Genomic DNA, 54,574 nt, shown 5'->3' with positions numbered 1-54,574 from the left:
ACGGGCGTGTGGAGCTACGCGCTGGACAACGGCCTTGCGGCGACGCAGGGCTTGGCGGCGGGGGAGGAGGTCAGCGAGACGCTGACGGTGACGTCGGTGGATGGCACGGCGTCGCGGACGATCACGGTGACGGTGACGGGCGCGAATGACGGCGCTGCCATCAGCGACCCGGCGACGGGGAGCCTGACGGAGGACAGCGCGGATACGATCGGCGGGACGCTGGTCGCGACGGATGCGGATGGCGACGAGGCCGGCTTTGCGGAGCCTGCGGACCTGTCCAGGACCTATGGTGCATTCAGCTTCGACGCATCGACGGGTGTGTGGAGCTACGCGCTGGACAACGGCCTTGCGGCGACGCAGGGCTTGGCGGCGGGGGAGGAGGTCAGCGAGACGCTGACGGTGACGTCGGTGGACGGCACGGCGTCGCGGACGATCACGGTGACGGTGACGGGCGCGAATGACGGCGCTGCCATCAGCGGGCCTGCGACGGGGAGCCTGACGGAGGACAGCGCGGATACGATCGGCGGGACGCTGGTCGTGTCCGATGCCGACACGGGCGAGGCCGGCTTTGCGGAGCCTGCGGACCTGTCCGGGACCTATGGTGCATTCAGCTTTGACGCGTCGACGGGCGTGTGGAGCTACGCGCTGGACAACGGCCTTGCGGCGACGCAGGGCTTGGCCGCGGGGGAGGAGGTCAGCGAGACGCTGACGGTGACGTCGGTGGACGGCACGGCGTCGCGAACGATCACGGTGACGGTGACCGGCGCGAATGACGCGACGGATGTTGAACAACTGACGGCGAGCGAAGGGTTCATCGTCGTCGGCGGCACGACCGGCGATCTTCTGGGCTTCTCCGTCAGCGGTCTGGGTGACGTGAACGGCGATGGCGTCGCCGATCTCATCGTTGGAGCTCCCGCCGCGAATGGCGGCACAGGCGAGGCCTATGTCATCCTTGGCAGCAGAGATGGTTTCGGCACCACAGATGCCGAAGGACGGCAGATCCTGGATGTCGCGGCGCTGACGCCCACCGAGGGCTTCGTGCTGCGTGCCCAGGGTGCCGATGCGCTCACCGGCTTTGCCGTCTCCTCCGCGGGTGATGTGAATGGCGACGGCTTTGCGGATCTCATCATCAGCGCCCGCTTCACGGATACGGCCAACCCGAACCTGGGTGTCGCCTATCTGGTCTTCGGAAGCGGATCAGGCTTTGGCGCGACCGACGGCGCGGGCCGCCAGGTGGTGGATCTGGATGCGCTGACCGCGGAACAGGGCTTCCAGCTCCGCGGCACATATGGCGCGGACGACGCCTATGGCATCGGCATGCTCAGCATCGCGGCGGCCGGTGACGTCAACGGCGATGGCTTCGACGACGTCATCCTCGGCACCAACTATGCCGGCGTCGGCGGTGAGGTCTATGTCATCTACGGCGCCGCTTCCGGCCTCTCGGCCCTGGACGGAGACGGGCGCCCGACGCTCAACCTGCTGGAACTGACCCCATCGCAGGGCTTTGTCGTCGCCGGCGGCGACCCCGCGGCCCCGCTTGGTCTGCAGGTGGACTCGGCCGGTGACGTCAATGGCGACGGCTTCGCGGATATCATCGTCTTCTCGCCGCTGGACGGGGCCTATGTGCTGTTCGGCAGCGCGACCACGCCCGGCACGCCCGATTTCGCCGGCCGCTCCTCCGTCGATCCGGAAACGCTGAGCCCGGCGGCGGGCTTCGTCATCGGGGGCGCGGGCGGTTATGAGGTGCCGATCCTGCGGATATCCTCGGCCGGTGACGTCAATGGCGATGGCTTCGACGACGTCATGCTCACCTCGCCCTTCGGCGGCACCAGTTCCGACGGATATGGCGAAGTCTATGTCGTGTTCGGCCGGGATGCGGATTTTGGCGATCTCGATGGCAATGGCCGCCAGGTGCTCGATCTCAACCTGCTCACGGCGGATCGTGGCTTCGTCCTGCGCGGCTCCAGCTACGATATCACGGTCGGGCTCAGCATCTCCGAAGCCGGCGATGTGAATGGCGATGGCTTTGCCGATATCCTGCTCAGCACCTGCGGCTGCGAGCCGGCCGGCGATGTCTTCGTACTGTTCGGCAGCGATGCGGGCTTCGGTGTCACCGACGCCTATGGCCGCCAGGTGGTGGACCTCAGCGATCTGCATGGCGATAGCGGCCTCGCGCTGCGGGTGGCGAGTGGCGCAACCGCGGTCGTCGCCGCTGGCGATGTGAATGGCGATGGCTTCGACGACCTGCTGATCGGCGGCGCCTATGGCAGCCTCGGCCAGCCTGAGTCGGGTGAAGCCTATGTCCTGTTCGGTGGTGCCTTCGGGGGCGATTCCGTCCCGGTCGATGACGCTGGCGACACATTGCCCGGGAGCCATGTTGGCGGCCGCGGTGACGATACGCTGTCCGGTGGCGGCGGCGCCGATGTGCTGCGGGGCGGGGCAGGGGACGACCTGCTGCGCGTCGCCGATGCCAACTTCCTGGCGATCGATGGCGGCACCGGCACGGATACGGTGGCATTGTCGGGCAGTGGCATCACCCTCGACCTGACAGGTGTACCCGCACCGCGGATCGCCAGCGTGGAACGCATTGACCTGACGAGCTTTGGCGACAACACGCTGATGCTGGACCGGCTGGCGGTGCTCGGGCTGACGGAGCAGCGCGTGGGTGGCGTGGCCATCGTGACGGTGGATGGCAATGCCGGCGATAGGCTGGAACTGGCGGAGCTGGGCTGGGCCAGCGCCGGCACCGTCGATATCGGCGGTGTCACCTATACGCGGCTGGTCTCGGCCGATGGCAGCGCGGAAATCCGCGTGGCCGCGGCGGTGACCGTGGAGTTCTTCGTGCCGCCGGCGCCGGTGATCGACCTCGCGGCGATGGATGCGGCGCAGGGCTTCATCATCCGCGGCGCTATCGACGATGGCAATGCCGGCTTCAGTGTCTCCTTCGCCGGTGATGTGAATGGCGATGGCTTCGCCGATGTCATCCTCGGCGCGCCACAGCTCGGCAGTGCAACCTATGCCGGCGAGGCCTATGTGGTGTTCGGCACGGCATCGGGCTTCGGCGTGGATGTCGGCGGACGGCAGGTGATCGACGTCGCTACCCTGGACGCGGCGCAGGGCTTCATCATCCAGGGTGCCGCGGCGATTGATCGTACAGGCTACAGCGTTTCCTCGGCCGGCGATGTGAACGGCGATGGCTTCGTCGATCTGATCGTCGGTGCCATGTATTCCACCGGTGGCGCTCCAAGGGCGGGCACGGCCTATGTGGTCTTCGGCACGGCGTCCGGCTTCGGCGCGGAGGTTGACGGGCGGCAGGTGATCGACCTCGCCACGCTGGATGCGGCGCAGGGCTTCGTCATCCAGGGTGCCGCGGCGGGTCATCGTGCGGGCAACAGCGTGTCCTCGGTCGGGGACGTGAATGGTGATGGTTTCGCTGATCTGATCGTCGGTGCCGCGGCTAGCGATGTTAATGGCTACTTCGCCGGCGAGGCCTATGTGGTCCTCGGCGGCGCCGCGGGCTTCGGTGTGGATATTGGGGGCCGCCAGGTGATCGACGTGGCGTCGCTGGACGCGACGCAAGGCTTCGTCATCCAGGGCAGCGAACCAAGCGGTGGCGCCGGTGCCAGTGTGTCCTCGGCCGGTGATGTGAATGGCGATGGCTTCGCTGATCTCATCGTCGGTGTGCCCTTCGCCGGTCAAGGCGAAAACGGCGAGGCCTATGTGGTGTTCGGCACGGCGGCCGGCTTCGGTGTGGATGGCGGCGGGCGGCAGATCATCGACCTGGCGACGCTGACTGCGGCACAGGGCTTCGTCATCCAGGCTGATTCGGCTGCCGACAATCTGGGCCGCGGCGTGTCCTCGGCAGGCGACGTGAATGGGGATGGCTTCGACGACCTGATCGTTGGTGCCGAATATGATCGTGACGGGGGCTCCTCTGCGGGCAAGGCCTATGTGGTGTTCGGCACGGCCTCCGGCTTCGGGGTGGATGTCGGTGGGCGGCAGGTGATCGACCTGGCGACGCTGGGCGCGGCGCAGGGCTTCATCATCCAGGGCGACGCGGCCGGCGATCGGTTGGGCCGCAGCGTATCCTCGGCAGGCGATGTGAATGGCGACGGGTTCGATGACCTGATCGTCGGCGCGCGCTACGGCGATGATGGCGGCGAGGCCTATGTGGTGTTCGGCACGGCATCGGGCTTCGGCGTGGATGTCGGCGGGCGACAGGTGATCGACCTGTCGGAACTGGGCGCGGCGCAGGGCTTCATCATCCAGGGTGACGCGGCCTTCGCCCAGGCTGGCGCCAGCGTGTCCTCGGCGGGCGACGTGAACGGGGATGGCTATGACGATCTGATGGTGGGCGCGCCCGGCAACGATGCCGGCGAGGCCTATATCCTGTTCGGCGGCGCCTTCGGCGCGTCCTCCGATCCGGTGACGACCGTGGGCACGGCGGCGGCGGAGATGCTGATCGGCGGCATCGGCGACGACACGCTGACCGGCGGCGGCGGGCTGGACGTGCTGCGCGGTGGCGGGGGCGACGACCTGCTGATCGCGGCGGATGCTGGCTTCCGCGTGGTGGAGGGCGGCAACGGCACCGATACGCTGGCGCTGTCCGGCAACACGCTGACGCTGGACCTGACCACGGTGCCGGCGCCGCGCATCGGCAGCGTGGAACGCATCGACCTGACCGGTTCGGGCAATAACACGCTGGTGCTGGACCGCCTGGCGGTGCTCGGCCTGACGGAACAGCGCGTGGATGGCGTGGCCATCCTCATGGTGGACGGCAATGCCGGCGACACGCTGCGCCTGACGGAAGCGCAATGGGCCAGCGCCGGCACGATGGACATTGGCGGCGTGACCTATACGCGGCTGGTTTCGTCCGATGGCAGCGCGGAAATCCGTGTGGCGGCGGCGGTGACGGTGGGCTCCTTTGTGCCACCCGCTCCGGTGATCGACGTGACGACGCTGGACGCGGCGCAGGGCTTCATCATCCAGGGCGAAGCTGACTTCGACCGTACTGGAACCTCCGTCTCCTCGGCCGGCGATGTCAATGGTGATGGCATCGCCGACATGATTGTTGGCGCCTATGGAGGCGCCGGCAATCACGGCGAGGCCTATGTGGTGTTCGGCCGCCGTGATGGATTTGGCGTCGCCGACGGCGCAGGGCGGCAGGTCGTCGACGCAAGAAGCCTGTCACCTGCGGAGGGCTTCGTCATCCGAGGTGACGTCCCTGGCGATCAGATGGGCCGCAGCGTGTCCTCCGCAGGCGATGTCAATGGCGATGGCTTTGCGGACCTTATCCTCGGGTCATTCCGGGCGTCCGGTGGCGGGAGTTTTGCGGGGGAAGCCTATATCGTCTTCGGCTCGGCGGATGGGTTTGGCAGCCTTGTCGATGGACGGCAGTTGGTGGACCTGTCCAATTTGTCAGCCTCGCAGGGCTTCATCCTGCGTGGCGGCTCGGCGAATGATCGTGCTGGCGGGAGCGTCTCTGGTGGTGGCGACATCAACGGCGACGGCTTCGCGGATCTGCTGGTCGGCGCACCGCAGACCTACACGGCAGACCGCGGCCTTGCATATGTCCTGTTCGGCGCGGCGTCTGGATTTGGCGTGGCGGAAGGCGGGCGCCAGGTGCTCGATCTCGGCAGCCTCAGCGGGTCGCAAGGCTTTGCGATGGGCGGTATATCCAATAGTGACCGATTTGGGACCGGTACAAGTTTTGCCGGTGACGTCAATGGCGATGGCTTCGATGACATCATCATCGGGGCGACGTTTGACGACTCAGGCGCTTCCGAAGCAGGTGCCGCCTATATCCTGCTCGGCAAGGCCGGGGGCTTTGCCAGCATGCCGGACCTCGCCAATCTTTCGGCTGCTGACGGGTGGAGAATCCAGGGTGACGCGGCCGGCGACCAGACCGGCATCTCGGTACATTCCGCGGGCGATGTCGATGGCGATGGTTACGATGATGTCGTCATCGGCGCACCGGGTGGCGCTGATGGTGGCACCTATGCAGGAGAGGCCTATGTGCTGTTCGGCCGTGCCACTGGCACGGGCCGGCCGGTGATCGATCTGGCGGATCTCGCGGCGGATGAGGGTTTCGTCATCCAGGGTGATGTCGCGTACGATATCCTCGGCGCATCCGTGTCCTCGGCCGGAGATGTGAATGGCGACGGCTTCGCCGATCTCATTGTCGGTGCCTACGGCGCCGGCGACGAGGATTCTGGCAGGGCCTATATCCTCTTCGGTGGGGCAAGTGGCTTCGGCGTGGATGTGGGTGGACGTCAGGTGATTGACCTGACGGATCTGGGTGAAGCGCAGGGCTTCATCATACAGGGGGACATGGCTGGCGATCGTGCGGGCCGGGGCGTGTCCTCGGCCGGCGACGTGAACGGCGATGGTTATGATGATTTGATGGTCGGCGCGCCGCGGGGCGATGATGGAGGTGATGCTGCCGGCGAGGCCTATATCCTGTTTGGCGGTGCCTTCGGGGCGTCCGCCGATCCGGTGACGACCGTGGGCACGGCGGCGGCGGAGATGCTGATCGGTGGCATCGGCGACGATACGCTGACGGGCGGCGGCGGGCTGGACGTGCTGCGCGGTGGCGCGGGCGACGACCTGCTGATCGCGGCGGATTCGGGCTTCCGCGTGGTCGAGGGCGGCAACGGCACGGATACGCTGGCGCTGTCCGGCAACGGCATCACGCTGGACCTGACCACGGTGCCGGCACCGCGGATCGCGAGCGTGGAAGCCATCGACCTGACCGGTTCGGGCAACAACACGCTGGTGCTGGACCGCCTGGCGGTGCTGGGCCTGACAGAGCAGCGCGTGGATGGCGTTGCCATCCTCACGGTGGATGGCGATGCCGGCGATACGCTGGAACTGACGGAGGCCATCTGGGCCAGCGCGGGCACCGTCGATATCGGTGGCGTGACCTATACGCGGCTGGTCTCGACCGATGGCAGCGCGGAAATCCGCGTGGCCGCGGCGGTGACTGTCGAGTTCTTCGTGCCGCCTGCGCCAGTGATCGACCTGGCGGCGCTGGATGCGGCGCAGGGCTTCATCATTCGGGGCGCTATCGACGATGGCGATGCCGGCTTCAGTGTCTCCTTCGCCGGGGATGTGAATGGCGATGGCTTCGCCGATGTCATCCTCGGCGCGCCACAGCTCGGCAGTGCAACCTATGCCGGCGAGGCCTATGTGGTGTTCGGCACGGCATCGGGCTTCGGCGTGGATGTCGGCGGACGACAGGTGATCGACGTCGCTACCCTGGACGCGGCGCAGGGCTTCATCATCCAGGGTGCCGCGGCGATTGATCGTACAGGCTACAGCGTTTCCTCGGCCGGCGATGTGAACGGCGATGGCTTCGTCGATCTGATCGTCGGTGCCATGTATTCCACCGGTGGCGCTCCAAGGGCGGGCACGGCCTATGTGGTCTTCGGCACGGCGTCCGGCTTCGGCGCGGAGGTTGACGGGCGGCAGGTGATCGACCTGGCGACGCTGGATGCGGCGCAGGGCTTCGTCATCCAGGGTGCCGCTGCGTATGATCACACGGGCAACAGCGTGTCCTCGGCTGGGGACGTGAATGGCGATGGTTTCGCGGATCTGATCGTCGGTGCTGCGAATGGCGATCTTGGTGCCTATGGCGCAGGCGAGGCCTATGTCGTCTTTGGCGGCGCCTCTGGCTTCGGTGTGGATATCGGGGGACGCCAGGTGATCGACGTGGCGTCGCTGGACGCGACGCAAGGTTTCGTCATCCAGGGCAGCGAAGCAGGCAATCGCGCTGGTGCCAGTGTGTCCTCGGCCGGGGATGTGAATGGCGATGGCTTCGCGGATCTCATCGTCGGTGCGACCAATGCCGGTGATGGCTACACCGGCGAGGCCTATGTGGTGTTCGGGACAGCGGCCGGCTTCGGTGTGGATGGCGGCGGGCGGCAGATCATCGACCTGGCGACGCTGACTGCGGCCCAGGGCTTCGTTATCCAGGGTGATTCGGCTGCCGACCAGTTGGGCTTCAGCTTGTCCTCGGCAGGCGACGTGAACGGGGATGGCTTCGACGACCTGATCGTTGGTGCCAAGTATGGTTCTGATGGGGGCGCCTTTGCGGGCGAGGCCTATGTGGTGTTCGGCACGGCCTCCGGCTTCGGGGTGGATGTCGGCGGGCGGCAGGTGATCGACCTGACGACGCTGGGCGCGACGCTGGGCTTCATCATCCAGGGCGACGCGGCCGGCGACCGGTTGGGCGGCAGCGTATCCTCGGCAGGCGATGTGAATGGCGACGGGTTCGATGACCTGATCGTCGGCGCGCGTTACGGCGATGATGGCGGCAATCTTGCCGGCGAGGCCTATGTGGTGTTCGGCACGGCCTCCGGCTTCGGGGTGGATGTCGGCGGGCGGCAGGTGATCGACCTGTCGGAACTGGCCGCGGCGCAGGGCTTCATCATCCAGGGCGACGCGGCGATCGCCCTGGCTGGCACCAGCGTGTCCTCGGCGGGCGATGTGAACGGGGATGGCTATGACGACCTGATGGTGGGCGCGCCGGGCAACGATGCCGGCGAGGCCTATATCCTGTTCGGCGGCGCCTTCGGCGCGTCCTTCGATCCGGTGACGACCGTGGGCACGGTGGCGGCGGAGATGCTGGTCGGTGGCATCGGCGACGACACGCTGACGGGCGGCGGTGGGTTGGACGTGCTGCGCGGTGGCGCGGGCGACGACCTGCTGATCGCGGCGGATGCTGGCTTCCGCGTGGTCGAGGGCGGCAACGGCACGGACACGCTGGCGCTGTCCGGCAACGCCCTGACGCTCGACCTGACCACGGTGCCGGCGCCGCGCATCGGCAGCGTGGAACGCATCGACCTGACCGGCTCGGGCGGCAACACGCTGGTGCTGGACCGCCTGGCGGTGCTCGGCCTGACGGAGCAGCGCGTGGATGGCGTGGCCATCCTCATGGTGGACGGCAATGCCGGCGACACCCTGCGCCTGACGGAAGCGCAATGGGGCAATGCCGGTACCATCGACATCGGCGGCGTCACCTATACGCGGCAGGTCTCGACCGATGGCAGCGCGGAAATCCGCGTGGCCGCGGCGGTGACACGCGCCTTCCCCGGGGGCGATGCGGCGATCTCCGCCGCCACGCTGACCCCGGATCAGGGCCTCGTCATCCGCGGGGAGGGCCTGGGCCACCAATTGGGCTCGGCCATCTCCCTGGTGGGGGACCTGAACGCCGACGGCTACCAGGACAGCGTCCTGGCCGCCCGAGGCAGTGGCGGCAGCGGCGCGGCCTATGTCCTGTTCGGCGGCCCTGCGGGATCGAGCCGCCGCGGCGAGGATGGCCGCCAGGTCTTCGACCTGATCGATCTGGACGCCGGGCAGGGTTTCCTCGTGCTGGGCGACGAAAATCTCGGCGAATTCGGCAACAGCGCCGCTTCTGCCGGCGACGTGAATGGCGATGGCATCGACGACCTGATCATGGGGGCCATCGGCGCGGATGGCGGCGGCGAGAATGCCGGCGCGGCCTATGTCATCTTTGGCACGACCGAGGGCTTCGGCACGCTGGTCGGCGGGCGGCGGGTGATCGACCTGACGGACCTGACTCCGGCACAGGGCTTCATCATCGAAGGCAATGTGCCGGATGGCGCGGCCGGCTCCGGTGTTTCCGGCATCGGCGACGTGAATGGGGATGGCCTGGACGACCTGCTGGTGGGCGTCCGCGGTACCAATACGGGCGTCGTCGTCTTCGGCAGCGCTTCCGGGTTCGGCAGCACGGTGGACGGGCGGCAGGTGCTGGACCTTGGCACCTTGTCCCCGGCGCAGGGTTTCATCATGGGCGGCGAGTTCGGGAACATCGGCTCGGCCGTCCTGGGGGGCGGCGACATCAATGGCGATGGCAGGCCGGACCTGGTGCTGGGCGCGCCGCTCAGCGGCCTCGCCGCGGGCTTCGCCGGTGCGATGTATGTCGTCTTCGGGCAGGAGGGCAGCCCGGGCAGCCCATCCGGCGGACAGCAGGTGCTCGACCTCGCGACGCTGGCACCGGCGCAGGGCTTCGTCGTGCTGGGGGATGAGCTCCAGGATGTGACCGGCTCCATCCTCGCCCTGAGCGATATCAATGGCGACGGCTTCGATGATCTCATCGTCAGCGGCTATCGGGGCGATCGCGCTGGCAGCAACCAGGTGGGCAACAGCTATGTGGTGTTCGGCGGCGGGGGCGCCTTCGGCACGCTGGTCGATGGCCGCCAGGTGCTCGACCTGACGACGCTGAGCGGCGCGCAGGGCTTCGTCATCCAGGGGCAGGATGCGGACGCGCTGCTCGGCTTCGGGTTGGCCGCGGCCGGCGACGTGAATGGCGACGGCTTCGAGGATCTCATCATCGGCTCCCGATACGGTGGCCCGGATGGCAGCGGCGATGCCTATGTGATCTTCGGCGGCGCGGACGGCTTCGGCACCGCGGTCGATGGGCGCCAGGTGATCGACCTGGCCACCCTCGCGCCGGAGAACGGCTTCCGCCTTCTCGGCGAGGCGAATGGCGACCAGTTCGGCCGTGTGGTCAGTGCCGCCGGCGATGTGAACGCGGATGGCTTCGACGACCTGTTCGTCGGCGCACAATATGCGAATGGGACGGCGGCGGAATCCGGCCAGACCTACATCGTCTATGGCGGCGCCTTCGGCGGCAGTGTCCAGAGCGTCATCCGGGCGACCGGCGGCGCCTCCACGACGCTGGCCGGCGGGGCTGGGAACGACATTCTGATGGCGGAGCATGCCGGCGCGGTGCTGCTGGGCGGGGCCGGGGATGACCTGCTGCTGCTGTCCTCGGCCGCGGCCGATTTCTTCCGCCTGTCGGGTGGCAATGGCGTAGATACCATCGTCTTCGATCAGGACGGCCTGGCCATCGACCTGACCACGATCCCGGAGACGCGTCTTTCCGGCATCGAGGCCTTCAACCTTGCCATCGCCACGGGCGCCACGCTGGGCCTGAGCGCGCAGGATGTGATGGCGCTGACCGACACGCCGCATGCCGGCTTCACCGGGGCGGATGCGGCGCATCGCCTGGTGATCGACGGCAATGCGACCAGCACGATCCGCCTGTATGAGGGTGTCGCTGACCAGCCGACCCTGGTGCGGGACTGGACCCTGATCGAGCAGGACCAGACCCTGGGTGGGCAGGATGGCGGCGCCTATGACTACTGGGCGCTGTCGGATGGCGTGAACGACCTCGCGGTGCTGGCCATCCACAACAGCGCCAGCATCATCATCGACGATCTGATTGTCTGAACAGATGGACAGCATGAGCACCGAGAGCCAGCAGGCTGAGGCGGCCGCCGAGCCGCGCTTCGAAGTCACCACCTCCCGCCTCTTCACCTCCTGGCTGGCGGAGAGCGGGGCGAGCCTGGCGCTGTCCACCTACCAGTCCGGCAAGCTGATCCTGCTGGGCAGCAACCGGGACACCGACCGGCTCTCGATCTTCGAGCGCACGCTGGAACGGCCGATGGGCATCGCCGTGTCGGGCAACCGCATGGCGGTGGGCGGGCTGTACCAGGTCACCAGCTTCGTCGATGCGGTGGTGCCGGACGGGCCGCGCGTGGAGGGGGGCTGGGATGCGGTCTATGTGCCGCAGACCGCCAGCTTCACCGGCGACCTGGACCTGCACGACATGGCCTATGACGCCGAGGGCCGGCTGGTCTGCGTCAACACGCTGTTCTCCTGCCTGTCCACCACCAGCGAGACCCATTCCTTCCGACCGCTCTGGAAGCCGCCCTTCATCGACCGGCTGGCGGCGGAGGATCGCTGCCATCTGAACGGGTTGGCGATGAAGGATGGTAGGCCCGCCTATGTGACCGCCGTCGCCGCCACCAATATCGCGGATGGCTGGCGGGACCATCGCCGTGGCGGCGGCGTGGTGCTGGATGTGGCCAGCGGTGCCGCGGTCTGCACCGGCCTGTCCATGCCGCATTCACCGCGCTGGTACAGGGACAGCCTCTATGTGCTGAACTCCGGCGCCGGCGAGTTCGGGCGGGTGAATCGGGACTCGGGCCGGTTCGAGCCGATGGCCTTCTGCCCCGGCTATCTGCGCGGCCTCGCCTTCATCGGCGGCCATGCTATTGTCGGCCTGTCCGAGCCGCGGGAGAACCGCACCTTCGCGGGACTGCCGTTGCAGGAGCGGCTGGAGGCGGAGAAGGCCACGCCGCGCTGCGGCCTCTGCGTCATCGACCTCGCCACCGGCGATGTCGTGCACTGGCTGCGCATCTCCGGCGTGGTCAGCGAGTTGTACGATGTCGCGGTGCTGCCGAAGGCGCGGCCCTCGGTCATCGGCTTCCGCTCCGCCGAGATCCGCCGGGTGATTTCCATCGAGTCATAGGGCGGCATCACGCGCTCGCGCCAGGTACTGGCGCGAGCGCAGCACTGCCGATGCGGCGAAGTTCAGGGCCAAAATCGCCGGATACGCGCTATGGCGCTAGCTCGGCGCCACCCGCATGAGCGAGCATCACTCCCACTCAATAGCCACTCAGGCTTTTATCCATTTGCTTTCAACAACTTGCGCGTCAAAAATTCGCCTGTGCAACTTTTGTGTAAGAGGCGTTGACCGGGCGTGATGCACGAAGGGCTCACTCCTGCAGCGATCCAAGCTGGACGTTGCACGCTGCGCAACCCAAAATCCCCCAGTCATCAACGGGCATCTTGTGGACTGAAGTGCAGAGCCACAACGACGTGTCTAACCTTAAAAGAAATGCCAGTATTTACGTGAGTATGATGCGAGTGGAACTCGATTGGTGACCTGCCCCTGACCGGGGATCCACGAGCTATGAGAGACTTGGCCCGTGTTCTGGCCTGGCCGGCTGGCCCTGCCGGAGCGGAGCGTAGTCGGGGCCAGCCGGCCAGGGCAACACCGCTTCCGGCGCCGGCGGCCGATAGCCCAGCGCGCTGTGCGGCCTGACCGTGTTGTAGTGGCGCCGCCAGCGCTCGATCAGCACCTCAGCCTCCCGCAGCGAATAGAAGATCTCTCGGTCCAGCAGCTCGTCCCGCAGCTTGCCGTTGAAGCTCTCGTTGTAGCCGTTCTCCCAGGGGCTGCCGGGCTCGATGAACAGCGTCGTCACCCCGACCTGGCCGAGCCAGCTGCACACCACCTTCGCCACGAACTCCGGCCCGTTGTCGGAGCGGATGTGCCCAGGCGGCCCACGTTCGACAAACAGATCCGTCAGCACCTGCAGCACGTCGTCCGACGTCAGCCGCCGCGCCACCACGATCGCCAGGCACTCCCGCGTGTATTCGTCGATCACCGTCAGCATGCGAAAGCGCCGCCCGTCATGCGTCCGGTCCTGCACGAAGTCATACGCCCAGACATGCCCCGGCCAGCACGGCCGCAGCCGAACGCAGGAGCCGTCGTTCAGCCACAGTCGGCCCCGCTTCGGCTGCCGCCGCGGCACCTTCAGCCCCTCGCGCCGCCAGATGCGCTCCACGCGCTTGGCGTTTACACGCCAGCCCTCGGCCCGCAGCAGCGCCGTGATCCGGCGATAGCCGTAGCGGCCGTACTTCGCCGCAAGCGACACCACCGCCTCGGTCAGCGCGACCTCGTCGGACGACACCACCCGCACCCTGCGCTGCGTCGACCGCGGCTGGCCCAGCGTGCGGCAGGCGCGGCGCTCGGACACCCTGAGTGCCAACTGCACATGCCGCACGCCAGCCCGGCGGCGCTCAGGGCCTAGAAGTTTCCCTCCGCGGCCTCCTTCAGGATCTGCTTGTCGAGCGTCAGCTCCGCCACCGCCCGCTTCAGCCGCGCATTCTCGCGCTCGAGGTCCTTCAGCCGACGCGCCTGTCCACCTTCAGCCCGCCATACTCAGATCGTCAGCGATAGAACGTCGCCTCCGAGACCGCGAGCCGGCGGCAGATCTCCCCCACCGTCTGGCCCTGCGCCAACTCCACCTCAGCCTGCCGCAGCAGCGCGATGATCTGCTCCGCCGTACGACGCTTCCTCGGCATCACTGCCTCCTTCCAAGGAAGCCAACTCTTTCATCACAGCTGGATCCCAGGCAGGGGGGAAGGTCAGGCCGCCTGACCTAGGGGAACACGAACCCGTCAGCGCCACTGACCCGATAGGCTACCTCAATCGATCCCATTGAAGTGCCAGACTTCCATTGATGCGAGCGGAACGTCTAGCCTGCGGTCACCGTCGCCATCCGGGGAGGAGTGGCAGGGCCGGGACCGCTGGCGTGGCGCATCCCGCCGCGTGGCACAGCACCGCCACACCTCCTCCGATGCGGCCAAACGACCCAGGATCGGAGAGAAAACATGGACGGAAACAGCGCCCCCGGCGCCGGCAAATGCCCCGTGATGCACGGCGCACCGCGGCATACGAGCTTCGGCGGCCGGTCCAACCGCGACTGGTGGCCGAACCAGCTCAACCTGCGCATCCTGCACCAGAACGCTCCCGCTTCCAGCCCGATGGGCCCGGCGTTCAACTATGCCGAGGAATTCAAGAAGCTCGACCTGGAAGCGCTGAAGCAGGACATCTTCGCGCTGATGAAGGATTCGCAGCCCTGGTGGCCGGCGGATTACGGACATTACGGGCCGCTGTTCATCCGCATGGCCTGGCACAGCGCCGGCACCTACCGCACCGGTGATGGCCGCGGCGGCGCCGGGGCCGGCACGCTGCGCTTCGCCCCCCTGAACAGCTGGCCGGACAACGGCAACCTGGACAAGGCGCGCCGCCTGCTGTGGCCGGTCAAGCAGAAATACGGCGACAAGATCTCCTGGGCGGACCTCATGGTCTTCGCCGGCAATTGCGCCATCGAATCCATGGGCTTGAAGCCCTTCGGCTTCGCCGGCGGCCGCGTGGACCAGTGGGAGCCGGAGGAGGACGTCTATTGGGGCAGCGAGGACACCTGGCTCGGCGATGCCCGCTACAGCGGCGATCGTGAGCTGGCGAACCCGTTGGCCGCGGTGCAGATGGGCCTGATCTACGTGAATCCGGAAGGCCCGAACGGCAAGCCGGACCCGCTGGGCTCCGCCCGCGACATCCGCGAGACCTTCGCCCGCATGGCGATGAACGACGAGGAGACGGTGGCGCTGGTGGCCGGCGGCCACACCTTCGGCAAGTGCCACGGCGCCGGCGATGCTTCCCATGTCGGGCGGGAGCCGGAAGGGGCGGGCATCGAGGAACAGGGCCTCGGCTGGCGCAACACCTTCGGCACCGGCGTCGGTGTGCATACCATCACCAGCGGCATCGAGGGCGCCTGGACCAACAACCCGATCCAGTGGGACAACGGCTACTTCGACAACCTGTTCAACTACGAATGGGAACTGACGAAGAGCCCGGCTGGCGCCTGGCAGTGGACGCCCGCCAATGGCAGCGGCGACGGCACGGTGCCGGATGCGCATGACCCTTCGAAGCGCCACGCGCCGATGATGACGACGGCCGACATGGCGCTGAAGATGGACCCGATCTACGCGCCCATCTCCAAGCGCTTCCATGAGAACCCGGACCAGCTCGCCGATGCCTTCGCGCGCGCCTGGTTCAAGCTGACGCATCGCGACATGGGGCCGAAGGACCGCTACCTCGGCCCGCTCGTCCCGGCCGAGGACCTGCTGTGGCAGGACCCGGTGCCGCCGGTGGACCATCCGCTGATCGACGCGCAGGATATCGCCGCGCTGAAGGGCCGCATCCTCGCCGCGGGCCTGCCGATCCACCAACTGGTCGCGACGGCCTGGGCCTCGGCTTCCACCTTCCGCGGGTCCGACAAGCGCGGCGGCGCCAATGGCGCGCGCATCCGCCTGGCGCCGCAGAAGGATTGGGAAGTGAACCAGCCCGCCCAACTCGCCGGCGTGCTGGCGAAGCTGGAGGCGATCCAGCAGGACTTCAACGCCGCCCAGACGAGCGGCAAGAAGGTCTCGCTGGCCGACCTCATCGTGCTCGGCGGCTGCGCGGCGGTGGAGCAGGCGGCGCGCAAGGGCGGGCATGAGGTGGAGGTTCCCTTCACCCCCGGCCGCACCGATGCCTCGCAGGAGCAGACGGATGCGGAATCCTTCGAGGTGCTGGAGCCGACGTCAGATGGTTTCCGCAACTACCAGAAGACCCGCTACAGCCTGACCGCCGAGGAATTGCTGGTGGACCGCGCGCAGCTGCTGACACTGTCGGCGCCGGAAATGACGGTGCTGGTGGGCGGCCTGCGGGTGCTGAACGCCAATACCGGCCAGGCGCAGCACGGCGTCTTCACCCAGCGGCCGGAGACGCTGAGCAACGACTTCTTCGTCAACCTGCTCGACATGGGCACGGTCTGGCGCCCGATGTCGGAGGCGGCGGAAGTGTTCGAGGGCCGTGACCGCGCCAGCGGTGCGGTGAAGTGGACCGGCACGCGGGTGGACCTGGTGTTCGGCTCCAACTCCCAGCTGCGCGCTTTGGCTGAACGCTATGGCTGCGCGGATGCGAAGGAGGCCTTCGTGAAGGACTTCGTCGCCGCCTGGACCAAGGTGATGAACCTGGACCGCTTCGACCTCACCTGACGCCAAAGCCCTCTCCCCCCACTTCGGGGGGAGAGGGTTGGGTGAGGGCGGCAAGAGCTACCGCCCCAACATCCGTCCCAGCCGGTCAGCAAACACCACCAGCACCGCCGCCGCCACCACCAGCAGCGCGCCCAGCAGGCTCGGCAGCGCCGGCACCAGGCCGAAGATCAGCAGGTCGAACAGCACCGCCCACAACAACGCCGTGTATTCGAAGGGCGCCAGCAGCGAGATCGGCGCGCGCGCCACCGCTTCGGTCATGCAGATATGCGCCAGGCCGCCCGCAAAGCCGGCGCCGACCAGGAACAGGAAGGCCGTGCCGGAGACATCGGCCCAGCCGAGCGGCCAGGTCGCCAGCCCACCCGCCGCGCAGATCAGCGAGAAATACAGCACGATGGTGCCCGGCAGCTCCGTCGCCGTCAGCCGCTTCACCTCCACCCGCGCGCCCAGCGTGGTGGCGGCGGTGGCCAGGCCCGCGCCGACGCCGACCAGCGTGGCGGAATCCAGCGTCGGCCCGATGAAGGCCGGCGCCAGCATCAGCAGCACGCCGCCGAAGCCCAGCACGGCCGCACCGCCCACCAGCAGCCCCGGCCTTTCGCGCAGGAAGATCACGCCCACCGGCACCGCCAGCAGCGGCGCCAGGAAGCCGAGCGCGGTGGCCAGCGCCAGCGGCAGCTTGGACAGCGACAGGAAGGAGAAGAACATCGAGGCGCAGCCATACAGGCTGCGCCGGACATGGCCGAGCGGATGCCGCGTCCGCAGGCCCCGCGGGAACTGCCCGCGCCAGGTCAGGTACAGCAGCACCGGCACCAGCGCCCAGGCGCTGCGGTGGAAGACGATCTGCCCGACCGGCGCCTCCGCCGAGGCCAACCGCACCATCAGCCCCATCACGGCGAACAGCAGCGTCGCGGTCAGCCGGAGCGCAATGCCCCAGGCCGGGTGTTCCCGAGTGACACTCATCCAGCCAGAGGTTCCACGACGCGCGGCCCGGTCCTACCAAGTGCCGCCGGTGCTGTCACATGCGGGCGCGCTGCCTCGTCCTGTGCATGATCGCAATTCACGGAGCTGGATCATGACACCCCGCCTGGACTATTTCGCTGCCAACCCCACTGCTATGAAGGCCATGTTCGCCTTCGAAAAGTCGGTCGCCTCCAGCGAGCTGGAGCACAGCCTGCGGGAGCTGGTGAAGGTTCGTGCCTCGCAGATCAATGGCTGTGCCTTCTGCATCGACATGCACACGGCCGATGCCCGCAAGGCCGGCGAGACGGAGGCGCGGCTGTACCTGCTGAATGCCTGGCGCGAGGCGCCGCACTACACGCCCCGCGAACGCGCCGCGCTGGCATGGACGGAGGCGCTGACCCTGGTCGCCAGCACCGCCGCCCCGGATGCGGCATGGGACGGGCTGGCGGAGTATTTCACGGATGCCGAGAAGGTCGCGCTCAGCCTGCTGATCTGCGCCATCAACAGCTGGAACCGCCTCGCCATCGGCTTCCGCGCCGTGCCGGCCTTTAAGGCTGCCTGACCGATGCAGGATGACGCGACCCGGGCCTTCACGGCGGTGCGGCCCGAACTGGTGGGCCTCGCCTACCGCATGACCGGGTCGCGGGCCCAGGCGGAGGATATCGCGCAGGAGGCTTTCCTGCGCTGGTCGGCGGCGGATCGCGACGCGGTGGAGGTGCCGCGCGCCTTCCTGCTGAAGATCGCCACGCGGCTCAGCCTGGACCATCTGAAATCCGCCGCGCATCGGCGGGAATCCTATGTCGGCCCCTGGCTGCCGGAGCCGGTCGTGGAGGATCTGGAAGCCCCGCAGCACGCGGCGCTGGGCCAGGCGCAGGATCTGTCGGTAGCGTTCCTCCTGACGCTGCAACGCCTTTCGCCGGCGGAGCGTGCGGTGTTCCTGCTGCACGATCTGTTCGAGACCCCCTTCGAGGAGATCGCCGAGCTGCTCGGCCGCAATGCCGCCGCCTGCCGCAAGCTGGCGACGCGGGCGCGGGAGCGGCTGGGCACGCCGGAGCCCCGCTTCGCGGTGGCGGAGGCCGAGGCGGCCCGCATCGCGCGCGCTTTCTTCGAAGCCTCCCGCGGCGGGGCGCTTGCGCCCTTGCGGGACATGCTGGCGGCGGATGTGGTGCTGCACACCGATGGCGGCGGTGTCCGCTCCTCGGCGCGCAACCTGATCACGGGGGCGGATCGCGTAGCGCGCTTCTTCCTGGGCCTGGCCGCCAAATGGCCGGGCGAGGCGGTGCCGCTGCATGTCGGCCGCATCAACACGCTGCCCGGCTATGTGACGCTGGAGGCGGATGGGCTGCCGCAGACGACGGCGCTGGAATGGCATGATGGCCGCATCGTCGCGATCTATGTGGTGCGGAACCCGGCCAAGCTGGTTGGGCTGATGCGCGGCTGAGCCCATCAGCCCATCAGGGCCAGCCCCTCCGCCACGGAAACGAATTCGCCGCCTGCCACCACCCGGTCCGCGCCGAAGCGATCCTCGAAGATGCGACGCACGGCGGGCACGAGCGACGATCCGCCGGTGAGGAAGACGCGGTCCACCGCGCTGGCCGGCAGACCCGCATCGGCCAGCGCCGCATCCACAGCGACCCGCATTTGTCCGAGTTCCGGCGCGATCCAGGATTCGAAGTCGCTTCGTGCGATTTCCGCCGAAACCTCGAAATCCGCGTGGCGGAAGCTGAGGGTGGCGTGTTCGGCGCCGGACAGCGCGGCCTTGGCGGCGGAGACGGCGCGATACAACGCGTAGCCGGCCTCGTCCTTCACCAGCCGCATCAGGCGGTGCAGCTGTTCGGGGTGTTCGGCGGTGCGGGCCACCGCCTCGATGTCGCGCATGGTCTTCGGCGCGCGCATCAGGGACAGCAGGTGCCAGCGGGCGAAGCTGCCATACCAGGCGGGCGGGATCGGCAGGTCGGTACCCGTGACGCGATAGGTGCCGCCCTTGCCGAGCAGCGGCGAGACGACGCGGTCGATGATCCGGAAGTCGAAGGCATCGCCCGCGACGCCGACGCCGGAATGGCCCAGCGCGGTGACCCGGCGTGGCGGCCCGGGGTCGAAGCGCAGCAGCGAGAAGTCGCTGGTGCCGCCGCCGAAATCCGCCACCAGCACCGTGGCCGGGCGGTCCAGCCCCTGGGCGAAGCGGTGCCCGGCGGCGGCCGGTTCCAGCGCCACCTGCACCTGCTCCATTCCCGCCAGCGCGAAGGCACTCCGCAGCCGGCGCTCGCCCAGCGTGTCATCGGCGGATTCGCCGACGAAGCGCACCGGGCGGCCGACCACCACCTTCGCGCCAGCCAGATCGTCCCGGAACGGGGCCAGCAGCGCGCGCAGGAACACCGCTACCAGCGGCTCCAGCGCCCAGGACTGGCCGAGGATGCGCGTCTCCTGGAAGCTGCGCTGCGCCAGGTAGCTCTTCATCGACATGATGAGGCGGGAATCCAGCGGATCATCGAGGTAGGCCTCGATGCCCGCCGGCCCGGCGGCGTGCCGCGTGCGGCCATCAGCGCCGTTCCAGAAGCAGAGGACGCTGCGGAAAACGTCATCCGTCGCATGCCGCAGCACGCGCACGCCGCCATCGGCTGCCAGGGCGGTGACCACGCTGTTGGTGGTGCCGAAATCGATACCGATGACGGGATGCATGGGCGAAGCCTTGGCCGGGGAGGGGGCGCGGCTTAGAGCATTTTCGGGCCGGGCGAAATCGCCCGACACCCTTCAAATCCCATCGGCGTGGAACTGTCCTGGTCCCGCAGCCGCGCTACAGCACCAGGTCGGCGGCGCGGAAGGTGGTGGCGAAGGCGCTGTTCTCCTCAAGCAGCAGCGTGCCTGCGAAGCCGTTGAGGTCCAGCACCGTCTCGGGCGCAGTGTCGCCATAGCTGTTCACCAGCAGCGCCGTCTGCAGGAAGCTGCCATCCACCCAGACATCGCGCGCCAGCCGGATCTCGGGAACTTCGCCGGTGAATGCGGATTCTCCGCGGAACTGCAGGGTCGGGAGGTACCATGAGAATTGGTAGTCCCCCACCATCGTCACGGTCTCGCCAACCTCGAGATCGGTGATTGCGGCACTTAGGGTGCCCTGCCATTGCACGTGGAAGGCGTCCTGCCCTTCGCCGCCTTCCACCGTATCGCGGCGACCGCTGCCGCGAATGTACACAGTGTCGTCGCCACCAAGGCCGCGAACCACGCTGCGCTCACCCGCGACGGACAGCGAATCGTTGCCCTCCGTTCCGGTGACGAGAAGCGGTTGGCGCTGGAACAGCAGGCTGCCGGGGCTGGTCTCGGCGAGATCGGCGCTGTCGGGCGAACCCCCCAGTGCCGTGTAGAGACCGGGCAACTCGGCGAGCGGCGTCTCCAGCGCAACGCCGTCGAGGTCGACGACCAGCGCATCCGGCGTGATCAGCACCTCGCCCGCCTGCCCGGTGAAGGCCTGCACCACACGCAGGCCGGGAATACCGGAGAGATCGATCACATCGTCGAAGTCCAGCCCGCCGATCCAGTCGCGGCCGGTGAAGCGGTGCAGGGCCGGGTCCCAGCCAAGCTCCTCCACCGAACCGAACACGAAGCGGTCCGCCCCGGCGCCGCCGACCATGCCCTCCGCACCCAGCCCGCCGATCAGCACGTCGTCGCCATCGCCGCCGTCCAGCACATCGATCCCGCTGCCGCCAAGCAGCGTGTCGGCGCCGTCGCCGCCGCGCAGCGTGTCACCGGCGGCGCCGCCCAGCAGCAGGTCCGCCCCGCCATTGCCCTGCAGCGTATCCCTGCCGGCGCCGCCGATGAGCGTCTCCGCCACGTCGTCGCCGAACATCCAGTGGCCCTGGACGAATTGCAGCACCAGGCTGCCCGGCGCGGTCTCCTGCAGCGGCGCCTCCAGGCGGAGCGTCACATCCGCCTGGCCATCGCCATCCAGGTCGAACAGCAGCCCGAGGCTGGTCTGCACGATGGCGCCCGGCAGCCCGTCGAAATTCGCCTCGCCGAGGAAGCGGAAGCCGGACAGGGCCGAGAGGTCGATGCGGTCCTGCCAGCCCGTCGGACCCAGCCAGTCGCCGTCCAGCTCGGCGATGGAGCCGAAGACGAAGTAGTTGGCGCCTTCGCCGCCCAGCAGGCTGTCGGCGCCGAGGCCGCCGACCAGCGTGTCGTCGCCGTCGCCGCCGAACAGCGTATCGGCGCCCTCGCCACCGCGCAGCAGATCGGCATCGGCCCCGCCGCGCAGCTGGTCATCGCCGCTGCCGCCCTCCAGCGTATCCGCCCCTGCACCACCATCCAGCGTATCGCGGAAGGCGCCGCCGCGGAGCAGGTCGGCGCCGCCCAGCCCCATCAGGCTGTCGGCCCCCTGTCCGCCTTCCAGCGTCTCCGCCGCCTCCGAGCCCTGCAGGTCGGTGCGGCCGCCGGTCCGCAGGAGCAGGCTGCCGGGCGCGACCTGCACCAGCGGGCCGGTAAGGCCGGCCAGCGTCAGGCTGGCATCGGCAAGCGCATCGCCATCGAGATCCAGTTCGAGGCGACCCTGGCCGCCGCCGAGGCTGTAGCGGAATTCGCCGGCCCGACCGCTGAAGGCGGCATCGGCCAGGAAGGTGAAGCCGGCGAGCCCGGACAGGTTCAAGAGATCCTCGGCCCGCAGGTCGCGGATCAGGTCGCCATCCACCTCCGACAGCAGGGGGAAGATGAAGATGTCGGCGCCGACGCCGCCGGAGAGCGTGTCCGCGCCGTTGCCGCCGCGCAGCGTGTCGTTGCCGGCGCCGCCATGCAGCCAGTCGGCGCCATCGCCGCCGCGCAGGATATCGTTGCCGCCTGCGCCGAGCAGCGTATCGGCCGCCGCCGTGCCGTTCATCACCTCGTTGGCGCTGGTGCCCAGGCGATCGAGCGGCATCACCTTGCCGAGCACGCCGGGCGCGGTCAGAGCGAAGTCATGCTGGCCGGCGAGGGTCAGCACCAGCGGCGCGGCCCCGCTTCCGTCGGCATCGAATTCCAGCCGGGTCGAGGAGCCGAGACTGGTGGTGACGATGGTGAAGCGGATCTCCTGGCCGGCGCCGCTGAACGGCGCCGCGCCCAGCAGGCGCCAACTGGTGGCGAAGTCGAAGACCAGGCGGTCATCGCCGGTGAAATCGCCGATGCTGTCGCCGGCCAGTTCGGCAAGGCTGCGGAAGCGGAAGCTGTCCGCGCCCTCGCCGCCGCTCAGGCGGTCCGCGCCGCGGCCACCTTCGAGCAGGTCATTGCCGGCGCCGCCCGAGAGCAGGTCCGCCCCGAGCCCGCCGAGCAGCGTATCCGCCCCGCCCATGCCGAACAGCACATCGGCCTCGGTGCCGGAATCGGGCGCCAGCAATTCCGCTGCCTCACCGCCGATCAACGTCGCCATGGCCACCTCCTCTTGATTTCTGGGTGGCAAGCTAGCCCAAGGGTCAAGCGGGTCGAGGCACTCAGCGCCGCTCGTAGATCAACCTTGCGCGCACCGTGCCGGGCAGGGCCCGCAGCTCGGCCAGGATGGATTCCGCCTCCGCCCGCGCCCCGACGCTTTCCACCACCACGTAGCCGAGCTCGGAATCCGTCTGGTAGTACTGCGCCGCGATGTTCAGCCCGCGCCGGCCGAAGCAGGCGTTCATCTGGGACAGGATGCCGGGCGCGTCGCGGTGCAGATGCGTCCAGCGCGCCCCGGTCGGCCGCGCCGGAAGCTGCACCTGCGGCAGGTTGACGCTGCCCATGGTGGCGCCGGTGTCCGAGTAGTCCACCAGCTTGCGCGCCACTTCCTGCCCGATGCGGTCCTGCGCCTCGGCCGTGCTGCCACCGATATGCGGGGTCAGGATGACGTTGGGCAGGCCCTGCAGGGGGGAGACGAAGGCCTCCCCGTTGCGCTTCGGCTCCTCGGGGAACACGTCCAGCGCGGCGCCGAGGATGCGCTTTTCGCGCAGCGCGGCGGCCAGCGCCTCCACATCCACGACGGTGCCGCGGGCATTGTTGATGAACACGGCGGAGGGCTTCATCGCGGCGAATTCGCGCGCGCCCATCATGCCGATCGTGTCCGGTGTCTCCGGCACATGGATGGTCACCACGTCCGACTGCGCCAGCAGGTCGTGCAGGTTCGCGGCCGGCGAGGCATTGCCATGCGGCAGCTTGCCTGTGTGGTCGTGGTAGATCACCCGCATGCCGAAGGCCTCGGCGAGCACCGAGAGCTGGCTGCCGATATTGCCATAGCCGATGATGCCGAGCGTCTTGCCGCGCATCTCCCAGCTATTGGCCGCTGATTTGTCCCAGCCGCCGGCATGGGCAGAGACGGATTTATCGACGATGCCGCGCATCAGCATCACCGATTCCGCCAGCGTCAGCTCCGCCACGCTGCGGGTGTTGCTGAAGGGGGCGTTGAACACGGCGATGCCGCGCCGGGCGGCGGCGCGGAGGTCCACCTGGTTGGTGCCGATGCAGAAGCAGCCGATGGCGATCAGCCGGTCGGCGGCGGCCAGCACCTCCTCCGTCACCTCGGTGCGGGACCGGATGCCGAGGATATGCACGCCCTTCACCGCCTCGATCAGCGCCTGGCCTTCAAGCGCCTTCTTCTCGCGGTGGATGGTCGCGTAGTCGGCCTGGCCGAACAGGTCCACCGCGCTGTCGGCGATGCCTTCGAGCAGCAGGATCCTGATGCGGTCCTTGGGGAGGGAGATGCGGTCGTTCATGCGCCTGGCCGTGTGGAATCGGGCGCCTTCTGCGCCCTGCGGGCCGCCCCGGCAAGGCCTGGGCGGGAAGCTAGTCCGCGCCCCAGACCAGCCCGGGCTGCTCCGCCCTTTCCTCCGCCTGGCTGGTCAGCGGCAGATCCAGCACGCAGGCCAGCCCCTCCGCCCGCCAATCCATGTGCAGCCGGCCGCCGAGCTGCCCCCGCACCGTGCCATCCAGCACCCGCGTGCCGAAGCCGAGGCGCCGCGGGGCGCCGGGGACAAGCGGGCCGCCGCGCTCGGTCCAGGCCAGGCGCAGCCACCCGGCCAGCGTCGACCAGCGTACATCCAGCCGCCCCGCCTCCACCGACAGCGCCCCATGCTTGATCGCGTTGGTCGCCAGCTCATGCACGATCATGGTCAGCGGCTGGGCCGCGGCGGGCGGCAGCGCCACTGCCGGCCCCTCGATCGTGACACGCGCCTCCCGTTCCACGCCGAGGAAGGCGGTGAGTTCGCCGGCGAGCAACGTGCCGAGGTCGGCCGCCGCCCAGCTATCGGCAGCCAGCAGCGTATGCGCGCGGGCCAGCGCCGCGACCCGGCCCTGCAGGGCCTGCGCGTAGCCGTCCACATCAGCGGCGCGTGTCAGCCGCACCATCGCCTGAACCACGGCGAGAACGTTCTTGGCGCGGTGGTCCACCTCCCGCGCCAGCAGGGTCTGGCGTTCCTCCGCCTGCCGCCTTTCGGTGATGTCGAGTACCGAGCCGACATGGCCGAGATAGACGCCATTCTCATCGAGCCGCGGCTGGGCCGCATCGGTCGCGTAGCGCCATGCACCATCGACATGGCGCAGGCGGTAATCCAGGCGCAGCGTGGCCTTGTTGCGGACGGCTTCCTCGAACAGCCGCGCCGCGACCGGCCGGTCCTCCGGATGCACCGCCTCGAGCCAGCCATGGCCGAGGCCGGTGACGGGCGTCTGCCCGGTGAAGGCGTACCAGCTCCGGTTCAAATGGGTGCAGTTGCCGTGCCGGTCGGTCACCCACATCATGGCGGGCGCGGCGTCCAGCAGGGCGCGGAAACGCCCCTCATTCTCCCGCAGCGCCCGCTCGGCCAGCACCTGGCGGGTGGTTTCGATGCAGGTGCAGAACATGCCGGCGATGCGGCCGGCATCGTCATGCAGCGGGCTGTAGGAGAAGGTGTACCAGGTGTCCTCCGGATAGCCATGCCGGGTCATCAGCAGGTGCATGTTCTCCCGCCAGGTGGATTCACCGGCCAGGGCGCGGCCGACCAGGGGCTTGATGTCCGGCCAGATATCCGCCCAGACCTGATCGAAGCGCCGGGCGAAGGCGTGTGGATGGCGCGGGCCAAGAATGACCGCGTAGGGCTCGTTGTAGAGAAAGGTGAGTTCCGGTCCCCAGGCGATGAACATCGGCTGCCGAGAGTGCATCATCAGCCGGTAGATCGCCGCGAGGGACAGCGGCCAGTCCTTTTGCGGTCCAAGAGGAGTACCGGACCATTCGCATTGGGGCATCGGCATCTAACGGTCACTCCGGTCGGCCGGAATGTCCGTCCGCCTGAATTGCTGGGCGCTGCGAGGCAGCTCACGCGCGGCGCCTGATTGGCCGCGCAACGACAACCCTCAAGCCGCAGGCAGGTCGCCGCGGCTGCCGTTCAAGTTTCCTCTAGCATGGCGATCGTGGCGCCCGTTGGGCAATGCGCAAGCCATTACGCAGGGATGCGAGGATCAGCGTCCGCGAGATCCACCAGCACCCCCGCCAGCACCGCAGCCCCGTTGGCTACCTGCCCGGGCGTGGAATATTCCGCCGGATGGTGGCTGATGCCGCCGCGCGACGGGATGAAGATCATCCCACTGGGGCAGAGCGGCACCAGGAACTGCGCGTCATGGAAGGCGCCGGAGGGCATGCGGTTGATGCCCAGGCCGAGCCGCCGCGCCGCGGCTTCCGTGGCATCCTGCACCATCGGGTCGAAGCGGGCGGGCAGCGCGTTGAAGGTCTCGGTCACCGTGGCGCGGCACTTCACCATGGCGCCCTGCACCGTGGCCGCCACGGCATCGCCGCGCGCCGTCAGCACCGCCGCATCCGGGTGGCGCAGGTCGATGCTGAAGCGCGCCAGGTCCGCCACGGTATTGGAAGAGTTGGGAAATACCTCGACCCGCCCCACCGTGAAACGCAGCACATCCTCCGGGTCCGCCGTCAGCGCATTCAGTGCGGTGATGGCGCGCAGCATGTCCTGCACCGCATCCTGCCGCAGCGACAGCGGGGCGGTGCCGGCGTGGTCGGTCTTGCCGGCGATCTCCACCAGGAACCAGCGGCTGCCCTGGATGCCGGTGACCACGCCGATATCCAGCCCCTCCGCCTCCAGCAGCGGGCCCTGTTCGATATGCGGCTCGACATAGGCGAAGGGGGTGAAGCCGAGCGGCCGGCGGGGGATGTCGGCCTCCGCCGCCAGCAGCCGCGCCAGTTCGTCGCCGAAGCGCAGGCCGTCCTTGTCCTTCACATCATCCCAGGTGCCGGGCGGGCGGTATCCGGAAAAGGCCATGCTGCCCATGCAGCCGGGGGCGAAGCGGCCGCCTTCCTCGTTGGTCCAGGCGACGATCTCGATGGCGCGCTTCGTCGCGATGCCGGCCTCGCGGATCGCCTGCACCGCCTCCAGCGCCGCCAGCACGCCCCAGATGCCGTCGAAGCGGCCGCCCTTCGGCTGGCTGTCCATGTGGCTGCCGGCCAGCACCGGGGGCAGGGATGGGTCCGTTCCCTCATGCCGCAGGAACAGATTGCCCAGCGCATCGACGGACGGCGCCAGGCCCAGCGGCAGCGCCCAGGACAGCAGCAGGCGGCGGGACTGGTGGTCCAGGTCGCTCAGCGCCGCGCGGTTCACGCCATCGCCGGGGATGGCGCCGAGTTGCGCCATCTGCATCAGGCGGTCCCATTGCCGCTGTTCGCTGACCTGCATGACCTGCTCCTGCCTCATGATTCGGGAGTATCAGCCGGCAGGCCGATGCGGAAGCGGCCGGCCTACCACCGCGCCAGCGCCTTCTCGACCCGCGCCAGGAAGGCCGCGCATTCCGGCCGGGTGCGGTGGTCCATCCGGGTCAGCGTGTGCCAGTCCGTGCGGCAGTCGCGCGCGCAGAGCCTGCGGATGCCGCGTCCCAGCAGCTTGCGGTCGATGCGGCCGATATACCAGAGCAGCCAATGCGGCGAGCCATAGGTGGTGACCACGCCGATCCGGCGGATATTGGTCAGCAGCGGCTCGATCGCGCTTTCGCCCAGGCGGAAGGCGACGCCGGGCGCCCAGATGCGGTCGAACCAGCCCTTCAGCATGGCCGGCATGCCGTACCACCAGGTGGGATAGACCAGCAGCAGCGCATCGGCCCGGCGCAGGCTTTCGACATGGTCCTCGATCCCGGCCAGGTTCTCGGCCACGTCGTGGTAGCGGCCGCGTTCCTCGGCGGACAGCACCGGGTCGAAGCCCTCCGCATACAGGTCGCGCAGTTCCACCACATGGCCGCGCGCCTCCAGCGCCCGCCGCGCCGCATCCCGCAGGGCGGCGGAGAAGCTGTCCGCGCGGGGGTGGCAATGGATCATCAGCACGCGCATCGGGGAGGGGCCTTTGTGGTCGTGGCATGGCTCATGCAACGCTACGGGCTGATACCGCAACGGGGCTCCGCCCCGATGCTGCAATGGAGATATGCCGCCGATGATGTCCGTCCCCGTCCTCGCCCGGCGTGCCGCCGATCTGCGCGGCTTCCGCATCGCGCCGGGTGACAGCAACTACTTCGCCTGCCTGTTCGACCCGGTGGCGGATGGCGTGTCCTTCACCCTGGTGGTGGAGATCTTCGAACCGGGCGGCCGCACGCCGCCGAACACCCACCAGGTGGCGGAGGAATGCTTCTTCGTCCTGAAGGGCTCCGGAAAGGCCTTTGCCGATGGGGTGGAGATGCCGGTCGGCCCCGGCGATGCCTTCGTGCTGCGGCCGGGCGTGGAGCATGTCGTGGTCAACGATACGGCGGAGAAGCTGTACTGCCTCACCTTCATGGCGCCCAACGAGGGTTTTGCGGAGCTGATCCGCAACGGCATCCCGGTGGAACTGGTGGCCGAGGATATCGCCGTGATCGCGGGGGCCGGTTGATGCGCGTGCTGTACCTCTACGCGCATCCGCTGGAGGAGAGCTTCCACGCCGCCATCCGCGATGCGGCGCGGGAGGGGCTGCGCCAGGCGGGGCATGTGGTGGATCTGTGCGACCTGTATGCCGAAGGCTTCAACCCCGTGCTTTCCGCCGCCGAACGCCGCGGCTACCACGAGATCCCCGGCAATCGTGCCCCGGTGGAGGATTACCTGCGCCGGCTGGAGGAGGCGGAGGCGCTGGTGCTGTCCTTCCCCACCTGGTGCTTCGGCCTGCCTGCGATCCTGAAGGGCTGGATGGACCGCGTGCTGCTGCCCGGCGTGTCCTTCCGGCTGGAGGATGGCGTGGCGAAGCCCAACCTGCTGCATATCCGCAAGGTCGCCGGCATCAGCACCTATGGCCGCCCGCGCTGGACCGCCATGCTGGCCGGCGACCCGCCGCGCAAGGCGGTGACGCGGTATTTCCGGCTGATCACCGGCGGGCGGGCCGAGATCGGCTACCAGGCGCTGTACGACATGAACCGCGCCGATGCGGCGCGGCGGGCGGCCTTCCTGGCGCAGGTGCAGGGGCGGATGGCGCGTTTCTGACCCCGGCACTTGCCCTGGCTGCGCCGCGGGGCGATCCTCCCCCCAATCGTTTGCAGGGAAGGGAACAGGACCATGATCGGACGCAGGCTGGTATTGGCGGCCACAGGGGCTGCCGCGGGCGCGCTCGCCGCGCCGGGCGTGTTGCGGGCGCAGGGCGCCTGGCCCTCCCGCAACGTGCGCATCGTGGTGCCCTTCGGCCTCGGCGGCTCGGCCGATGTCGCGGCGCGCTTCCTGGCAGAGCCGCTGTCGAAGGCCTTTGGCCAGTCCTTCGTGGTGGAGAACCGCCCCGGCGCCGGCGCCAGCATCGGCACGGATGCCGTGGCGAAGTCGGCCCCGGATGGTCACACGCTGCTGCTGATGTCGAACACCCACACGGCGAATGAGACGCTGCTGCCGAACCGGCCCTATGTGCTGATGCGGGACCTGGCGCCGGTCGCCTCGATCAACATCGCGCACCACGTGCTGGCGGTGCATCCCTCCATCCCCGCCACCAATCTGCAGGAATTGATCGCGCTGCTGCGGGCCAATCCGGGGAAGTACGACTACGCCTCCTCCGGCCCCGGCACGCCCTATCACGTCGCCGGCGCGGTGTTCCTGGCGATGGCTAATGCGGAGGCGACGCATGTGCCCTTCCGCGGCTCGAACGAGGCGCGCACGGCGCTGGTGGCCGGCACCGTGCCGATCATGTTCGACGCCATCCCCACCATGGCGCCGCAGATCGAGGGCGGCAGCGTGCGCGGCTTCGCCACCACGGGACCGGAGCGCAGCAGCCTGATGCCCAACCTTCCCGCGGTGGCGGAGGCGCTGCCGGGCTACGAGGCCTCCATCTGGCTCGGCTTCATGGCGCCGGCGGCGACGCCGCTGGAGATCCGGCAGAAGCTGAATACGGAGATCAACCGCATCCTGGCGCTGCCAGAGACTCGCGCGGCGCAGCTCCGCCTTGGTGCGCAGCCGCGCACCATGACCATCGAGGCGTTCGAGGCTTTCGTGCGGGCCGACATCACCAAGCAGGCCGAATTCGTCCGCATGGCGAAGATGACCCCGGCTTGAGCACCAGCTTCCACCTGAACGGCGCGGCGGTGGCCGCGCCGATCGAACCGGAGGCCTCGCTGCTGGCGGCGCTGCGCGGCCCGCTCGGCCTTTCGGGCACGCGCTTCGGCTGCGGTGCCGAGCAATGCGGCGCCTGCCTGGTGCTGGTGGACGATCTTCCCCAGTTTGCCTGCACCTTGCCGGTCTCGGCGGTCGACGGGCGGCGCGTGACCACCGTGGAGGGCCTCGGCACGGCCGAGGCGCCGCACCCGGTGCAGCGTGCTTTGCTGGAATTGCAGGCGGGGCAATGCGGCTTCTGCCTGTCGGGCATCCAGATCCGCGCCGTGGCGCTGCTGCGGGAGGTACCGCGGCCGAGCGAGGACCAGGTGCGGGCGGCGCTCGACCCGCATCTCTGCCGCTGCGGCAGCCACAACCGGATCATCCGCGCCATCCTGCGGGCGGCGGAGGAGATGGCGCTATGAACCTCGCCTTCCTCGGGCCGCAGCCCGCCGATGGGCGGCCGAAGCTGCCGGGCAGCCTGCAGGTGAACCGGCGCCTCGACCAATGGCTGCGGATGCTGCCCGAAGGGGTGGTGGTGCTGACGCCGGGCAAGGTGGAGCTGGGGCAGGGCATCCTGACCGCGCTCGCCCAGATCGCGGCGGAGGAGCTGGACGTGGCACTGCCGCGCATCCGCGTGCAGGCGGCGGCCACGCCGACCAGCCCGGATGAGGCGGTGACCAGCGGCAGCCTCTCCGTGCAGGAATCCGGCATGGCGATCCGCCATGCCTGCGCCGAGGCGCGCGGCATCTTCCTCAGTGTCATCGCGCAGCGCAGCGGCGTGTCGCGGGATGACATCACGGTGCGGGATGGCGACTTCCTGGCGCCGGACGGCCGCCTGCTCGGCAGCTACTGGTCGCTGGCCGGGGCCGCGCTGCTGGCTGTGGAGGCCAGCCCGGACGCCACGCCGAAGCGGGCGGACCAACGCCGCATCACCGGCACCTCCACCGCCCGGCTCGACCTGCCGGAGAAGGTGTTCGGCCAGCCGCGCTTCATCCAGGATCTGCGCCTGCCCGGGATGCTGCACGCCCGCATCGTGCGGCCGTCGGCGCGCGGCGCGACGCTGCTCTCGGTGCGGGAAGGCCCGCTGCCCGGCGGCGCCGTGATCCACCGCGATGGCGGCTTCCTGGCCGTCCTCGCCGCGCAGGAACACCATGCGGAGGCGGCCGCCCTGCGGATTGCGGCCCGCGCCGAATGGGACGCACGGGACACGCTGCCGGAGCAGGTCGAGGACTGGCTGGCCGCGGCGCCCGGCGAGACGACCACCGTGCTGGAACGCGCCGCCGAGACGCCGGACCCGGCGAACCGGATCTCGGCCAGGTTCTACCGGCCCTTCGTCACCCATGGCTCGATCGGCACCTGCTGCGCCGTGGCGCTGTGGGAGGGCGAGGTGGCAAGGATCTGGACCCACAGCCAGGGCATCTACAACCTCCGCGCCGACCTGGTGAAGGCGATGCGCCTGCCGGCCGAAGCCTTCCACATCCAGCATGTCGAGGGCGCCGGCTGCTACGGCCATAACGGCGCCGACGACGTGGCGCTGGAAGCCGCGCTGCTCGCGCGCGCCAACCCCGGCACGCCGGTGCGGGTGCTCTGGACGCGGGCGGAGGAGCTCGGCTGGGGCCCGGTCTCGCCGGCCATGCTGGTGGATGTGGCGGCGGAGGCGGATGCCGGCGGGCGGCTGCTGCGCTGGTCGCAGCACGTCACCTCCAACGGTCATTCCGGCCGGCCGGGGCGGGGGCAATTGCCGACGCTGCTCGCCGCCTCGATGCTGGCCGAGCCTTTCGCCGTGCCGAACGCCATCAACCCGCCGCTGGCCGGCGGCGGCGGGGCGCAGCGCAATGCGGTGCCGGGCTACGCCATCCCGGCGCTGCAGGTCCGCATGACGCATCTGGCCGAGATGCCGCTGCGCACCAGTGCGCTGCGTGGCCTCGGCGCGCTCGCCAATGTCTGGGCGATCGAGAGCGTGATGGACGAGTTCGCCGCCGCCAGCGGCGCCGACCCGCTGGCCTACCGCCTGGGCCAGCTGGAGGATGCCCGCGCGCGGGACGTGCTGGCCCGCGCCGCGGAAATGGCGAACTGGTCCGGCCGCGTGCGGCGGGAGGGCTTCGGCATGGGCCTCGCCGTCGCGCGCTACAAGGGCACCGGCGCCTGGTGCGCCGCGGTGGCGGAGATCGAGGCGGCGGAGCGCGTCCTCTGCCGCCGCCTGTGGCTCGCCGCCGATGTGGGGGAGGTGATCAACCCCGACGGCACGCTGAACCAGATCGAGGGCGGCGCCATCCAGGCCACCTCGCTCTGCCTGCTGGAAGCCGTGCAGCATGATGCGCGGCGCGTCACCTCCGATGGCTGGGAGAGCTACCCGATCCTGCGCTTCTCCGAGGTGCCGCGCATCGAGGCCAGCCTGGTGGCGCGGCCGGAGGCGCCGCCGCTGGGCGCCGGGGAATGCAGCATGGGGCCGGTGATCGGCGCCATCGCGAATGCGATCAGCGATGCCCTGGACATTCGCCTGCGCCACTGGCCCTTCACGCCCGAGAACATTGCCAAGGCCCCCTGATCCGCATGACCAAGCTCACCCTTGCCTGCACCCGCAGCGACCGCACGCAGCCGATCCTCGATGGGCGCATCGCCATCGGGGAGCAGGAGATCATCGCCACGGCCGGGGAGCCGGAGGACCTGTTCCGCATCGCCATGCGGGACGCGCAGTACGACATCACCGAGCTTTCCATGGCGAGCCACATCCTGTCCGTGGCGCGCGGTGACAGCCGCTATATCGGCGTGCCGGTCTATCCCTCCCGCGCCTTCCGCCATTCCGCCATCTATATCCGCACGGATCGCGGCATCACCGGGCCGAAGGACCTGGCGGGGCGCACCATCGGCGTGCCGGAATACCAGCAGACCGCGGCGATGTGGGTGCGCGGCATGATGCGGACCTATTACGGTGTGCCGATGTCCACCATCTGCTGGCGCTCCGCCGGGGAGCGGACGCCGCTGTCCCTGCCGCCGGGGATCGACATGCAGGTGATCCCGGAAGGCGAGACGCTGGAGGGGATGCTGGCCGAGGGCCGCATCGACGCCTTCATCGGCCCGCGCCCGCCGGCCTGCTTCCTTGATGGCAGCGCCCCCGTGGCGCGGCTGTTCCCGAACAGCCGGGCGGAGGAGGAGGCCTATTGCCGCGCCACCGGCTTCTTCCCGATCATGCATTGCATCGCCATCCGCCGGACGCTGGCGGAGGACCAGCCAGGGCTGGCCATGGCGGTGTTCAACGCCTTCACCGCCGCCAAGGACCGGGCGGTGGCCGATCTCAGCCTGGGCAACGTGCTGCGCGTGTCGCTGCCCTGGATCGTGGCGGAGGCGGCGGCGCAGACGGAGATGATGGGCGGCGACCCCTGGCCCTATGGCTTCACCCGCAACCGCGCCGAACTGGACGCCATGTGCCGCTACGCCAAGGCGGATGGGTTGACGGCGCATCCCGTTGCGGTGGAGGAGTTGTTCGAGAGATCCACGCACGGCACCTGACGGGGCCGCGCGACACGGGAGGAAACAAGAATGACCCAGATCACCCGCCGCGCCGGGCTCGGCGCCATGGCCGCGCTTTTGGCCGCGCCCAACCTGGCGCGCGCCCAGACCCCCACCATCCGCATCGTCGTGCCCTTTGGCCCGGGCGGGTCCACGGATGCGGTGGCGCGCCTGGTCTCCCCGGGGCTGCAGCAGCGGCTGGGGGCGAATGTGGTGGTGGAGAACCGCTCCGGCGCCGCCGGCTCCATCGGCGCGGATCTGGTGGCCAAGGCGCGGCCGGATGGGCAGACCTGGCTGCTGACCTTCGACAGCCACTCCACCATCCCGGCGCTGCTGCGCAACCCGCCCTTCGACGTGCTGAAGGACCTGGACCCGGTCATGCTGATCGGCGGGTCGCCCTATGCGGTGGCGACGCGGCCGGACAAGCCGTTCCAGACCATGGCGGATGTGGTCGCGGCGGCGAAGGCGCGGCCGGACGGCGTCTCCTACGGCTCCACCGGCAATGGCACGATTGGCCACCTGTCGATGATCCGCCTGGGCGAGAAGGCCGGCGCGCGGATGACCCATGTGCCCTATCGCAGCGGCGGCCTGGCGGTGAATGATGCCGTGGCCGGGCATGTGGACATGATGATCGGCAGCGCCGCGCTGATGCTGCCGCACATCACCGGCGGGTCGCTGCGGCCCCTGCTGCAATTCGGCCCGCAGCGCCTGTCCCGCCTGTCGGAGACCCAGACCGCCGCGGAAGCCGGCTTCCCGGGCATGGAGGCCGAGGCCTGGTGGGCCGTCTTCGCCCCGCATGGCACGCCGGCGGAGATGGTGAACCGCATGAACGCGGCGCTGAAGGAGACACTCTCCGAGGAGCGCGCGCGGACGGTTATGACGGAGACGCAGCAGGCCCGCCTGGTGCTGTCCACGCCGGCCGAATGCGGCACCTTCTTCCGCGGGCAGGTGGAGACCTGGGGCGCGCTGGTCCGCGCCGCCAATATCCAGCCGGACTGAGGCGGTTCAGCCCGGCCTGACCAGCACCGCGATGGCATCGTCGCGGTAGCGGGCCAGGCCCTGGCGCTGGAAGCCGAGCTTGGCCGCGACGCGCAGTGACCCTTCATGCGCCGGGGCGATGATGCAGAAGCAGGGGCGGCCGAGCCAGGCCAGCGCGGCGCCGGCGGCCTCCGTCGCCACGCCGCGGCCATGGGCGTGCGGCGCCAGGACCCAGCCGATCTCCGGCAGGGCGGGCGGTGGCGGGTCGATCGCGCGCTGGAAATCGGCGAAGCCGACATCGCCGAGGAAGGCGCCCGTGGCGCGGTCCTCCACCGCCCAGTAGCCGAAGCCACACAGCGTCCACAGCCCGGCATAGCGCAGCATCCGCGCCCAGCTTTCCTCCCGCGTCGCGGGGCGGCCGCTGATGTGGCGCGTGACCTCCGGATTGGCCCAGAGCTCCGCCACCGCCTCGAAATCCGACGCCGTGTGCGGGCGCAGGCGCAGGCGTGGCGTCTCCAGTACCGGAATCATGCGCCGGCCTGCCGCAGCAGCGCGGCGAACAGCGCATCCCGCGCCGCGGCGCGGGCGGGGAAGAGGCGGGCGCTGTCCGCGGCCAATGCCCCGGCATCCACGGCGCCGGGCGGGGACAGGGCCGCCCAGCTTTGCAACAGCTCCGGCGTCGCCTCCGGGTGGAATTGCACCGCGATGGCGTTGGGCAGCCGGAAGGCCTGCACCGTGCCGGCGTCGCGGGCGATCACCTCCGCCCCCGGCGGTGGGGTGATGACATCGCCATGCCAGCGCGGCCAGGGGCCGGAAAGCGCCGGATCTGCCGTGTCCTCGATGCCCAGCCAGCCGCGGAAGAAGCGGCCATCCGGGTGGCGCGCGACTTCGCCCCCGGCCGCGGCCGCCATCATCTGGGCGCCGAAGCAGATGCCGATTGTGGGCTTCCGGGCGGCAAGCCGCGCGGCGACCATCGGTCGCTGTGCCGCGATCCAGGGGATTTCCGTCTGGTACAAGCCATGGGGCGAGCCGAGCATCACCACCAGCGCCGCGTCCTGCATCTGCCCGGGCGTCACATCCGCCCCGCTGACCACCTCCAGCGCATGGCCCTGGGCGGCCAGCCAGTCGCCGAGGGCGCCTTCCGGCGCGGTCTCGCTGTTGCGGAGGATGAGGACCTTCACGCCAGCCCCAGCCTTTCATCCCGCGCCCGCAGCCAGCGCACCAGCGGCAGGGCGGCCAGCACCATCCACAGCTTGCCCAGCACCTGGCCGGACAGATAGTCGAGGTTGCCGAAGGCCAGCAGCAGGAAGGCCACGCTGTCCACCGCCAGCCCCACCAGCCCGCTGGCCAGCACGGCGAGCACCAGGCGGCGCCGGGCGAGCGGCGTATAGACCGCCAGATCCGCCAGCTCCGACAGCAGGAAGGCCACGGCGGAGGCCAGCACCAGGGCCGGCGGCGCCAGCAGGGCGGACAGCGCCGTACCGGCAAGGATGGCGCCGAAGGCCCAGCCCACCCCCAGCCGCCGCTGCACCAGGTCCCGCAGCACCAGCGCCAGGCCGATCATCAGCACGCCGGACGGAGCCGTAATGCCGGGCGCGACCGGGATCAGGCACGGCCCCTGCGGCACGCAGACCGTGCCGACATTCCCGATCAGCCAATTGGCCGCCGGGATGCACAGGCCGAAGCCCGCGAGGAACAGGAAGCCCTGCTGGCGGCTGGTCAGGTGCATCGGTAGCGTCTCCATCCCGCGGCGCGCAATTCGCAAGCCGGGCAGGTGCCGCAGCCGGCACCCCATTCATGCGGCGTCCGGTCGCCGAGATAGCAGGAATGCGTCACCGTCCGGATCGAGTCCACCAGCGCGGCGCCGCCTAGCGTCTCGGCCAGTTCCCAGGTCGCGGCCTTGTCGCGCCACATCAGCGGCGTGTGCAGCACGAAGCGGCGCTCCATGCCGAGGTTGATGGCGACCTGCAGCGCCTTGATGGTGTCGTCGCGGCAATCCGGGTAGCCGGAATAATCCGTCTCGCAGACGCCGGTGACGATGTGGCGGATGCCGCGGCGATAGGCCAGGGCGGCGGCGAAGGTCAGGAAGATCAGGTTGCGGCCGGGGACGAAGGTATTGGGCAGGCCGCCCGTCTCCATCTCGATGGCGACCTCGCGGGTCAGGGAGGTGTCGCTGATGCCGCCCAGCGCGCGGAGGTCGAGCACGTGATCCTCGCCCAGCCTGGCCGCCCAGGCGGCCTCCCGGCACAGCGCCTCGCGCATCGCGGCGCGGGTTTCCAGCTCGATCACGTGGCGCTGGCCGTAGTCGAAGCCGAGCGTCTCCACATGGCCGAAGCGGTCCAGCGCCCAGGCCAGGCAGGTGGCGCTGTCCTGCCCGCCGCTGAACAGCACCAGCGCGGCATCATCCCTCATGCAGCGAGCCTTTCACATGCCCAGCGGGCGCAATCCGCCACGGTGTCGTCCGGGTCCTCGCACAGCGCCTGAGCCGCGGGGCGCAGCGCCGCATCGCCAGAATTGCCGATGGCAACCAGCACGTTGCGCACGAAGCGGTCGCGCCCGATGCGCTTGATCGGGCTGCCGCTGAATTTTGCCCGGAACGCCGCATCGTCCAGCGCGGCCAGCTCCGCAAGCCGCGGCGCCGTCAAATCTGTTCGCGGCAGGAATGCCGGCTCGGCGTGGATTCGAGAAAATTTGTTCCAGGGGCAGACGGCGAGGCAGTCGTCGCAGCCATAGATGCGGTTGCCCATCAGGGGGCGCAACTCGGCCGGGATCGGCCCGCGATGCTCGATGGTGAGGTAGGAGATGCAGCGCCTTGCATCCAGCCGGTAGGGCGCCGGGAAGGCATTCGTCGGGCAGACATCCAGGCAGGCGCGGCAGGACCCACAGTGATCGCGTTCGGGCGCGTCGGGCGCGAGGTCAAGTGTCGAAAAGATCTCGCCGAGGAACAGCCAGGAGCCATGGCTGCGGGAGACCAGGTTGGTGTGCTTGCCCTGCCAGCCCAGCCCCGCCTGCTGCGCCAGCGGCTTCTCCATCACCGGCGCGGTATCGACGAAGACCTTCAGCGGCTGGTGCTTGAAACGCTGCGCCATGAACTGGCCTAGCGCCTTCAGCCGCTTCTTGACGATGTCGTGGTAGTCACGGTTGCGGGCATAGACGCTGATGGTGCCGCGGTCGCGCCAGGCCAGGCTTTCCATCGGGTCCGTCTCCGGCCCGTAGTTCAGGCCGAGCGAGATCACGGAGACCGCCTCCGGCCACAGCGCCTGCGGGTGGGCGCGCTGGTCGGCGCGCGCCTCCATCCAGCCCATGTCGCCATGCAGGCCTTCCGCCAGGAAGCGGGCCAGGCGCTGGCGCGCCTCGGGCGCCAGATGGGCGCGGGCGAAGCCGACCGCATCGAAGCCGAGGCGCAGCGCCTCCGCCCGGATGTCCTCAGCCGCGGTGCCCATGCCCGGGCCGCTAGCCGCGGCCACGATATCCCGGCACGTCCTGGGCGGGGATCCAGACGCCGGCCGGCGCCTCGCCGGACTGGAAGAAGACGTCGATCGGGATGCCGCCGCGCGGGTACCAGTAGCCGCCGATCCGCAGCCATTCCGGCGCCAGCTCGGCGATCAGCCGCTTGGCGATTCCGACGGTGCAGGATTCATGAAAAGCGCCGTGGTTGCGGAAGGCGGTCAGGTACAGCTTCAGCGACTTGCTCTCCACCAGCCAGTCGCCGGGGATGTAGTCGATCACCAGATGGGCGAAGTCGGGCTGGCCAGTCATGGGACACAGCGAGGTGAATTCGGGCGCGGTGAAGCGAACACAGTAGCGCGTGCCGGGATGCGGATTGGGCACGCGTTCCAGCACCGCCGCATCCGGATTGTCCGGCGCGCCGGCCTGGCGCCCAAGCAGGGTGAGCCCGCTGGTGTCGGTCGAGATGGAGGGTTCGGTCACCGCCTGTGTTCCGCTAGCCTGAATTGGCCGGCGCTATAGCAGCGGGCCGGGCAGGGGGCGAGGATGCGCGGGGTCCTGGCTGCCATGGGGCTGCCGCTGGCCTGCCCCGCCTTGCCCCATCGCTACGCCGGGGAGGGGTCCTCGGCGCTCCAGCCCGCCTCGATCGCCGCTGCCTCGGCGTCGAAGCGGCCTTCCAGGATGGCGGTGCGCAGCCGCGCCATCAGCGTCTGGTAGTAGCGGATATTGTGCCAGGTCAGCAGCATCGGGCCCAGCATCTCCTCCGCCTTGATCAGGTGGTGCAGATAGGCGCGGGAATGGTTGCGGCAGGCGGGGCAGTCGCAATCCGGGTCCAGCGGCCGCGTATCCTCGGCATGCTTCGCATTCCGCAGGTTCAGCACGCCCCGGCTGGTATAGGCCCGGCCGGTGCGGCCGGAGCGGGTCGGGATCACGCAGTCGAACATGTCCACGCCGCGGCGGACGGACTCGATCAGGTCGGAGGGGGTACCCACCCCCATCAGGTAGCGCGGCGCGCCCTCGGGCAGCAGGGGCGCGGTGAAGTCCAGCACGCGCAGCATCTCCGCCTGGCCCTCGCCCACGGCGAGGCCGCCGATCGCATAGCCCTCGAAGCCGATGGCGGTCAGCGCGGCCACGCTCTCGCGCCGCAGACTTTCGAAAATGCTGCCCTGGACGATGCCGAACAGCCCGTGGCCCTCGCGTGCGACAAAGGCCTGGCGGGACCGTGCCGCCCAGCGCATGGACAGGCGCATGCTGTTGGCGGCCTGCTCCTCGGTCGCCGGAAAAGGGGTGCATTCGTCGAAGCACATGGTGACGTCGGCGCCGAGCAGATGCTGGATCTCGATGCTGCGTTCCGGCGTGATGCGGTGCTTCGAGCCGTCGATATGGCTCTGGAAGGTCACGCCGTCCTGGTCGAGTTTCCGCAGCCCGGACAACGACATCACCTGGAAGCCGCCGGAATCCGTCAGGATCGGGCCGTGCCAGTCCATCATCCTGTGCAGCCCGCCGAGGCGCGCCACGCGCTCCGCCCCCGGCCGCAGCATCAGGTGATAGGTGTTGCCGAGCACCATCCGCGCGCCGGTGGAGCGCACCGCATCCGCCGTCATCGCCTTCACCGTGCCGGCGGTGCCGACCGGCATGAAGACCGGCGTCGGCACCTCGCCATGCGCGGTATGCAGCATGCCGGCGCGCGCCGCGCCATCGCGGGCGGCCATCTTCCAATGCAGGGTCACTCGGATAGGTCCTGGTCGCAGCGGAACAGCAGGCTGCCGTCGCCATAGGAGAAGAAGCGGTAGCCTTCGCGGATCGCATGGGCATAGGCCCCGCGCATCCGCCTTGTGCCGGCGAAGGCCGAGACCAGCATCAGAAGCGTTGATTTTGGTAGATGAAAGTTGGTCAGCAGCGCATCCGCCACGCGGAAGCGGTGGCCGGGCAAGATGTAGATGCCGGTCAGGCCGCGGAACGGCGCCACCGTGCCATCCTCCGCCGCCGCGCTTTCCAGCGTCCGCAGCGCGGTGGTGCCCACCGCCACGATGCGCCGGCCGGCGGCGCGGGCGGTGTTGATGGCGGCCGCGGAGGCCGCCGGCATCTCGCACCATTCCTGGTGGATACGATGCGCCCGCGGGTCCTCGTCCCGCACCGGCAGGAAGGTGCCGGCGCCGACATGCAGGGTCACCGGCACGCGCGTGATCCCGCGCTCATCGAGGGCGGCCAGCAGCTGGTCGGTGAAATGCAGGCTGGCGGTGGGGGCGGCGACGGCGCCGGGGTGGCGGGCGAAGATGGTCTGGTAGTCCGCCGCATCCTCGGCGCCCGGCTTGCTGTCCCGCTGGATATAGGGGGGAAGGGGGATCTCGCCGGCCTGTTCCAGCGCCGCGGCCAGCGCCGCCTGGTCTGGGCCGAAATCGAACAGGGCGGAGCCGCCGTCCTGGCGTTCCACCACGCGCGCGGTGCAGCCCGGCGCGCCCTCGATCTCCACCACGTCGCCCACACGCAGTCGCCGGGCATTCCGGACCAGCGCCTGCCACAGCCCGCCGCCCTCGGCGCGGTTCAGCATGATCTCGATGCGCGCCTCGCCGCGGCGGGCCTTCAGCCGGGCGGGGATGACGCGCGTGTCGTTCACCACCAGCACGTCGCCCGGCTGCAGCAGTCCGGGCAGGTCCAGCACGCCTCGGTCCGCCAGCCCGTCCGGCCGCACCACCAGCAGCCGCGCCGCATCGCGCGGGCGGGCCGGGGCCTGGGCAATCAGGCCTTCCGGCAGCGCGAAGTCGAAATCCTCGGTGCGGAGGGGGGGCTGGGGGGGCGCCTCGGGCATGGGCGCGGCATGTGACCCGCCCGGACCGCCTTGTCCAGTTCGCCCGGCCTGGTCAGCCTTCCGGATGCCAGCGCACCACGTCGCTGAGTTCAGAGGTCTCGCCATCGGTCACGCCGATCACCGCGGAGACGTCCACCTGGCCGCGGCCCGGCACCTCCAGCGTCGGCGGCTCGACATTGACGATGTGGGAGCCGGCGGGCGCTTCCAGATAACCGGCGGGGCGGGCTTCCGTGGCGGGGGTGTCTGCGTCCCCGGCGCTGGTGGCGCTGCCGCGGCCGGCATAGCCCACGCCCTCCATTGGCGCGAAGGAGTAGCGGGCCTCCGACCCTCCGTCCGGATGCTGCGTCTCGTAGCGATAGATCGGAAATCGTTCGGCCATCCGCCGCCTCCTGTCCTGTTCGGCTGTGCAACGCAGCGGCCGCGGTGGTGGTTGCTGGCCGCGCCGGCGGGGCGGAACCCGCCCGATCTCGACCGGCAGAGCTTGCAAAAACCGGCTGGAGAGGGCATGTCCCGCCACGAGAAGCCTAGACTCGGTTAAATTCTCGGAATCATTGCGCGGGCGGCAACGGGCGGAAGCCCGCGGTCGGACCCGCTTTCGCCTATGGAGACCCATCGTGGCGCGCACTGAACTGGCCCTGATCCGCAACATCGGCATCACCGCGCATATCGATGCCGGGAAGACCACCACGACCGAGCGGATCCTGTACTACACCGGCAAGTCCCACCGTATCGGTGAGGTCCATGACGGCAACACGACGACCGACTACATGGCGCAGGAGCGCGAGCGGGGGATCACCATCACCTCCGCCGCCGTGACCGCCATCTGGAAGGATCACCGGATCAACGTCATCGACACCCCCGGCCACATCGACTTCAACATCGAGGTCAACCGGTCGCTGCGCGTGCTCGACGGCGCCATCTTCATCATCGAGGGCGTTGCCGGCGTGCAGCCGCAGTCCGAGACGAATTGGCGCCTGGCGGACCGCTACAACGTCCCGCGCATCATCTTCATCAACAAGCTGGACCGTACGGGCGCCGATTTCTATCGCGCCGCGGACACGCTGACCGAGAAGCTGGGCATCAACTGGGTGGCCCTGCAGCTGCCGATCGGCATCGAGGACACCTTCAAGGGCGTCGTCGACCTGGTCGAGATGAAGGCGATCATCTGGTTCGGCGACGATCTGGGCGCGCAATACGAATACCAGGACATCCCGGATGACCTGAAGGAAAAGGCCGCCGAGTACCGCCAGAAGCTGGTGGACACCGCCGTCGGCATCGACGAGACGGCGATGGAGGAATACTTCGATAAGGGCGACGTCAGCGTCGAGACCCTGAAGAAGTGCATCAAGAAGGGCACCATCAGCGGCGAGTTCCGCCCGGTGCTGTGCGGCACTGCCTTCAAGAACAAGGGCGTGCAGCCGCTGCTCGACGCAGTGCTGGACTACCTGCCGAGCCCGATCGACATCCCGGGCATCAAGGTGGCTCCGGCCGAGGGCGAGGACGAGACCGCCGACCGCAAGGTGATCCCGGCCGATGCCGACGCCCCCTTCGCCGGCCTGGCGTTCAAGATCATCAACGACAAGTATGGCAACCTGACCTTCGTGCGCGTCTATCGCGGCACGCTGCGCCAGGGCGACATGGTGATGAACACCACCAAGGACTCGCGTGAGCGGATCGGCCGCATGTTCCAGATGCACGCCGACAAGCGCGAGGAAATCAAGGAAGTCTTCGCCGGCGACATCGCGGCCTTCGTGGGCTTGAAGGACACCGGCACGGGCGACACCCTGGCCGATGCCTCCGACCCGGTGATCCTGGAGCGCATGGCCTTCCCGGTGCCGGTCATCGACATCTCCGTCGAGCCGAAGACCAAGGAGGGCGTCGAGAAGATGACGCTCGGCCTGCAGAAGCTGGCGGGCGAGGACCCCAGCCTGCGCCTGCGGACCGACCAGGAAACCGGCCAGACCATCCTGTCCGGCATGGGCGAGTTGCACCTCGAGATCATCGTCGACCGCCTGATGCGCGAATACGGCGTGGATGCTCATATCGGCGCGCCGCAGGTGGCCTACCGCGAGACGATCACCAAGAGCCACACCGAGATCTACACCCACAAGAAGCAGTCGGGTGGCTCGGGCCAGTACGCCGAGGTCAAGATCACCTTCGAGCCCAAGGAGCGGACCGAAGGTGTTGAATTCGTCAACGGCACCACCGGTGGTTCGGTGCCGCGCGAATACATCCCGGCGGTGGAAAAGGGCATCAAGGTGCAGGCCGATACCGGCGTGCTGGCCGGCTTCCCGACGGTGGACTTCAAGTACACCCTGGTGGACGGCAAGTACCACGACGTCGACTCGTCGGCCCTGGCCTTCGAAATCGCCGCCAAGGCCTGCTTCCGCGAAGGCATGAAGAAGGCCGGCCCGGTGATCCTGGAGCCGATCATGGACGTGGAAGTCACCACGCCGTCCGACCATGTCGGCGACGTCGTTGGCGACCTGAACCGCCGCCGCGGCGTCATCCAGTCGCAGGACATGGCCGGCACCTCGGTTATCGTCCGGGCGCATGTGCCGCTGAAGGAAATGTTCGGCTACATCTCGAACCTGCGTGGCATGACCAAGGGCCGCGCCAGCTTCTCGATGCAGTTCCACCACTACGACCCGGTGCCGCGCAACGTCGCCGAGGAAATCATGAAGAAGTCCGCCTGATCCCATCCGGGATCGGCGACAGCGGACGGCGCGGGGGGCAACCCCCGCGCCGTTTTGCGTTTCGGCGCGCCGCGCCTTGTGGCGTTTCAGCGCTTCAGGAAATGCGTGCCCAGCGCATCCAGCACCACCGTGCCGTTGCGTGCCGTGGTCACCAGGTAGCGCAGCTTCGCCACCGCCATCGCCGGCTTGCTGCGGCTGGTGCGGATCTCCTCCACCACCAGGCGCATGGTCACCGGCTCATCCGGGTCGAGCGGTGCCGGCCAGGTCAGCTCCGCGCCGCCGCCGGCCAGGTTGATCTCGGCCAGCAAGCCGCTACGGATCAGGTGGCCGACCGCGGCGGAGTAGGTGTGCAGGCCGCTGGCGACCAGGCGACCGAACACCGAATGCCGTGCAGCCTCCTCATCCAGGTGGAAGGGCTGCGGGTCCCAGCGGCGGGCGAATTCCAGCACCTCGGCCCGCGGCAGCACGAAGCCGCCGAGGTCGAAGGCCATGCCGGGGGCGAGGTCGTCGGCGGAGCGGAGCGGCGTCATGCCGCCGCGGGCACCGGCGCCCGCCGGAACCCGCGCCCCAGCATCACCAGCCAGATCAGCAGGGTGAAGACGCCGAGGCTGCCGGCGATTGGGCGGCTGAAGAACTCCAGGAAGGCACCATCCGCCTTGATCATGGATTGCACGAAGGTCTGTTCCAGCATCTCCCCCAGCACCAGGCCCAGGATCAGCGGCGCGATGGGGATGCCGTGCTCCTCCATGATCCAGCCGAGGATGCCCATGGCCAGCATCAGCACCACGCCATACAGGCTGTTGGTCATGGCGAAGCTGCCCACCAGGCAGAACAGCAGGATCACCGGCAGCAGCAGGTTGCGCGGCACGCGCAGGATCTGCCGCGCCGACTTGATGGCAGCCCAGCCCAGCGGCAGCATGATGATGTTGGCCAGGATGAAGATCAGGAACACGGAATAGATGAGCTGCGGGTTCTCCTGGAACACCGTGGGTCCGGGGTTCATGCCCTTCATGTAGAGCACGCCGATGACGATGGCGGTGATGCTGTCGCCCGGAATGCCGAAGACCAGCGCCGGGATCCAGGCGCTGCCGAGGGCGGAATTGTTGGCGGAGGTGGCATCGACGATGCCCTCCACCTCCCCGGTGCCGAATTTCTCCGGCTGCTTCGAGAAGCGCTTGGAGACGGCGTAGCTGATCCAGGCGGCGATGTCGGCGCCGGCGCCGGGCAGGGCGCCAATGGCGGTGCCGATGAAGCTGCCGCGCAGGAAATTCCACCAGTAGCGGCGCGTGACGTCGCCGAGGCCGCGGAACAGGCTGCCCACCGCCTGCGGCACCGCCCTTGTCACCAGATCCACCGTCACCGCGCCGCGCATCAGCTCGCTGACCGCGAACATGCCGATCATGGTGGCGATGAAGTTCACGCCGCCCATCAGGTTCACGTCGTCGAAGGTGAAGCGCGGGAAGCCGGCGGCCGGATCGATGCCGACGGTGGCCAGCAGCAACCCGAAGAACAGCGAAAGGAAGCCCTTCACCGGGTCGGCGTTGGACATGAACACCGCGCAGGTGAGACCAAGGCAGGCGAGCCAGAAGTATTCATAGGACGAGAAGTTGATGGCGACTTCCGCCAGCATCGGCGCGAAGCCGATCAGCACGGCGACGCCGATCAGCCCGCCGCCGACCGAGAACACCAGGTTGGCGCCCATGCAGAGGTTCAACTGCCCCTTCTGCGTCATGGCGTAGGATTCATCGGCATAGGCAGCCGAGGCTGGCGTGCCGGGCATCCGCAGCATGGCACCCGGGATGTCGCCGGCGAAGATCGCCATGGTGGTCGCGGTGACGATGGCGCCGAGTGCCGGCACCGGTGGCATGAAGAAGGTCACCGGCACCAGCAGCGCGGTCGCCATGGTCGCGGTCAGCCCCGGCATGGCGCCGACGAACATGCCGAACACGGCGGACAGGCCGATTACGGCCAGCACGAAGGGGTCGAAGACCAGCCCGAAGGCCTGCAGCAGCGGGTCCATCAGGCGATCCTCACAACACGCTGTCGAGCACGCCGCGCGGCAGCGGCACGCGCATCAGCCCGGCGAAGAACCAGTGCACCAGAAAGGTCATGCCCGCCGCCACCGGCAGCGCCACCAGCGGCCGCGCCTGGAACCACAGGGACAGGCCGAGCAGCAGCAGGAAGGCGGTCGGGATGAAGCCCAGCGGGTCGGAGACCAGGATATAGGCCAAGGCCGCCAGCGGGATCAGCAGGAAGGAGATCACCCGGCGGGGCTGCACCACCCAGCCCTCCACCACCAGCAGCGGCGCCCGATTCCGCACCCCGCGCAGCACCAGCACCAGCGCGCAGAGGCCGATGCCCGTGGCGAGGATACGGGGGAACAGGTTCGGGCCGTAGTCCTGGCCGGGGAAGGAGGGGAAGAAGCTGGTCAGCCACCAGATCCACCCGGCGAATCCCAGCAGGATCGCGCCCAGCAGGGCATCGTTCAATCGCATTATCTGTCTTCCGGACGCCGCGAGGCAGAGGGGGGCGGCGGCGCCGCCCCCCGAATAATCAGCCGCGCGCCAGGCCCGCGCCGCGCATCGCCTCGCCCATGGCGCGGTCGCCTTCCGCCATGAAGCTGGCGAAGCCGGCCGCGTCCTGCCAGACCGTGCCGAAGCCGCGGCTGGTCATGAACTCCTTGAACTGCGGGTTGTCGTAGGCCGCCTTCAGCGCGGTGGCCATGCGCTGCGTGACCGGGGCCGGCAGGTTCTTCGGCCCTGCGATGCCGCGCCAGGCGCCGACCGAGTAGTTGATGCCCAGCGTCTCGTTCAGCGTCGGCACCTGCGCGAACATCGCATTGCGCTCCGGCGCCATGATGGCCAGCGACTTGGCGCGGCCCGCATCGATCATCGCGCGCGCCTCCGGCACCGAGCAGGTGACGATGTCGACGCCGCCGGCCGCCAGTTCCTGCATCGCCGGTGCGGCGCCGTTGGACGGAACCCACCGCACATGGTCGCCCTTCAGCCCCATCGCCTGCAGCCAGCCGACCAGCGCCAGATGCCAGATGCCGCCCTGGCCGGTGCCGCTGGCCTTGAAGGTGCCGGCCGGCCGCGCCTTGATGGCATCCGCCAGCGCCTTGATGTCGGCATAGGGCGAATTGGTCGCCACCTGCACGCCGGGCGGGTCCGAATTCATCAGCGCCAGCGGGGTGTAGGAGGTGGGGTTGAGCTGGGTCAGCCCCTGCCAATGCATCATGGTGATTTCCACCGTGATCATGCCGATGGTGTAGCCATCCGGCTGCGCCGTCGCGATGGCGGAATGCCCGACCACGCCCGACCCGCCGGTGCGGTTCACCACATTCACCGGCTGGCCGAGGTCGCGCTCCAGCAGGCTGGCGACGATGCGCGCGGTGGCATCGGTGCCGCCACCGGCACCCCACGGCACGATGAGCTGGATCGGACGGTTCGGCCAGTTGCCCTGGCCGAGGGCCGGCATGGCGAGCGGTGCGGTCAGCGCGGCGCCGCTGGCGGCCAGCAGGGTACGGCGGGACAGCAGGGTCATTGGATCGTCTCTCCTCCACTGCGCCCAGGTTGCTCCCGGGCGCTTGGCGGGCAGGCTAGGCCGGGTTGCGCGGCGGCTTCAAGCCAGGAGAGAGGCGGCGGGCCCACTTCATTTCGCCGAAGTCAGTCTTCCGTTGCGGCGGCCGCACGGTCGATCGGGCAGGCGGCGGCGCGGCGCTGCAGGTAGGCGCTGCGATAGACCGCATAGGCGTCCAGCGACTGCGCCTCGACCCGGCCAAGTTCCGCCGCGATCGCGCTGTATTCCACCATCAGGTCGCCGCCGCGCCACGGGATGAAGATCTGCGGCCCGAGCGCCTGCGCCAGACCGGCGCTGCTCGCCAGCAGCGCACCGGCGTCGCGCAGCGTGGAGGGGCCGAGGATCGGCAGCACGACATATGGGCCGCTCGGCACGCCCCAGGCGCAGACCGCATCCGCGGGTCCCGCCTCGCGCCGTGGCCAGCCCCATTCCGCCGCGCTGTCCCGCACGCCGCCGAGGCCGAGGCTGGAATTGATGCCGAAGCGCGCCGTCGCATTCCAGGCGAGGCCGAAATCCCCGACCGCCAGCCCGGACAGCGCCGTCAGCGGCTCCCGCAGATTGGCGAAGGCGTTGGCGATGCCGGTACGGACCGGCGCCGGGGCGTGGGTGACGTAGGCTGCGACCACCGGGTCCAGCACATGCGCCTGCACCAGGCGGTTGAAGCCGTGGATGCGGCGGTTCAGCCCCTCCATCGGGTCCGAAGTGGCCTGTGCCGGGGCAGGGGCGGCGGCCAGCGCCAGCAGCAAGGCAGGCAGGGCGCGCCGCATCAGGCGGCCTGGCCGAGATCGGGCAGCGGCCGCACCACCAGCACCACGCCGTCCACCGCCTCCACCTGCACCGCCGCGCCGGGCACCGGGGTGGCGACGCCAGGCGCCAGCCGCGCCGGCCATTCGCTATCCCCCAGCCGCACGCGCAGGCTGTTGTCCGGCCCGTGCAGCAAGGTCGCGCGCCGGCCGGCCAGCCCCGAATCGGGCGCATTCACCTGCTGCGCGGTGCGGCTGCGGAAGCGTCGCGTGGCCAGCGAGGCCGCTACCCCGGCCGCCAGCATGGCGAGAAAAACCAGCACATCCACCCCGAAGCCGGCATCGCCGGCCACCAGCATCACCACCCCGGTGCCGATCGCGGCCAATCCGGCCCACAACAGGTAGACCCCTGGCAGTACCAGCTCCGCGCCCAGCGCGACCAGTCCGAGCAGGATCCAGATCAGGCCCGGTTCCACGGCCGATCCCCCGGCAGAAGCCCGCCACCGGGTGAGGCGGGGGGCGTTGCCGGACCAGCGGCGGGAAGCCCGCGCAGCAATTCCATGGCCTGGGTAATGCCACCCGCCAGCGCCGCGCTTTCCATCGGCACGATGACCAGGCGGGAGGATGGGTTGGCGGCCATCGCCTCGAAGGCCTTCACGTATTTCTCGGCGATGAAGTAGCGCAGCGCATCGGCGCCCGCGCCGGCGGCGGCGTCCGCCACCATGCGGGTTGCGTTCGCCTCCGCCTGGGCCAGCGCCTCCCGCGCCTCGGCGTCGCGCAGCGCGGCGTCGCGGCGGCCTTCCGCCTGCAGCACCAGAGCCTGCTTCTCGCCCTCGGCCTTCGCCACGCTGGCGCGACGCTCGCGTTCGGCTGTCATCTGCAGGTTCATGGCGCGAATCAGGGTCTCCGGCGGCTCGATCTTGCGGATCTCGACGCGGCTGACCTTGGCACCCCAGGGGTCCGTCGCGCCATCCAGGATGTTGAGCAGCGAGGTGTTGATGCGGTCGCGCGACGAAAGTGTCTGGTCCAGGTCCATCTCGCCGATCACGGCCCGGATGTTGGTCATCGCCATGGCGACCAGCGCCTGGGTCAGGTCCTGCACCGCATAGGCGGCCTTGGCCGGGTCCATCACGCGGTAATAGACGATGCCGTCCACCGCGACCGTGGCGTTGTCCTTGGTGATGACGGACTGTTCCGGGATGTCCAGCACCACTTCCTGGACGTTCAGCTTGTGGCCGATGCCATCGACGAAGGGGATGATGATGTTCAGGCCCGGGGACAGCAGGCGGGTGAAGGCGCCGAAGCGCTCCACCGTCCAGACCTGCCCCTGGGGCACGGTGCGGACGCCCTGCGCGACGGTGAACACCGCCAGCAGCAGCAGCACGATCAGCACGATGGAGATGAGCGACAGCTCCGGCATCTCAGGGCCCTTTGCATCCTCGGCGCCTGGATCGGGCCGGCATGGGGCGCCATTCTGGCGCGGGCTGCGGGGCGCCTTCATGGCGCAGCGTCAGGAATCATTCCGCAGCCGCAGCCCGCGCATCATGCCCGGGATCGGCGGATATTGCCATATCCCTAACGAACGCCCCCCTGGGCACGTCTGCCTACACGTCGTCGTAGCGGACCGAGGCATTGCCCTTGTGGTCGGTGCGCGAGGCCAGCGCCGTATCCAGCGCCCGGCCGAGCTTGCCCAGCGCCCCGTTCATCGCCATCGGCACCGTGGCCGCCTGGTGGCTGACCGCGATCGGCGCCTTGCCGGTGGGGCGTGCCTCCACCAGGCAGCGCTTGTCCCGGTCACCGCCCTTGGCCGCGTTCACATCGCTGAGATGCACCTCGACCCGTGTCAGATGGTCCTCGAACCGCCCCACCGCCTCGGACACCGCCTGTTCCACGCTGGCGATGAGGTCGGCGCCGCCGGCGCCGTCGGGCGTGTTGACCTGGATCTGCATGCCGCATTCCTTTCCGGTTGCTCACGCTCAACGCGGCCCGGCTTGCGGAGTTGTCCTGCCCGCTGGCCGGCCCGCCCGATCCGGGCGATACTCAGGCTTTCGGGAAGGAGCCTCTCATGCAGAATTCGGAACAGATCTGGCAGCTCGTCGACCAGCGGCGCGAGCCCTATGTCGAGCTCTCGGACAAGATCTGGGGCATGCCGGAGCTCTGCTACGACGAACATCGCAGCAGCGCCGAGCACAAGGCGATGCTGGAGGCCGAAGGCTTCAAGGTGACCACCAATGTCGCCGGCATCCCCACCGCGGTGATGGGCGAGGCGGGGGAGGGTGGCCCCATCATCGCCATCCTCGGTGAATACGACGCGCTGCCCGGCCTGTCCCAGGAAGCCGGCGTCACCGAGCCGCGCCCCGTGCCGGGCGAGTCCCGCGGCCATGGCTGCGGCCACAACCTGCTCGGCTCCGCCAGCCTGATGGCCGCCGCCGCGGTGAAGGACTGGCTGAAGGCCAACGGCCTGCCCGGCCGCGTGCGCTACTACGGCTGCCCGGCCGAGGAAGGCGGCGCCGCCAAGGGCTTCATGGTGCGCGACGGCGCCTTCGACGATGTCGACATCGCCATCACCTGGCACCCGGCCAGCTTCGCCGGCGTCGATGACGCGATCTCCCTCGCCAATACCCGCATCGACTTCTCGTTCGTCGGCCGCGCCAGCCACGCCGCGGCCGCGCCGCATCTCGGCCGTTCCGCGCTCGATGCGGTGGAACTGATGAATGTCGGCGTGAACTACATGCGGGAGCACATGCCCTCCGACGCCCGCATCCACTACGCCTACCTGGATGCCGGCGGCATCGCGCCGAACGTGGTGCAGTCCACCGCCAAGGTCCGCTACCTGATCCGCGCCCGCAACGTGACCGAGCTGAACGCCCTGGTGACCCGCGTCCGCAAGATCGCCGATGGCGCGGCGCTGATGACGGAATGCACCGTCTCCACCCGCGTCATCTCCGCCGTCTCCAACCTGCTCGGCAACACGGCGCTGGAGAAGGCGATGCACGCCAACCTGGCCCGCATCGGCGCGCCGGAATGGGACGATGCGGACCGCGCCAAGGCCGCCGAATTCCAGGCGACCCTGTCGGAGGAAGACATCCTCTCCGCCTGGCGCCGCGTCGGCGTCGAGCCGCGCGAGGGCGAAGTGCTCTGCGAACAGGTGGTGCCTGAAAACGCCAAGGGCGTGCCGATGATCGGCTCCACCGATGTCGGCGACGTTTCCTGGAAAGTGCCCACCGTGCAGGCCCGCGGCGCCACCTGCGCCATCGGCACGCCCTTCCACTCCTGGCAGCTCACCGGCCAGGGCAAGCTGCCGGCCGCCCATAAGGGCATGGTCCACGTCGCCAAGGTGATGGCCGGCACCGCCATCGACGCGCTGCAGAACCCGAACCTCATCGCCGAAGCCAAGGCCGACCACGCCAAGCGCACCGGCGGCAAGCCGTATGAGAGCCCACTGCCCGCCGACGCCAAGCCGGCCCTGGACATGAGCGTCTCGGTCTGAAGGCGCCTGTTGCGCCGGTGATTGCAGGGGGAACGCTGTTCCCCCTGCACCCCCATGCCAGGGGCCTCGGGCCCCTGGACCGCGAGGACTTTAAGCGGTGAAGCGGAGGGGGCTGAAGCGACCGCTTGTTCAGCGGTACCGCCGACCCCCTCCGCTTCACCGCTTATGATTCATGGGTTCAAAGGGCCAAAGCCCTTTGCTGGGAGGTGCAGGAGGGGCAGCGCCCCTCCTGCAAGCCACCCGTGCCAACAGCGCCTATAGATCCCCGAACGCGCGTGGCAGGAACAGGGCCAGGTCGGGGATGAAGGCGATCAGCAGCAGGGCTGTCAGCATCGCCAGGACGAACCAGATCACCCAGGGGATGGTGGATTCCATCGAGGCGCCGGCCACTTTGCAGGTGACCATCAGGTTCACTGCCATGGGTGGGGTGAAGGCGCCGATGGCGACGTTCATGGTCAGCAGGATGCCGAACCAGGTCAGGTCCCATTCGAAGGCGCGGGCGATGGGCAGCAGGATCGGCAGGAAGACCAGGAAGATCGAGATGGCGTCGATCAGCATGCCGGCCACCAGCACCAGGGCGGTGATCATCAGCAGCATGATGGTTTCGTTGGCGGTGATGCCGACCAGGGTCTGTGCCAGGGCGTCGAAGGCGCCGACGGTGCTGCCGGCATGGGCGAAGATGCTGGCGAGTGCGATGATCATCAGCACCACGGCGCTGATCTCGGCGCTGTCGCGCAGCACGGCGTAGATATCGGCCCAGCGCAGCACGCGGTAGATGAACAGCCCGACGAACAGCCCGTAGAACACGGCGACGACGGCCGCTTCGGTCGGCGTGAAGGCGCCGGAGCGCAGGCCGCCCAGGATGACGATGGGCGCGAGAAGCCCCCAGATCGCGTCCTTGAAGGAGGCCCAGAGCGGCGGGCGCACTTCCCCGACCGGCGGCAGGCCGAAGCCGTGGATGCGCGCCAGGACGATGGCCGGCACCAGCAGTGCCAGGCCCGCCAGCAGGCCGGGCACGACGCCGCCGAGGAACAGCGCGGGCACCGAGACACCGGGCACCAGCACCGCATAGACGATGAAGGGGATGGAGGGCGGGATCAGTACGGCGGTGGACCCGGCGGCGGCGATCAGGCTGGCGGAATAGGCGCGCGGGTAGCCCTGCTTGAGCATCGCCGGCAGCATCACCGCCGCGACGGCCGCCGAATCCGCCGCGCCGGACCCGCTGATGCCGCCGAGCACCAGGCAGACCAGCACGGCGACGATGGCCAGCGCCCCGCGCCGCGGCCCGACCAGGGCCTGGGCGAAGACGACGAGGCGCGCGGCGACGCCGGCGCGTTCGAACACCATACCGGCGAGGACGAACATCGGCAGCGCCAGCAGAGGGTATTTGGCGATGCCGGTCCAGATGTTGGTGGGCAGGGCCATGATGCCGAGCCCTTCCACCGCGATCACCAGGAAGCCCGCCAGGCCGAGCGAAACGCCGATCGGCACGCCGAGGAACAGCAGCGCGAAGAACACGCCGAGCAGGATGAGGGAGCCTTCGAGCACCATGGCTGTCAGGCCCTCGCGACGCGGATCATCCGCCCAAGGATGCGCAGGCAGATCACGGCGGACAGCAACGGCATCCAGACGGTGTAGTACCAGGACGGCACGCCGAGGCCGGGGGACAGCACTTCGAAGCGGTATTCGTCCCAGGTGTACCAGGCGCCATACCAGGCGATGCAGCCGAAGATGAACAGGCAGGCGGCCAGCACCAGCTGCTCGACCAGGCGCGCCAGCTTCACCGGCAGGCGCTCGGTGAAGAAGGTCATGCGGATGTGGCGGTCATTGCCGAAGGCCGCGGCGGCGCCGACGAAGGACATCACCACCATCAGCGCCACCGAATATTCCTCGGTGAAGGCGAAGGACACGTTGGTGAAGTAGCGCACCACTACATTGCCGAAGGTGATCAGCGCGAGCACGCCCATGATGGCGGCGCCGATCGCGCCTTCCACCGTGACCGGGATGCGCGGCGGGGCCTCCCCCAATTGCAGGCCGGGGGCCTGGATGTCGGCGTGCTCGGTCATGGGGCAATCCCGCAGGCGGGCGCGGGGGGAAACGCCCCCGCGCCGGCAGTCTCTCAGGCGCGCGCGGCGGTCACCGCGGCTTCGGCGCGGCGCACCAGGTCGGTGCCGACGGTCTGCGCGTATTTGTCGTAGACGCTGCGGGTGGCGCGGGCGAAGGCCTGCTTCTCCGCATCCGACAGGATGGTCACCGTCACGTTGCGCCGCGCCAACTCATCCAGCGAGGAGCGGTCGCCATTGGCGCCGAGGCCCTTCCGGCTGGCGGCGATCTGTTCCTGCGCCGCCTGCTGCGCGCAGTCCCGCACCAGCGCCTGGTCTTCCGGCGTGAAGCTGGCCAGCACCGGCTTGGTCAGCAGGAAGATCCCGGCATCCGCCACGTAGTTCCAGATGGTCAAATGCCGCTGCGCCAGCGTGTCCATCCGGAAGCCGAGGAACAGGTTCACCGGATTCTCCTGCCCATCCACCGCGCCGGTGGACAGCGCCGGCTGCAGATCCGCGAAGGACATCTGCACCGGGTTGGCGCCGAGGGCGGTGAAGATCTCGGCGAAGATCGCGCCCGCGGCGAAGCGGATCTTCATGCCGCGCAGGTCATCCGGCGTACGGATCGCCTTCTTGCTGTTGGAGATCTCGCGGAAGCCGTTCTCGCCCCAGGCCACCGGCTGCACGTCCCGCGATTCCAGCGTGCGGAACAGCTCGGCGCCGATCGGGCCCTTGATGATGGCGTCGAAGCCGCGGCTGTCCTGCAGCAGGAAGGGCAGGGAGAACAGGTTCATCTCGCGGATCTGCGGCGAGATGTTGATGGTGGAGAACACCGCGAAGTCGATCACGCCCTGGCGCATCGCCACCAGTTCCCGCGTCTGGTCGCCGCCGACGAGCTGGCTGCCCGGATAGACCTTCACGTTGATCCGCCCGCCCGAACGCTCCGTCACCAGCTCCGCCCAGCGGAAGGCGCCATCGGCCAGCGGGATGGTGCGGTTGCCGACGACGGAAAGCTTGTATTCGGATTTGTAGCGGGTCTGCGCCCGGGCGACATGCGGTGCGGCGAGCGCGCCGGCGGCGGCGGCCAGCGCGATGCGCCGGGTGATCAGGCTGGTCATCGTAACCCCTCCCATACTCCGCCGCACCTTTGCCGGCCGGCTTTTCGTGGCGGGCAGAATGCGGGCCGCGGCGCCCGTTCCGCAAGAGGGTGGATTCAGGCGGTGGCAAGCCAGGCGGCGGCCGCGTCGAAGGGCTCCGGGTCCAGCCCGGGCTCGGCCGGCGCCCGGCGAAGTTCGGCGTAGACGCGCTTCACCGCGGCCGGCACCTCGGCATCGCGCAGCAGCGTGTCGGTATCCGCCTC

Annotated in this window: 42 protein-coding genes and 1 pseudogene (1 of these 43 cut by a window edge); 14 read left to right on the top strand and 29 right to left on the bottom strand. The window is 69.3% G+C overall.

From position 1 onward, the window contains the following. The first annotated feature begins 6 nt into the window (after positions 1-6). Together HB662_RS22705 and HB662_RS22700 are read left to right on the top strand one after the other, a co-directional pair. A complete protein-coding gene (locus tag HB662_RS22705; protein ID WP_342449561.1) occupies positions 7-11,256 on the top strand; it encodes a VCBS domain-containing protein in 11,250 nt (3,749 codons plus the stop codon). 4 nt (positions 11,257-11,260) lie between these two features. Further along, positions 11,261-12,340 (top strand): TIGR03032 family protein, encoded by a 1,080-nt coding sequence (locus HB662_RS22700; RefSeq protein WP_209443415.1) that lies wholly within the window; start codon positions 11,261-11,263, stop codon positions 12,338-12,340. Between the two features lie 442 nt (positions 12,341-12,782). On the opposite strand, the pseudogene HB662_RS22695 reads toward HB662_RS22700, so the two are convergent. Continuing rightward, positions 12,783-13,959, bottom strand: a pseudogene (locus HB662_RS22695) (IS3 family transposase). Between the two features lie 309 nt (positions 13,960-14,268). Between HB662_RS22695 and katG the strand changes: the two are divergent. Further along, on the top strand, positions 14,269-16,479 hold the full coding sequence (katG, locus tag HB662_RS22690; protein WP_168053062.1) for a catalase/peroxidase HPI: 2,211 nt from the start codon (positions 14,269-14,271) through the stop codon (positions 16,477-16,479). 57 nt (positions 16,480-16,536) lie between these two features. On the opposite strand, the gene HB662_RS22685 is transcribed toward katG, so the two are convergent. Then, positions 16,537-17,436: a DMT family transporter gene (locus HB662_RS22685; protein ID WP_168053060.1), complete on the bottom strand. Its 900-nt coding sequence runs from the start codon at positions 17,434-17,436 to the stop codon at positions 16,537-16,539. A gap of 112 nt (positions 17,437-17,548) precedes the next feature. On the opposite strand from HB662_RS22685, the gene HB662_RS22680 reads away from it, so the two are divergent. Further along, positions 17,549-17,998 carry a carboxymuconolactone decarboxylase family protein gene (locus HB662_RS22680; RefSeq protein WP_168053058.1) on the top strand — a complete coding sequence of 150 codons (450 nt, stop codon included), beginning with the start codon at positions 17,549-17,551 and terminating at the stop codon, positions 17,996-17,998. Between the two features lie 3 nt (positions 17,999-18,001). Then, positions 18,002-18,877 carry a sigma-70 family RNA polymerase sigma factor gene (locus tag HB662_RS22675; RefSeq protein WP_168053056.1) on the top strand — a complete coding sequence of 292 codons (876 nt, stop codon included), beginning with the start codon at positions 18,002-18,004 and terminating at the stop codon, positions 18,875-18,877. A 5-nt stretch (positions 18,878-18,882) separates the two neighbouring features. On the opposite strand, the gene HB662_RS22670 is transcribed toward HB662_RS22675, so the two are convergent. From HB662_RS22670 to HB662_RS22645, 6 genes are all read right to left on the bottom strand, one after another. Continuing rightward, positions 18,883-20,115, bottom strand: a complete 1,233-nt coding sequence (locus tag HB662_RS22670) for an Hsp70 family protein (RefSeq protein ID WP_168053054.1) — start codon at positions 20,113-20,115, stop codon at positions 18,883-18,885. 115 nt (positions 20,116-20,230) lie between these two features. Continuing rightward, on the bottom strand, positions 20,231-22,822 hold the full coding sequence (locus HB662_RS22665) for a calcium-binding protein (RefSeq protein ID WP_168053052.1): 2,592 nt from the start codon (positions 22,820-22,822) through the stop codon (positions 20,231-20,233). A gap of 61 nt (positions 22,823-22,883) precedes the next feature. Beyond that, positions 22,884-24,131, bottom strand: coding sequence for a phosphoglycerate dehydrogenase (gene serA, locus HB662_RS22660; RefSeq protein ID WP_168053050.1), 1,248 nt, complete (start codon positions 24,129-24,131; stop codon positions 22,884-22,886). Positions 24,132-24,201: 70 nt separating this feature from the next. Beyond that, the gene (locus HB662_RS22655) at positions 24,202-25,641 is read right to left on the bottom strand and encodes a PAS domain S-box protein (RefSeq protein WP_168053048.1); all 1,440 of its coding nucleotides are present in this window, start codon (positions 25,639-25,641) and stop codon (positions 24,202-24,204) included. 188 nt (positions 25,642-25,829) lie between these two features. Continuing rightward, positions 25,830-27,074: a Zn-dependent hydrolase gene (locus HB662_RS22650; RefSeq protein WP_245185809.1), complete on the bottom strand. Its 1,245-nt coding sequence runs from the start codon at positions 27,072-27,074 to the stop codon at positions 25,830-25,832. 62 nt (positions 27,075-27,136) lie between these two features. Further along, the gene (locus HB662_RS22645; protein WP_168053044.1) at positions 27,137-27,718 is read right to left on the bottom strand and encodes an NAD(P)H-dependent oxidoreductase; all 582 of its coding nucleotides are present in this window, start codon (positions 27,716-27,718) and stop codon (positions 27,137-27,139) included. A gap of 100 nt (positions 27,719-27,818) precedes the next feature. On the opposite strand from HB662_RS22645, the gene HB662_RS22640 reads away from it, so the two are divergent. From HB662_RS22640 to HB662_RS22610, 7 genes are all read left to right on the top strand, one after another. After that, complete coding sequence (locus HB662_RS22640) at positions 27,819-28,250, top strand: cupin domain-containing protein (protein ID WP_245185808.1); 432 nt, start codon at positions 27,819-27,821, stop codon at positions 28,248-28,250. Beyond that, positions 28,250-28,831 carry an NAD(P)H-dependent oxidoreductase gene (locus tag HB662_RS22635; RefSeq protein ID WP_168053042.1) on the top strand — a complete coding sequence of 194 codons (582 nt, stop codon included), beginning with the start codon at positions 28,250-28,252 and terminating at the stop codon, positions 28,829-28,831. Before HB662_RS22640 ends, HB662_RS22635 begins: the two co-directional genes overlap by 1 nt. Before the next feature lie 72 nt (positions 28,832-28,903). Beyond that, positions 28,904-29,881, top strand: coding sequence for a tripartite tricarboxylate transporter substrate binding protein (locus HB662_RS22630; RefSeq protein ID WP_168053040.1), 978 nt, complete (start codon positions 28,904-28,906; stop codon positions 29,879-29,881). Next, complete coding sequence (locus tag HB662_RS22625; RefSeq protein ID WP_168053038.1) at positions 29,878-30,342, top strand: (2Fe-2S)-binding protein; 465 nt, start codon at positions 29,878-29,880, stop codon at positions 30,340-30,342. The genes HB662_RS22630 and HB662_RS22625 overlap by 4 nt, the downstream gene beginning before the upstream one ends. Next, a complete protein-coding gene (locus HB662_RS22620; RefSeq protein ID WP_168053036.1) occupies positions 30,339-32,468 on the top strand; it encodes a molybdopterin cofactor-binding domain-containing protein in 2,130 nt (709 codons plus the stop codon). The genes HB662_RS22625 and HB662_RS22620 overlap by 4 nt, the downstream gene beginning before the upstream one ends. A gap of 5 nt (positions 32,469-32,473) precedes the next feature. Next, positions 32,474-33,430, top strand: a complete 957-nt coding sequence (locus HB662_RS22615; protein ID WP_168053034.1) for a substrate-binding domain-containing protein — start codon at positions 32,474-32,476, stop codon at positions 33,428-33,430. Positions 33,431-33,460: 30 nt separating this feature from the next. After that, positions 33,461-34,429, top strand: a complete 969-nt coding sequence (locus HB662_RS22610; RefSeq protein ID WP_168053032.1) for a tripartite tricarboxylate transporter substrate binding protein — start codon at positions 33,461-33,463, stop codon at positions 34,427-34,429. A gap of 6 nt (positions 34,430-34,435) precedes the next feature. Here the strand turns inward: HB662_RS22610 and HB662_RS22605 are convergent, their stop codons facing one another. The 9 genes from HB662_RS22605 to HB662_RS22565 all read right to left on the bottom strand — a co-directional run bounded on the left by HB662_RS22605 (position 34,436) and on the right by HB662_RS22565 (position 41,043). Then, the gene (locus tag HB662_RS22605) at positions 34,436-34,939 is read right to left on the bottom strand and encodes a GNAT family N-acetyltransferase (protein ID WP_168053030.1); all 504 of its coding nucleotides are present in this window, start codon (positions 34,937-34,939) and stop codon (positions 34,436-34,438) included. Then, complete coding sequence (locus HB662_RS22600) at positions 34,936-35,589, bottom strand: glutamine amidotransferase-related protein (protein ID WP_168053028.1); 654 nt, start codon at positions 35,587-35,589, stop codon at positions 34,936-34,938. Before HB662_RS22600 ends, HB662_RS22605 begins: the two co-directional genes overlap by 4 nt. After that, positions 35,586-36,137, bottom strand: coding sequence for a VUT family protein (locus HB662_RS22595; RefSeq protein WP_168053026.1), 552 nt, complete (start codon positions 36,135-36,137; stop codon positions 35,586-35,588). The genes HB662_RS22600 and HB662_RS22595 overlap by 4 nt, the downstream gene beginning before the upstream one ends. Next, positions 36,128-36,820 (bottom strand): 7-cyano-7-deazaguanine synthase QueC, encoded by a 693-nt coding sequence (queC, locus tag HB662_RS22590; protein WP_168053024.1) that lies wholly within the window; start codon positions 36,818-36,820, stop codon positions 36,128-36,130. The genes HB662_RS22595 and queC overlap by 10 nt, the downstream gene beginning before the upstream one ends. Next, complete coding sequence (gene queG / locus HB662_RS22585; RefSeq protein WP_168053022.1) at positions 36,817-37,851, bottom strand: tRNA epoxyqueuosine(34) reductase QueG; 1,035 nt, start codon at positions 37,849-37,851, stop codon at positions 36,817-36,819. Before queG ends, queC begins: the two co-directional genes overlap by 4 nt. Positions 37,852-37,861: 10 nt before the next feature. Further along, positions 37,862-38,338, bottom strand: coding sequence for a preQ(1) synthase (queF, locus tag HB662_RS22580; protein ID WP_168053020.1), 477 nt, complete (start codon positions 38,336-38,338; stop codon positions 37,862-37,864). Between the two features lie 122 nt (positions 38,339-38,460). Next, positions 38,461-39,591, bottom strand: a complete 1,131-nt coding sequence (gene tgt, locus HB662_RS22575; protein ID WP_408871664.1) for a tRNA guanosine(34) transglycosylase Tgt — start codon at positions 39,589-39,591, stop codon at positions 38,461-38,463. After that, the gene (gene queA / locus HB662_RS22570) at positions 39,582-40,664 is read right to left on the bottom strand and encodes a tRNA preQ1(34) S-adenosylmethionine ribosyltransferase-isomerase QueA (protein WP_168053018.1); all 1,083 of its coding nucleotides are present in this window, start codon (positions 40,662-40,664) and stop codon (positions 39,582-39,584) included. Before queA ends, tgt begins: the two co-directional genes overlap by 10 nt. A 52-nt stretch (positions 40,665-40,716) precedes the next feature. Continuing rightward, positions 40,717-41,043, bottom strand: a complete 327-nt coding sequence (locus tag HB662_RS22565) for a hypothetical protein (protein WP_168053016.1) — start codon at positions 41,041-41,043, stop codon at positions 40,717-40,719. A 235-nt stretch (positions 41,044-41,278) separates the two neighbouring features. Between HB662_RS22565 and fusA the strand changes: the two genes are divergently transcribed. Next, on the top strand, positions 41,279-43,360 hold the full coding sequence (gene fusA, locus HB662_RS22560; RefSeq protein ID WP_168053014.1) for an elongation factor G: 2,082 nt from the start codon (positions 41,279-41,281) through the stop codon (positions 43,358-43,360). A gap of 86 nt (positions 43,361-43,446) precedes the next feature. Here fusA and HB662_RS22555 read toward each other — a convergent pair whose 3' ends face one another. The 8 genes from HB662_RS22555 to HB662_RS22520 all read right to left on the bottom strand — a co-directional run bounded on the left by HB662_RS22555 (position 43,447) and on the right by HB662_RS22520 (position 49,631). Beyond that, positions 43,447-43,890: a MaoC/PaaZ C-terminal domain-containing protein gene (locus HB662_RS22555; protein ID WP_168053012.1), complete on the bottom strand. Its 444-nt coding sequence runs from the start codon at positions 43,888-43,890 to the stop codon at positions 43,447-43,449. Beyond that, on the bottom strand, positions 43,887-45,380 hold the full coding sequence (locus HB662_RS22550) for a tripartite tricarboxylate transporter permease (RefSeq protein WP_168053010.1): 1,494 nt from the start codon (positions 45,378-45,380) through the stop codon (positions 43,887-43,889). Before HB662_RS22550 ends, HB662_RS22555 begins: the two co-directional genes overlap by 4 nt. A gap of 10 nt (positions 45,381-45,390) precedes the next feature. After that, entirely contained in the window at positions 45,391-45,855 is a 465-nt protein-coding gene (locus HB662_RS22545; protein WP_168053008.1) for a tripartite tricarboxylate transporter TctB family protein, read from the bottom strand. 58 nt (positions 45,856-45,913) lie between these two features. Beyond that, entirely contained in the window at positions 45,914-46,903 is a 990-nt protein-coding gene (locus HB662_RS22540; protein ID WP_168053006.1) for a tripartite tricarboxylate transporter substrate binding protein, read from the bottom strand. A 122-nt stretch (positions 46,904-47,025) separates the two neighbouring features. Beyond that, complete coding sequence (locus HB662_RS22535) at positions 47,026-47,706, bottom strand: MlaA family lipoprotein (protein WP_168053004.1); 681 nt, start codon at positions 47,704-47,706, stop codon at positions 47,026-47,028. Continuing rightward, positions 47,706-48,158: an NfeD family protein gene (locus tag HB662_RS22530; RefSeq protein WP_168053002.1), complete on the bottom strand. Its 453-nt coding sequence runs from the start codon at positions 48,156-48,158 to the stop codon at positions 47,706-47,708. The genes HB662_RS22535 and HB662_RS22530 overlap by 1 nt, the downstream gene beginning before the upstream one ends. Further along, on the bottom strand, positions 48,143-49,102 hold the full coding sequence (locus tag HB662_RS22525; RefSeq protein WP_168053000.1) for an SPFH domain-containing protein: 960 nt from the start codon (positions 49,100-49,102) through the stop codon (positions 48,143-48,145). Before HB662_RS22525 ends, HB662_RS22530 begins: the two co-directional genes overlap by 16 nt. Positions 49,103-49,286: 184 nt before the next feature. After that, positions 49,287-49,631, bottom strand: coding sequence for an HPF/RaiA family ribosome-associated protein (locus HB662_RS22520; protein ID WP_168052998.1), 345 nt, complete (start codon positions 49,629-49,631; stop codon positions 49,287-49,289). Between the two features lie 116 nt (positions 49,632-49,747). On the opposite strand from HB662_RS22520, the gene HB662_RS22515 reads away from it, so the two are divergent. Next, positions 49,748-51,172, top strand: coding sequence for a M20 family metallopeptidase (locus HB662_RS22515; protein WP_168052996.1), 1,425 nt, complete (start codon positions 49,748-49,750; stop codon positions 51,170-51,172). Between the two features lie 255 nt (positions 51,173-51,427). Here the strand turns inward: HB662_RS22515 and HB662_RS22510 are convergent, their stop codons facing one another. From HB662_RS22510 to HB662_RS22495, 4 genes are all read right to left on the bottom strand, one after another. Continuing rightward, positions 51,428-52,723: a TRAP transporter large permease gene (locus HB662_RS22510; protein WP_168052994.1), complete on the bottom strand. Its 1,296-nt coding sequence runs from the start codon at positions 52,721-52,723 to the stop codon at positions 51,428-51,430. 5 nt (positions 52,724-52,728) lie between these two features. After that, a complete protein-coding gene (locus HB662_RS22505) occupies positions 52,729-53,238 on the bottom strand; it encodes a TRAP transporter small permease (RefSeq protein WP_168052992.1) in 510 nt (169 codons plus the stop codon). A 53-nt stretch (positions 53,239-53,291) separates the two neighbouring features. After that, positions 53,292-54,332, bottom strand: coding sequence for a TRAP transporter substrate-binding protein DctP (gene dctP, locus HB662_RS22500; RefSeq protein ID WP_168052990.1), 1,041 nt, complete (start codon positions 54,330-54,332; stop codon positions 53,292-53,294). Positions 54,333-54,427: 95 nt separating this feature from the next. Continuing rightward, on the bottom strand, positions 54,428-54,574 hold the 3' end of the coding sequence (locus HB662_RS22495; RefSeq protein ID WP_168052988.1) for a sulfotransferase family protein. The gene runs 669 nt beyond the window's last position; 147 of the gene's 816 nt are visible here — the last part of the coding sequence; its start codon lies off the right edge, out of view; the stop codon is at positions 54,428-54,430.

Origin of the sequence: Falsiroseomonas frigidaquae, assembly GCF_012163145.1 — a bacterium.
Taxonomy (GTDB): Bacteria; Pseudomonadota; Alphaproteobacteria; order Acetobacterales; family Acetobacteraceae; genus Falsiroseomonas; species Falsiroseomonas frigidaquae.
Note: the sequence above shows the minus strand (reverse complement) of the source record. Positions and strands in the feature narration are given on the sequence as shown.

Bases quoted from the DNA above. Each gene is read 5' to 3' on its own strand.
- HB662_RS22700 (WP_209443415.1), top strand. From the start codon at position 11,261: ATGGACAGCATGAGCACCGAGAGCCAGCAGGCTGAGGCGGCCGCCGAG.
- katG (WP_168053062.1), top strand. From the start codon at position 14,269: ATGGACGGAAACAGCGCCCCCGGCGCCGGCAAATGCCCCGTGATGCAC.
- HB662_RS22685 (WP_168053060.1), bottom strand. From the start codon at position 17,436: ATGAGTGTCACTCGGGAACACCCGGCCTGGGGCATTGCGCTCCGGCTG.
- HB662_RS22680 (WP_168053058.1), top strand. From the start codon at position 17,549: ATGACACCCCGCCTGGACTATTTCGCTGCCAACCCCACTGCTATGAAG.
- HB662_RS22675 (WP_168053056.1), top strand. From the start codon at position 18,002: ATGCAGGATGACGCGACCCGGGCCTTCACGGCGGTGCGGCCCGAACTG.
- HB662_RS22670 (WP_168053054.1), bottom strand. From the start codon at position 20,115: ATGCATCCCGTCATCGGTATCGATTTCGGCACCACCAACAGCGTGGTC.
- HB662_RS22665 (WP_168053052.1), bottom strand. From the start codon at position 22,822: ATGGCGACGTTGATCGGCGGTGAGGCAGCGGAATTGCTGGCGCCCGAT.
- serA (WP_168053050.1), bottom strand. From the start codon at position 24,131: ATGAACGACCGCATCTCCCTCCCCAAGGACCGCATCAGGATCCTGCTG.
- HB662_RS22655 (WP_168053048.1), bottom strand. From the start codon at position 25,641: ATGCCGATGCCCCAATGCGAATGGTCCGGTACTCCTCTTGGACCGCAA.
- HB662_RS22650 (WP_245185809.1), bottom strand. From the start codon at position 27,074: ATGCAGGTCAGCGAACAGCGGCAATGGGACCGCCTGATGCAGATGGCG.
- HB662_RS22645 (WP_168053044.1), bottom strand. From the start codon at position 27,718: ATGCGCGTGCTGATGATCCATTGCCACCCCCGCGCGGACAGCTTCTCC.
- HB662_RS22640 (WP_245185808.1), top strand. From the start codon at position 27,819: ATGATGTCCGTCCCCGTCCTCGCCCGGCGTGCCGCCGATCTGCGCGGC.
- HB662_RS22635 (WP_168053042.1), top strand. From the start codon at position 28,250: ATGCGCGTGCTGTACCTCTACGCGCATCCGCTGGAGGAGAGCTTCCAC.
- HB662_RS22630 (WP_168053040.1), top strand. From the start codon at position 28,904: ATGATCGGACGCAGGCTGGTATTGGCGGCCACAGGGGCTGCCGCGGGC.
- HB662_RS22620 (WP_168053036.1), top strand. From the start codon at position 30,339: ATGAACCTCGCCTTCCTCGGGCCGCAGCCCGCCGATGGGCGGCCGAAG.
- HB662_RS22615 (WP_168053034.1), top strand. From the start codon at position 32,474: ATGACCAAGCTCACCCTTGCCTGCACCCGCAGCGACCGCACGCAGCCG.
- HB662_RS22610 (WP_168053032.1), top strand. From the start codon at position 33,461: ATGACCCAGATCACCCGCCGCGCCGGGCTCGGCGCCATGGCCGCGCTT.
- HB662_RS22605 (WP_168053030.1), bottom strand. From the start codon at position 34,939: ATGATTCCGGTACTGGAGACGCCACGCCTGCGCCTGCGCCCGCACACG.
- HB662_RS22595 (WP_168053026.1), bottom strand. From the start codon at position 36,137: ATGCACCTGACCAGCCGCCAGCAGGGCTTCCTGTTCCTCGCGGGCTTC.
- queC (WP_168053024.1), bottom strand. From the start codon at position 36,820: ATGAGGGATGATGCCGCGCTGGTGCTGTTCAGCGGCGGGCAGGACAGC.
- queG (WP_168053022.1), bottom strand. From the start codon at position 37,851: ATGGGCACCGCGGCTGAGGACATCCGGGCGGAGGCGCTGCGCCTCGGC.
- queA (WP_168053018.1), bottom strand. From the start codon at position 40,664: ATGCCCGAGGCGCCCCCCCAGCCCCCCCTCCGCACCGAGGATTTCGAC.
- HB662_RS22565 (WP_168053016.1), bottom strand. From the start codon at position 41,043: ATGGCCGAACGATTTCCGATCTATCGCTACGAGACGCAGCATCCGGAC.
- HB662_RS22555 (WP_168053012.1), bottom strand. From the start codon at position 43,890: ATGACGCCGCTCCGCTCCGCCGACGACCTCGCCCCCGGCATGGCCTTC.
- HB662_RS22550 (WP_168053010.1), bottom strand. From the start codon at position 45,380: ATGGACCCGCTGCTGCAGGCCTTCGGGCTGGTCTTCGACCCCTTCGTG.
- HB662_RS22545 (WP_168053008.1), bottom strand. From the start codon at position 45,855: ATGCGATTGAACGATGCCCTGCTGGGCGCGATCCTGCTGGGATTCGCC.
- HB662_RS22540 (WP_168053006.1), bottom strand. From the start codon at position 46,903: ATGACCCTGCTGTCCCGCCGTACCCTGCTGGCCGCCAGCGGCGCCGCG.
- HB662_RS22535 (WP_168053004.1), bottom strand. From the start codon at position 47,706: ATGCGGCGCGCCCTGCCTGCCTTGCTGCTGGCGCTGGCCGCCGCCCCT.
- HB662_RS22525 (WP_168053000.1), bottom strand. From the start codon at position 49,102: ATGCCGGAGCTGTCGCTCATCTCCATCGTGCTGATCGTGCTGCTGCTG.
- HB662_RS22520 (WP_168052998.1), bottom strand. From the start codon at position 49,631: ATGCAGATCCAGGTCAACACGCCCGACGGCGCCGGCGGCGCCGACCTC.
- HB662_RS22515 (WP_168052996.1), top strand. From the start codon at position 49,748: ATGCAGAATTCGGAACAGATCTGGCAGCTCGTCGACCAGCGGCGCGAG.
- HB662_RS22510 (WP_168052994.1), bottom strand. From the start codon at position 52,723: ATGGTGCTCGAAGGCTCCCTCATCCTGCTCGGCGTGTTCTTCGCGCTG.
- HB662_RS22505 (WP_168052992.1), bottom strand. From the start codon at position 53,238: ATGACCGAGCACGCCGACATCCAGGCCCCCGGCCTGCAATTGGGGGAG.
- dctP (WP_168052990.1), bottom strand. From the start codon at position 54,332: ATGACCAGCCTGATCACCCGGCGCATCGCGCTGGCCGCCGCCGCCGGC.